Below are 56,048 nucleotides of genomic sequence, written 5' to 3' on the forward strand. Positions count from 1 at the left end.
CATTAAGAACGCGATGGTGACTTCAGGGAATCCGAATGGAACGCCAGCAAAAAGAAACAGCAGCCCGGACATGAGAAATCCCGTTCTGACTGCTGCGCGCACCGAACTGCGCTGCATGAAACGAAGCATCAGTGGGGTGCAAAACAGGGCGGCGTTGGAAATCGATAAAGCAATCCCTCCTAGCTGGCTGCCAAGCCCGTTCTGAACCGCATAGATGGGCAGGTATACGACATAAATCCACCACCCGCAGGAACGAACGACTGCGAATACCCATCCGGCGACCAATCGCGGTTGCGCAAAAAACCTACCGAAATAGGCGAACGGATTTGCGGGAGCGCATTGGCTTCTGGTGATGAGCCTGCCGTTTCCGAGGCGCATAACAAGAAAGATGAGCAGCATGACAATCGCTGCACCGGCTGCAATCAGGAACGGCGCAGGTTGCCACCATTCGTACAATATCGCGCCAAGCGCAGGGCCAGCCGTCCAACCCAGCGCACTGTAGAAAAGCCGAGATGTCTCAAAACGTCCCAGTTCAATCCTGGCAACATGGTCGAGTACATAGGCGTTGAAGCACACAAATGTCGTCACAACGGCGAAAGTCGTGAGTGCGAGCCCCGCAATAACGGCGGCAGGGGTCGCAACGATCGTCACAACCGCACCCGCGACGTACGAAAGAGTGCCGAACACATAGACCCATCTCCTTGGGACAAACCGGATCAGGTAGGGAATCAGAAGACCGATCAAGAGTGAAACTGCGCCAATGGCGAAATAAATTTCGGATACAAATCGCGCATCCTTCAGCGCGTTGTATATCGCTACCGGAAAGACAGAGATCAAAATACCTCTGGCAATCGCCTCTGTACCCGCCAGAATGGCGAATCCCCGCACACTGGGTGCTGGCGCATGGCGAAGCCATTCTGGTATTCGGCGTTCATGCATGAGTAATGCTCAATGGACTGGGAACTAGTCAAACCTGTTTCCTCATTTTTTCTTTCCTGCCAGCGACCCGATGTCGTTTTTGCTAATCGCATAAGTTACAAAAATTCCGAAACGGAACTTCGCTTTCTTTTTTTACAACCCGCTTCGCTGGCGTTCGATTTTCAACGCTGATTACAGCGAAAGGATTGCTGAACTCGGGCTGGATTCGCCCAGTAGAAAAGCCGCAAACGGGAAATCACTGCTCGGCCGAAAAATCTACCGCTGCGGATGCGGGCAATTTCGGCATGAGCAAAAGTCGTGGCTGCAAAAGTCGGTATTGTCCGTGATCTGTGAATTCAGGCTCGCCCAGGCTTTGCTGTCGCAGCGAATGTCGGCAAAGCGGGCTGCGGCTGCAACATCTGAAGGCCTCGCTCAAGGTCGGCAATGGGCCGTTTTCATACATCCCAACAAGCTGACTTATCGGCAGCTTTGTCAGCGAAGCAGACATTCATGTAAGTTGCAGCGATTGACCGCTTCGAGCCCAATGTGTTCGATGCTGCACGATGTATGAAGGTCGGCTTAGTATCGGCCTTCCTTTATTGCCCGGGTTTTTGAAAACGTCGACGTCCGCAGCGAAAACCGGTAACCGATCAACAAACAACACTGCCTAGCCGCCTTTTCCTTGGCATATGGCATCATACCCGATTGGTGAGTGAAACTCCGGCAATCACCAGCGTACCACCAAGCAACATGGAAGCCTCAACTGGTTCCTGCAAGACAGCAGCTCCAAGGGCCACTCCGAAGACGGGGACGAGATTGGTGAATACCGCAGTACGCTCAGGCCCAAGCGTTCGTACCCCCCTATAGTACCAAACAAATGGGACGACTGTGCCACCAATGGCCAGATAGATGATGGCTAAGGTGCAAGTGAACGTCGGTATTTGCGGCAGTTGAACGGGACCGGTCAGCGGCAACCCTAAAGCCAGAAATATAAACCCAATTAGCGCAGCCCAAGTGGTTGCTGCCAGCGGTGTTATGCTTCCAAGCGCCTTACCTCCAAGAAGCGTATAGCACACCCAACTGCCTACCGCAGCCAGCATGAACAGCTCTCCCCGCCCAAAACTCTGCCGAGCGTCAGACATCAGCCCTGCAATGTCTCCTCCGCTAATCACGATCACGGCCCCGACTAGTGCCACACAAATCCCGACAGCTTGTCCAATCGGTAGGAAACGCCGCGCAACGAGCCCTCCGGCTAGAGCTACGGCAATTGGATTAAAGGCAACAAACAGCGCTGTTCGCGAAGCTGGCATCTCAGTCAGAGCGGCAAAGAAGAACAGATTGTAAAGGCAAACGCCGGACAGCCCGAGAAGCCCCATCAACACGCTCTGCCGCCAAGTGAGGCGTGGTAAACCGCCTTCTTTTTTCCATACGAGATAAAGCAATGCCAGCGATGCCAAGCCAAACCGTGCCGTTGCAGCGACCAGCGGAGACATTTCGGTCGAAACCATGCGACCGGCGACAAATGTGCCACCCCACAGGAAGGCTACCATTGAAAGCCGGACGTAAAGCAAGGCGTTATGCGACGCGATGGAATAAGATAGGGTTTGGGACATGGGATCACCTAAAACATCGGATTGCCCACGTCGAATTTCAGTTATACTATGTTATAGTCAAATGAGTATTTACTTATGACCCTCGGTCAACTTGAAATCTTCAATACGCTTGCCGAAACGCGCGGGTTCACGGCAGCTGGCCTGCGACTTGGTATCAGCCAGCCCGCAGTGTCTCATGCGCTCAAGAGTCTAGAGGATGAGCTTGGCGTCACGCTTTTTGATCGCACTGTATCGCCAATCGAACTGACCCCGCTGGGCGAACGACTTCTGTCCCGCGCACGTGAAATTCTTGGGCTGGCCGATGCCATGCATCAAGAGGCCTCGGAATATCGTGGAGTGCAGACCGGCAGACTGCGCATCGGATCTTTTGGTGCGACGTCATCCTTGCAGATACTGCCGCGCCTTCTCGATTCATTTCACGAAGCCCATCCCGGAATCGAAGTGTTGATTGAAGAAGCCCCTGACGATGAGATTATCCGTTGGATCGAAGACCGGCGCATTGATCTCGGTTTTGTTGTTTTACCGGATGAACGCTTCCGGACATGGCCTGTCGCACAGGACCAGTTTGTCGCCTTGGTTGCAGCTGACAGCACTTTGGCCGGACAATCCTCAATCCGATTGGAGCAGTTGTGTGAAATGCCTTTCATCATGCCGGAATCTGGTTCTGCCCGGATCATTCGCCGTCTGTTCACTCAGTCCCGACTTAGCCCAAATGTTCGGTATCGGACATCGCAGGTGCTAAGTACTTTGACCATGGTGGCACGCAATCAAGGCGTCTCGGTCGTGGCCGAGATGGCCTTGCCGCCAACGAATGGTAAAGAGGGTTGGGTCAGCAAGCCGCTGAACTCAGTCAGGACACGAAAAATTGGGCTCGCGATGCACCAGTACGCAACGCCATCCCCTGCGGCGGTCGCTTTTATCGAAATCATGGAAAAGAGTAGAGACGATCTCTGACGACGCGAGCAAGGGAGAGAGGCGACATCTCGATTTGAACCTTTTGGGCTCGAACCGGACATTAGAAAACACTATGTGAACGGCTGGTTTGTCTGCGAAGCAGACGTTCGCCCAAACTCTACGAGCGACCGCTTCGAGCCCCAAACCAACCGATGTTGCTGAAAGCACCAATGTCAGCGATGCGCAGAAACCAGACTTTGCAAACTTTGGTGGACGAGCCAACACGGACAATCAACATCTTTCTCGGATGTCGCGGGTGCGGCCCGCTTATCCACAACAGCAGTCACCTAACTGAATTGGCGGGCACGGGACAGTTGCGTAGGAACAAAAAACACAGCAATCGCCTTCTAAAGGCTTCAAAACTGACTTGCATGATTTGCATTCATAAAACCACTGGCACGAGTCAGTTGACATTTTCTCGATTTCAACGTGCCCACACCGAGGGCAGGTCAAAGTGCTATCCAGCACCACAGTTTGTTTTGTCATTGTCTCACATCCGCATGATTAGATAATCGTTGATTTGAGCCTCATTGAACACGATGACCCATGCCAGCGCGGTGATCGCCGTGCTTCCGACAAGCCACCATTTCAGATTTGCCAACGTCCCGTTTCGATGCGCTACGAACCACGAAACCGCGATCAGCGCTGTTGAGATGGCGAGAACATAGTAGCTTGCTGCCGCTATTTTTCCGAACATCGCCAACCAACTGCCACCCAAGCCGAGCAACATCATGGCCATTGGAAGAACACAGCATGTCGCAACCCCCAGAGCGGAAACCGATCCCAGGTAGCTGAGGGTCAAATACTTCTTCATCTTTCGCTCCCTGGGTACTCGATTTGAATGTGTTGAGGCACCAGCATTCAGAGCGTATAACTCCTGTAGTAGCTACAGGATCAAGCGGAGGTACTTCACATGATTGCGATAGGTGAGGCTTCCCGGCAAAGCGGGGTTGGAATAGAAACCATCCGCTACTATGAACGCGAAGGTATAGTGCCAAGGCCCGCACGAGCTCAGAATAATCGCCGCCTCTATTCAGCAAGCGATGTTGGAAGACTTCGATTTTTGAAGAAATGCCGCGACCTGGGGTTTCCTCTCTCAGACGCAAAAGCGCTTTTGGAGCTGTCAGAAGGAAGTGCCGAAGAATGTCGATCTGTGAAAGAACTGGCCGAGGCACACATTGCCAGCGTTCGAAGCAAAATTGATGAGCTCAGACGCCTGGAGCACGCCTTGCGTGAGCTTACGGCCAATTGTGATAGCGGAAACGTTCAATGCCCGATGCTGCAAAGACTGAGAACGATGGATAATATCTGACTCTGGCCACTCGGTGGAAGCACAGGATCTGAGATTTAGCCAGATCACGTCAGACCAAGGTCTGTGGTGCGATAACAGATTGTAGTTCATAGTCGATTTCACGATGAAAGCGAAAGTAACTGACCTGACGATTGGCAATTGGTCGTTGTCGCGAGTGTTTCTTGCGGCCAGCATTTCCGTGATGGGTACTGCTACCGCAATAGTCGGGGTTTGGGTGTCGAATCGAATCCAGAACGCAGTCGTCCAAAACTCCGCCAACTCCGCAGCGCTGTATATGGAAAGCGTGGTATCCCCGCTCAGCCAGGAATTGGCACATGGCGACCATCTTTCTGAGCAGGCGAGCCTGGCGCTGGACGAGATTTTCATGACCCAGCCAATGCGTGACCGCATTGTCTCCTACAAATTCTGGAAGCAAGGCGGTGTGATTGCACATGCCTCTGATACAGACATCATTGGATACCGTTTCAATCCAACGGATGACTTGAGGCGGGCGTGGAGCGGTGATATCTCCGGCTCTTTCGAAGAGCTTGATCATGCCGAGAGCGCCGCCGAGGCGGCATTGGGGATACCACTACTTGAAGTTTACAGCCCCATCCGCGAACTCTGGTCCGGCGAAATCATCGCGGTTGCGGAGTTCTACGAAAGAGCCGATCAGCTGGAGTTAGATTTGGCCAAGGCCAGGCGAACAAGTTGGTTGGTCGTCGGTTCCGCATTTCTGGCAAGTACTATTGTTCTGTATTCCATCGTCGCAATTGGTGACAAAACAATTCGACGACAGGGAGCTCTTCTTAAACAGCGCCTGACAGAAAGTGAGAGGATGGCCGAGCAGAATGCCCGGCTGCGCTCGCGTGTGGTCGAGGCGTCAGAAAGATATGCCACGCAAACAGATCGATTTCTCAAGAAGCTTGGTGCCGAGCTACATGACGGTCCTGCGCAATACCTGTCGCTCGCCGCCCTTAGACTGGAGGCGGCGTTTTCCAAAGAGTCCGAAAGACCTAAAGAGGCAGAGGAAATTCAACAGTCTTTGCAAAAATCTCTTGCTGAGATTCGTGCAATATCGCGAGGGCTGTCCGCGCCAGATATCGACAGCTTGACACTCGTCGATGTTGTAAAGAGAGCCGTAGAGGATCACGTCGAACACAGCCCGTTGCGACCGGATATTTCACTTCTGGGTAGCCTGGCCCCAGAGTTGTCATTGTCCGACAAGCTGTGCGTTTTTCGGTTCCTTCAGGAGACGCTTTCTAATGCCGCGAGATATGCTCCAGCTTCCAAGTGCACTGTTATCTCTGAGGCGCAGAGCGACTGCATAGTTGTGAAGGTCACAGACGACGGACCTGGATTTGACAAGTCAGAAGAAACCGCGATGCGAGACGATGGTGGCCAGGGGTTAATGGGCTTGCGAGATCGGGTCGAGAGTATTGGTGGGCGGTTCGAAGTCGCATCGAGACCGGGCGAAGGCACCACCATTGCTATGACACTATTCCCCAGAAAGTTAGGCACATCATGACTACGTCTGTCGTAATAGCTGATGATCACCCGATATTCAGGGATGGTTTGCAACGAACGTTGGATGAAGCTGATGGTTTTGAAGTTTTGGCCGCTGGGTCCAACGCTGAAGAGGCAGTGTCGCTGGTCGGCACGCATCAGCCGGACATAGCTATTCTTGACCTCTCTATGCCCGGTGGCGGGATAAGCGCGACACGTAAAATTGCTGCAATGGAAAATCCACCCGTCATTGCAATTTTGACGGTCTCAGAGAACAGCAGCGATGTCGCGGACGCATTGGAGGCGGGCGCGATTGGGTACATTGTGAAGGGAGTAACCGCGAGCGAACTAACTGCTTCCTTACACAGCATTGCCGCAGGTGAAGGGTTCGTTTCTCCGGGCTTGGCCTCGCGAGTATTGCTTCAAATCAACGCCGACACCGGCATGTCTATTAACAGCAGCATTCTCGATGACCTAACGCATCGTGAGGAAGAGATACTGAGACGTGTGGCCAAAGGACTGAGTAATCGTGAAATCGCCGACGAGTTAGACCTTCAGGAAAAGACCGTGAAACACTACATGACGGCAATCCTGTCCAAGCTTCATGCGCGAAATCGGGTAGAGGCCGCGCTTATTGCACATGATGTTTGGAACAAGGGAGACTAACAGCGGTCTCATTAACGACGATGGCGGCCCCTCTCAATCAGAAGCCGCCAACGGATTATCGACTGGTGTTGCTGTTCAGTTGGTAACCGACTGTAACCTCCGGCGATCAGAGGCCGTTGCGTTTCTCTCGACAACAGTCCGGTTGTACGGGTCTTTCAACTCGTAGCGCCCAAACTCGATCTCCTCTTTCCAACCATTGGCATAGTTCACTTCGATATTGTTGCCTTGGCGTTCGATTTTCGTGGGCCGACTTCCAGCAGTGCCGCCTTGCCCAGCAGAACGCACGCTGTCGATTGAGATACCATTCGCCAAAGACCGAAGCCTTGAGACGTCTGCACCGGTCGCAGGGCGCTCCTCAACAGTTCGGTTTTGCGCGTTCTTTCTCTCATACCGCCCGTTTTCGATCTCCTCCTTGGTTCCGTCGGCGTAACGCACTTCAATCCCGTTAGCGTTTGTTTCGACCTTTGTTATCCCAGCCGAACCCGACGGCTTGCCCCCTGCTTGAGACCGATCCTTCTTTCCGCTGCCTATATTGGAGCGTTTCGAGTCATCGTCATCGTCATCATCGTCGTCGCGACCACTTTTGCCCGATCCTGAATTGTCTTCACGATCATCATCTCGGTCGTCGTCACGATCATCGTCTCCATCGTCATCACGATCATCGTCCCGGTCACCACCACGGCCGCTATTACCCGACCCCGAGTTGTCGTCGCGGTCATCATCTCTGTCGTCGTCACGATCATCGTCGCGACCATCCCCGTCTTTCCCCTTGCCGCTCTTGGCAAAGGCATATGACGGTTCAAAATGTAGGCGACCATCGGCATCAAACGCTGGCACATAAGGCGTCGCCGCAATAAACGAAGCCAACGCCGCTGTACTAAGAAGTTGACCCAGCTTTCTTTGAATTTTCATTTTCGCCTCCAATTCTGGTCATCACGCTTCGTGACATTGAAGACAGGTTACTTCTGGTTCGGCTTTCCCACATCGGGCTTAGGTCTGACGAATTTCAAGCCGAACGTCTTAGTCAGATCAGTCATACTAATAGAGTTTTGCTGAGCCATTTGACCAGTTTAGTGGGAACTAACCCCGTCACCCTTCAACTCGTCATCAGGTTCGAGGTGAATGACAAAGACGGAACCCGGATACAAACGATCCAATTCTTCCTCGATGTCATTGCATATATCATGCGCCGCTCTGACTGGCATTGCGCCGTCCACAACAAGATGAAACTCCACGAAGATGACATTTGCGGATCTGCGCCCTTTGAGGTCGTGGTACTCTAAGGCTGCGCCGAGATTTGCTTCGATTGCGTTGGAAACAGTCTGCAAGTCATGGTCCGAAAGTGTCACATCCATCAGGCCATCGACGGACGACCGAATAACTTTCCAGCCCTCCCACAAGATGTTCAGTGCAACAAGAATTGCCAGGATCGGATCGAGGATCAGCCAGCCGGTGACAAGTGCGAGTATCAGACCTGCGATGACACCAACTGAGGTCATGACATCTGTGAAAATGTGCCGGGAGCTTGCCTCCAATGCAGGCGAACCCTCGCGCCTGCCAATTTTGAGCAATAGGTAAGCCCATGCGCCATTCACACCCGTTGCAAAAACATTGACGACGATTCCAAGCAGCGGTGCATCCTTAAGATGCGGGTTTGGGAGTGCCAGCACAGCTTCTCTGATGATCAAGAACGCCGCCAGCACAATCAGTACGCCCTCGACGACGGCAGAAAGATACTCGGCTTTTTTGTGACCAAAGGGGTGGTTTTCATCAGGGGGTTTATTGGCAACCCGAACTGCGAAGTATGCCAGCAACGCCGCAACGACATTCACGGTAGATTCCATTGCGTCCGACAACAACGCCACCGAGCCTGTCAGCCACCAAGCCAACAGTTTTAGGGCCAGTACCGCAATGGATATCGGAATGGACCAAAGAGCGATTTTTTGTGTCATTCCGTCACGACCCTTAGTCAATCGTTACAAATGATCCTGGGAACAGGTGAGCGACCGTACTTAACACGTAAGACAGGAGTTGGGTAATAATGAATAGGGCCACAGGTCGGTCATGCACGGCCGGCTGTAGTAAATGGCTCCAGCACCATAGTGTCATACATCCGTTACTTGGATGGACCTGATGGTTACATATAGCTAGCATCTGTGATCAAACAGCACGAAGGGAGACACACATGTCGAAGTTCACCAACAGAAAAACTGCACATGGGGTTGTTGCACTCGTAATCTGCTGTATCGCGGCGACTGCACACGCGCAATCGGCAGGCGAGGAGATGTCGTTTTTCATCACTAGTGTGGGCAAGGGGGACGGTGCAAATCTAGGCGGCCTCGAAGGCGCCGATGCTCATTGCAATGCGCTTGCTTCCGCGACCGGTTCTAACAAGACCTTTGCGGCCTATCTGAGCACCTCAATGTCCATTGATCGCAGCACCGACCCGATGACAATCACCAATGGCGTTTCTGCTCGCGACCGGATCGGGTCGGGTCCTTGGTATAATGCCAATGGAGAGCTTATCGCCAACAATGTTGAAGACCTGCACAGTGACGGTGTGAATATCAATCTACAGACCGCGCTCGACGAAAACGGCAACCCTGTCAATGGGCGTGGCAGTCAGCCGAACAAACATGACATTCTTACCGGCTCCGATTCCGCGGGATACTTCTCGACGGCAGGAGGCGACACGACATGCAGCAACTGGACTTCGAATAGTGAAGATGGATCTGCGATTGTCGGGCACCATGATCGTGTAGGTCTCAACGATGCTCGAAACATGATATCCTGGAACTCATCGCACGGCTCGCGCGGTTGCGGAGAGGAACATCTGCCACGTTCTGGCGGGGCGGGTCTGTTTTATTGCTTCGCAACTGACTGATCGGGCAGCATTGGCACGCGTATCGCCCGTATTGAACCTGATATTTCCAAGTCAGTTTTGGTTATCGCGCTTTGGAAGCGGGTTTTGGGCGGAAATAGCCTAAATGCCGCTTCGTTGCGAGTTTACTAAACTGCAAAACTTGGTTGAAAAGGTCCGCTTTGGGCTGACTGCAGTCATTGCCGCCAATAAGACGAATGCCCGTTAGGTCTGCATTGTGTGAGTTTAGTCAGCCGATGAATTTGCGCTTGCGGCAAACGGCAGGTTCGACGGGCTGCGTCGCAGCACCGGTTGCCGACGGTCAAGGGTCGGTTAGGGCCGTTGGAACTTCCGAATGAATACAAGGTTGGAAATAACGCACCGGTTTCAGTAGCAATCAGTGATCGTCAAAACCGAAAGGATTTGAGTTTTTGTAGTGAAATCAATGTGCGTTTTCTACGAACGCGACGCGACCGTACTTCCATCAAGACATAGACAAAGAACAAGAAAAAGAAATTGATAAAGAGCGCTCCATCCGCTTGTGTTACGCAAATCACGGTCGCTGTGTTTGCTGCTCAATGTCGAGAAACGAAGGCGCGGGTTAGCGAACCTTACGATGGTCGGGGCAGATCTAGCGCTGACGCACGAAGGAGGCTTAATCAGAAAGCGGCAACCAGATTGTTTTGTCGGTCCTTCTGTCTCGCCCAGCTTCGCGTTCCTTTTGTCCGTCACGGATCCGGGTGCAGGGATTTTCAATCGGGTCTAGGCTGTTCAGATAGGGTGTCAGGCAATAGAAAACTTGCGGATGCTTATGCGATGGTTTCCAGGTGATCTTCGCCCACATCTGCTTTAACATTTTAGCACCTGAACGTTTGTATTAGCTGGGCTTTTCACCTGAATAGCATTGCATGGATTGGGTTGTAGGGACCAGCGATTTCTCTGAGAATTGGGTGTTCACCGAAAAACCTCATCTCCTTATTGTGACCTTTAGCTGTAATGTGCCAGCTGCCTACTTTTTGCTGCAGCTAACGCTCCTTTTGCCCGCAACCCGACCCCTTCGTTGTGCAACTCGATCACTGTAGCGACTCAAGTGATTAATTGGTGGTGGAGAAATTTTAGCGGTTAAAGTGAAGCTCTGATTTTGGATGTTCAATAAAGCACCACCTACATTTTTTCAGAATGCTTAGGTTTCGGACGAACGTGAGAATCAAAGAAAAGTCCTTTAGCTTGAGGTATAGAACCCCGAGAATCAGCTTACTTTTCTGTCAGTTAAGGCCTGCCAATTCTGAGGTGGAAGTGTCGCAAGGCTTCGAGAAAACCAATTTCGCATACCACAGTTGGCACTCGCGCCGATTTTTCGGATAGCAAACAACGAAGTTGGGAATAGTATTTTCAAAAGGTGGGCCAAGGGGTGGGCTGCAAATAGAATCAAAAACACAACGCATTGATAATTAGATGAATTTTTAAGAGATATGGTGCTGCTGGAGAGAATTGAACTCTCGACCTCTCCCTTACCAAGGGAGTGCTCTACCTCTGAGCTACAGCAGCACTGTGGGCGGGTGATTAGACTCAAACGAAACGGGGCGCAAGGGTGTCTGGACGGTTTTTTTCGCCTCCTGTAGAGAAAGATCATGGCAGACAGAAATACACCCAAAAAACACGGCAAATCCGGGGATGCGCGCGAAGAGCGGCTGAAGGCGGCGCTGAAAGCAAATATGGCGCGGCGTAAGGCGCAGGCCAAGGCGCGGGCAACCCAAACCGACAAAGCCGACAAGGACGAGGGATAAGAGCAGATGGATTCGATTCTGGTGACGGGCAACGGGCCGCTGAACGGTCAGATACCGATTGCGGGGGCCAAGAACGCGTGTCTGACGCTGATGCCCGCGACCTTGCTGAGCGAAGAACCGCTGACGCTGACCAATGCGCCACGACTGAGCGACATCAAGACCATGACCGCCCTGTTGCAATCTCTGGGGGCCGAGGTGTCTTCGCTACAAGATGGGCAGGTGCTGGCGATGTCCAGTCATGACCTGACCAGTCACACCGCGGATTACGAGATCGTGCGCAAGATGCGGGCGTCGAATCTGGTGCTCGGTCCGTTGTTGGCCCGGTTCGGAGAGGCCGTTGTGTCGTTGCCGGGCGGGTGTGCGATCGGCGCGCGGCCGATGGACCTGCATGTTGAGGGACTCGAAGCGCTGGGCGCTGAGATCGAACTTGAAGACGGTTATCTGCACGCCAAGGCACCGGGCGGCCTGAAAGGTGCGGTGCATGAAATGCGCTTTGCCTCCGTTGGCGCGACCGAAAACATCGTCATGGCGGCTACTCTGGCCAAGGGCACCACGGTGCTGAAGAACGCCGCGCGCGAGCCCGAGATCGTCGATCTGGTCGAATGTCTGCGCAAGATGGGCGCGCAGATCTCGGGCGAGGGGACCTCGACCATCGAAATCCAGGGCGTTGATCGTCTGCATGGCGCGACCCATCAGGTTGTGACCGACCGGATCGAGCTGGGCACCTATATGCTGGCTCCGGCCATCTGCGGTGGTGAGGTCGAACTGCTGGGCGGGCGGATGCGCCTTGTCGAATCCTTTGCCGAAAAACTGGATGCAGCAGGTATCAGCGTTACGGAAACCACCGAGGGTCTGAAAGTGGCGCGCAAGAATGGGCGTGTCCGGGCCGTTGATGTGGTCACCGAACCGTTCCCCGGTTTCCCGACCGATCTGCAGGCGCAGATGATGGCGCTGATGTGCACGGCCGAGGGCACCTCGGTTCTGGAAGAACGTATTTTTGAGAACCGCTTCATGCACGCGCCCGAATTGGTGCGTATGGGGGCGAATATCGAAGTGCACGGTGGTACGGCTACGGTCACCGGTGTCGAGCAACTGAAGGGCGCGCCGGTGATGGCGACGGACCTGCGCGCTTCGGTCTCGCTGATTCTGGCGGGGCTGGCGGCCGAAGGGGAAACCACTGTCAGCCGGGTCTATCATTTGGATCGCGGATATGAACATGTGGTGCGAAAGTTGGAAGGCGTGGGCGCCAAAATCGAACGGATCAAGGGTCAATGACAGACGCAAGTTTTCACGATGGGCGCGAAGCCCCGCTGAACCTCGGTGCCGAGGATGGCGATGACCTGCAGGTGATCTCGACCCTGACACAGGACGCCGTGTTCCCGGCGAACGAGATGACGTGGCAACCGTCGCAGCGCCGGTTTGGTCTGTTGCTGAACCGCTTTCGGTGGGAGGACAAGGACGCCGCGACCCGCCGTGGGCGTGCGTTTGAGCGGGTGCAGTCGGTTCTGGTATTCGATTCAGTGCTCTCGGTGGCCAGCCAGGGTGTCGACCGCGGCGAAAAGGACATGGTGATGTCCTTGCTATCGGTCGATTTCGAAGCGGGTGAGGACGGCGCAGGCCAGATCATCCTGACTCTGGCCGGGGACGGTGCGATCCGTCTGACGGTCGAGGCGATTGACGCAACGCTCAAGGATGTGACCCGCCCCTATCAGGCTCCATCAGGTCAGGCCCCAAACCATCCGGAATAAGCGCGGCATATCGCAAGCGTTCTCCGGACCTTCGGCGGGTCTGGAGTTGCGCCGTGCGACCGTGTTCGACGTGTTCGATCTGAGCCGAGTTCTGATCCTTTCGATCACCCGGCTCTGTCATGCAGACCACCGGGGTGACCCGCAGGCCATCGCGAAGTGGACGGCGAACAAGGACCCGGAAACGATCCGGGGCTGGATCAGGGATGGCGCGCAAATTTGGGTGGCCGAACGCGCAGGGCAGGTGGCTGCCGTGGGTGGCCTGCGCGACGATGAGATCACGCTGCTTTATATCGATCCGGACCACACCGGTCATGGCATCGGGTCGGTCTTGCTGCATCGGCTTGAACAGGAATTGATCGCTTCGGGCCATACCGAAGCCCGGCTTGAGGCGACGCAAACGGCACAGGCGTTTTATCGGCGGCATGGCTGGCAGCCAACCGGGCAATGCGGCGCGCGCGGCGATGTTTCCTGTTTCGCTATGCGCAAATCGCTGCACCCTGCCGAGAAGGGTTGAGGCCAGCCGATCCCGGCGATATGTCCCGATGAAACGCCCCGGAGAGCCAGACCATGCCCGTTTTCCTCGATTCCTCGTTACCCGAGTTTGAAGCCGCCTTTCAGGCGCTGTTGTCGGCCAAGCGCGAAGACAGCCCGGATGTGGATGCTGTCGTTGCAGAGATCATCGAGGATGTGCGCACCCGGGGCGACGAGGCGGTCATTGAACTGACGGCCAAGTTCGACCGGCTGGAACTGACGTCTGAGACGCTGGCCTTTTCCACCGATGAAATTACTGAGGCCGTAGCGCAGGTCTCGGACGCGGATCGGGCCGCACTGGAACTGGCCGCCGAACGCATCCGGGCCTATCACGAAAAGCAGGTGCCCGTGGATCACCAGTGGACTGAATCCACCGGGGCAACGCTGGGCTGGCGCTGGTCGGCGGTCTCTGCAGCGGGGCTTTATGTGCCGGGTGGTTTGGCCTCTTATCCGTCGTCGGTTTTGATGAACGCAATCCCGGCTAAAGTGGCGGGGGTTGAACGGCTGGCCATTGCGGTGCCGACGCCGGACGGGCAGGCGAACCCTCTGGTCCTGCTGGCGGCGCAATTGTCGGGCGTGGATACGATCTATCGCATCGGTGGCGCGCAGGCGATTGCGGCGCTGGCCTATGGCACTGAGTCTGTCATGCCGGTGGACAAGATCACTGGCCCCGGTAACGCCTTTGTGGCCGCCGCCAAGCGCCGGGTTTTCGGCAAGGTGGGCATCGACATGATTGCCGGGCCGTCCGAAATCCTGGTGATTGCGGACAAGGACAACGACCCCGACTGGATCGCGCTGGACCTGCTCAGCCAGGCCGAGCATGACGAAAGCGCGCAGTCGATCCTGATCACCGATGATGCCGGTTTCGGTCAAGCGGTGGCAAAGGCCGTCGAGAAACGTCTGGAAACTTTGCAACGCCGTGTCATTGCCGGGGCCAGCTGGCGCGACTTCGGTGCGGTGATCACCGTGCGCGATCTGGACGAGGCCGCCGCGCTGTCAAATCGCATCGCTCCGGAACACCTCGAGCTGTGCGTCGCCGACCCGGTTGCGCTGAGCCAGAAAACCGTCCACGCCGGTGCGATTTTTCTGGGCCAATACACGCCCGAAGCCATTGGCGACTATGTTGGCGGCCCCAACCACGTTTTGCCCACGGCACGCTCGGCCCGGTTCTCCTCGGGCCTCAGCGTGATGGATTTTCTAAAGCGCACCACGCTCAGTCAGATGACGCCGGAAGCGCTGCGCGCGATTGGCCCCGCGGCCGAGCAACTGGCACAGTCGGAAAGCCTGGAAGCGCATGGTTTGTCGGTCACGGCGCGGCTTAAACGTCTGAACGGATGAGTTTTATATGGCCTGTCGGACACACCGTTATTCAATCTAATGTCCGACAGGCCGAACAGGCTTGCACCTGATCGCCAACCTGAGGCGCAGTCGCAGCGGTAATCAGGTGGAAGGAGTTGAACTTGGAGCGCGTGGCTACCCTCTGGATCGGAGCAAAGTTCAGCTTTCTGGAGCACCTGTGCCTGAAATCCTTTGCCGATGTCGATCAAAAGCCGATCGTCTACCACTATGGAGACCTCGAAGACATCCCGGACTACATCGAAGCCCGGGACGCGCGCGAGATATTCGACACGCCCGAGATTTACCGTGACCCGGTCACCCGGTCGGTGGCCGTTCACGCGGACCTGTTCCGACTGAAGCTCCTGCAACAGACTGATTACATCTGGGCGGATGCCGATGCTTATGCAGTGCGCTCTTTCGAGACCAGAGAAGGGTATCTTTTCCCTTTTGCAAATCGGGGCAGACGGCGGATCATGAGTGGCGTTTGGGCGATGCCGGGGGACAGCCCTGCGCTGCAGAACATGTGTAAATACGCCTTCGACAGTGATCTCATCCCTGCTTGGTGGAGTGATCAGAAAAAAGAAGCCTACCGCGCCATCTTTGAGAGCTCGACCTATTGGAGCCTGCCTCTCTTCAGTTTTGGCCCTCCGATGCTGTTCCACTATATTTTCGATACGCCCGAGCACAAAATGGCAGTGCCACGCCCCGAACTGTATCCGATCCCTTTGCGTCACCGTTACCTTTGGAATGACCCGGACATGTCCAAGCTTGATTTTCTTGAGTGGGACAAGAAAATGTCCATTCATTTCTACGGGTCGTGGTTCCGCAAGATTTTTCAGGGACGCAAAATCAGTGAGGGTTCTCTTGTCGACACGCTTTTGCGCAAACACGGCATCGATCCGTCGGATCACCCGATTTAAATGCGGCGTTCAAACGGTTGCCGAGTGCGTTGCCCATTCAATTCCCATGCGCTAAGTCTGTGCCGACTTGAACGGACCCGACTCCTATGACCCGCATTTCGCATATTGAACTGGATGACCGAAACCTGCCCCCGCCGACCCCCGAGATCGAGCAGGAGCGCAAGGTTGCCATCTATGACCTGCTGGAAGACAACAGCTTTGCGTTGCCCCAGCGCGAAGATCGGGCCGTGCCGGACGGGCCGTATCACGTTCAGCTGTCGATCCGGGACAAGCGGCTGGTATTCGACGTCGCCACCGAGGCCGAGGAAAAAGCGGCTGAGTTCCATTTGTCGCTTGGCCCCTTCAAACAGGTGGTCAAAGACTACTTCCAGATCTGCGAAAGCTATTTCAACGCGGTTAAGACCCTGCCGCCCAGTCAGATCGAAACCATCGACATGGCCCGCCGCGGTATCCACAATGAAGGCAGCCGTGTGCTGCAGGAGCGCTTGGAAGGAAAAGCGGAAATCGATACCGACACCGCCCGTCGCCTGTTCACGCTGATCTGCGTGCTGCACTTCGGGGGGTGACGGGTGACGCCTTTGCCGCAGTCGGTCCTGTTCTGTTGCGACCACAATTCGGTCCGGTCACCGATGGCCGAAGGCATCATGAAGAAATTCTATGGCACCGGGACCTATGTGCAATCGGCTGGTGTGCGGAACGACTTTGAGATTGACGGGTTCTGCATTTCGGTCTGCCATGAGATCGGGGTCGAGCTATCCCGGCACCGGACGCGATCGTTTGACGAGATGCAGGAATGGGGCGATGACCTCAGCTCTTTTGACCTGGTGGTTGCCCTGTCGCCTGCCAGTCAGCGAAAAGCGCTGGAACTGACCCGGATTTTTCACCTGGATGTCGATTATTGGCCAATAATGGACCCTACCGGACTGGGCGAGAATCGCGAAGCAAAGCTATTCCACTACCGACAGACCCGCGATCAGATCATCGGGCATCTGAAAGAGCGCTGGGGCGAACCTACGGAGTGACCATGAACCAGACCGTCAAAACCTATTTCGAGGCTTTCAACGCAGGCGACGTCGACGGCATGTTGGCCTGCCTGTCCGATGACGTGGCGCATCACGTGAACGAAGGCCAGATCCGCGTTGGCAAAGAGAAATTCGCCGCCTTTTGCGATCACATGAACCGCTGCTACCGCGAGAATCTGACAGATATCGTGGTGTTCGACGCCCAAGGCGGCACTCGCGCCGCAGCCGAATTCATCGTCAACGGCACCTATCTGGAAACCGATGAGGGCCTGCCCGAGGCGCATGGCCAGACCTATCGTCTGCCCGCCGGGTCCTTCTTTGACCTGAAGGATGGCAAGATCACCCGCGTCACCACCTTTTACAACCTCGCCGACTGGACCAAGCAGGTCTCAAATGGCTGAGGTCACCGCCGTCCGCCCCCTGACCGGAGCGGCGCTTGAGGCCGCTCTGGATGACGTGGCACGGTTGCGGATCGAAGTGTTTCGGGCGTGGCCGTACCTGTATGACGGTGATCTGGGCTATGAACGCAAGTACCTGCAATCCTACCGCGACAGCGACAAGGCGATTGTGGTCGGAGCTTTCGATGGTGATCGCCTGATCGGGGCCTCGACCGGGGCGCCGCTGACCGAACACGCCGATGATTTCGCCGCTGCCTTCGAAGGGTCCGGGTTGGATCTGTCCAAAATCTTCTACTGCGCTGAATCCGTTCTGCTGTCTGACTATCGGGGGCAGGGTGTCGGCCACAAGTTCTTCGACCTGCGCGAGGCACATGCCCGCGCGCTGGGTTTCACCAAATGCGCCTTCTGCAGTGTCCAGCGCCCGGCAGATCATCCGATGCGGCCGGAAAGCTATCGCCCATTGGATGGCTTCTGGCGCGCGCGGGGATATGAACCGTTGCCCGGTGCGGTGGCGCAGTTTTCGTGGAAGGATATCGGTGAAAAGGGTGAGACCCAGAAACCGTTGCAGTTCTGGATCAGGGATTTGTCGTCGTAATCCGCACGAGGGTGTCAGGCCTGACGCTTTCGGCTGAGCAGACCGTATTTGACGGCCCACCCTCTGAGTGACCGGCTTTTACGCTTTGCCCGCTTCAATGCCTTTTTCATCTGTGTTCCGCCCTTTCGATTAAACTCGAACACGTCGATAACGCGTTCCGCACAGCCACAGGCTTCGCCCATACCAACTTTGGCAAAATAGAACTTCTCGAAGCTTTCCGGGTTTTGCATGGCCTTCCTCCCAATCACATTGAAGCATTTCGAGTGTCTTCTGCCAATTCACTTTCCCGTCGATGAGGGTTGGGAGGAACAATGCGTCTGTACAGTTTGAGACGCCATCAATTAGTGTCTCGCCAAATCAGGCCTGAGGAGCCCGCGCTATGAAAGTCGCAACCGCCGCCTATGACCTCGACTGGCTCGACAGCTGGGCGCAGTACGAAGACAAGCTGAATCGCTGGGTGGCCGAAGCTACCGGGCAGGGGGCTGAGCTTCTGGTGTTTCCGGAATACGGTGCGATGGAGCTGTCTACGCTTGATGGCGCCGAAGTAGCTGGTGATCTGGAGCGTTCGATCCGTGCCGTTTCGGACCGGATGGAGGAGGCTCAGGCCCTGCATCAGCGTCTTGCGCGGGAATACAACACATACATTCTGGGTGCATCGGCCCCGGTCGTGGATGGCCCGGGTCGCCCGGTGAACCGCGCTGCGTTCTACGCCCCCGATGGACAGCAGAATCATCAGGACAAACAGATCATGACCCGGTTCGAGCGTGAGGATTGGGATATCGCGCCCGGCGGCCCGCTCAAGCTGTTCGACACTGCCTTGGGCAAGATAGGCGTTCTTATCTGCTATGACAGCGAGTTTCCCCTGTTGGGTCGTGCCCTGCAGGAGGCCGACCTGATCCTCGTCCCATCCTGCACCGAAGCGCTGGCGGGCTATTGGCGCGTTCGCATCGGCGCGATGTCACGGGCGCTGGAAAATCAATGTGTTACAGTGATGGCGTCCTTGGTCGGCAACAATGACTGGTCCGAGGCGGTGGACATGAACACCGGCACCGGCGGCATTTTCGGCCCGCCGGACAAGGGATTCCCGCAGACTGGAGTGCTGGCCGAAGGTGCGCTGAACCAGCCCGGCTGGACCTTTGCGGATATCGACCTTTCGGCCATTGCAAACGTCCGCGCCGATGGTCACGTGTTGAACCGGACTCATTGGGATGAGCAGACTTCCCGAGTCGATTCTGTCACATTATCGCCTCTTTAGGTGATTCCGCCCTTGAAATAGGGCTAAAATGGGCTCATTTAAGCCCACATCCCCGTAGATTCTGCGGGTGCAATGTAATGATGGAGACAACATGGCCAAGGAAGATACGCTCGAATTTCCCGGTGTCGTGAAGGAACTCCTGCCTAATGCGACGTTTCGGGTCGAGCTGGAAAACGGCCATGAGATCATCGCACATACGGCAGGCAAGATGCGAAAGAACCGCATCCGTGTTCTGGCCGGCGACAAGGTTCAGGTCGAGATGACCCCGTATGATCTGACCAAGGGTCGGATCAACTACCGCTTCAAGTAACGCCTGCCGCAATGGCGTTTATCTTAGGATCGGGCAGCCCAAGGCGGCTGGACCTGCTGGCCCAGCTTGGCGTGCAGCCCGATGCAATCCGCGCCCCCGACATTGACGAAACGCCTTTGAAGGGCGAACTGCCCGTGCCCTATTGCAGCCGCATCACGCGGGCAAAAGTGCAGGCGGTTCAGGCAGATAACGACGATTTCACCCTGTGCGCGGACACGACTGTCGCGCTAGGCCGCCGCATTCTGGGCAAACCCGAAGACGCAGGGCAAGCGGCTGAGTTTCTGCATGCCTTGTCCGGTCGGAGGCACCGCGTGATCACTTCGGTTGCTGTGCGGCGCGGGGATCGCGTGCTGCAGCGCGACGTGGTTTCTCAGGTCAAGGTCAAACGTCTGTCGGACGTTGAGATCAACGCTTATCTGGCGACCGGAGATTGGCAGGGCAAGGCAGGCGCCTATGCCATCCAAGGTCCGGCTGGCGCGTTCATCCCATGGATTTCGGGCTCGTTCACTGGCATTGTGGGCCTGCCCCTGTCTGAGACCGCCGTCCTTTTGCAAGGTATCGGCTATCCCCTGTATCGTGAGGCATCATGAAGGGTCGCACCATCGTTCTGGACCACATCGACAACCGCGAAGCCGCTGCCTTGATGGTGGATGGCAAGCTGGACGATTTCCTGGTTGCCTCAGACGCGCCTGCGCCGGGCACAATCTATCGCGCCCGTGCCGACCGTCCGGTCAAAGGGCAGGGCGGTATGTTCCTGACAACACCCGATGGTCCGGCCTTTTTGCGGCAGGTCAAGGGACTGGCACCCGGTGCCCTGTTGCTGGTGCAGGTGACGGGTTTTGCCGAGCCGGGCAAAGCACTGCCGGTCACTGACCGCGTCCTGTTCAAAAGCCGCTATGCGATTGTCACGCCAGACGCGCCGGGCCTGAATATCTCGCGCTCAATCCGTGACGAGGAAGAGCGGGACCGCCTGCTCGAGATTGCTCATGAGTGCATGGAGGGCAGCGACTATGGCCTGATCTTGCGGTCATGCTGTGCCGGAGAGGATGCAGGCGAGATTGGCGAAGACATCAGCGCTATGCTGGCTCATGCCGATCAGGTTCTTAACGACCCGGGGACTGAACCCGAGCTGCTGCTCGAAGGCGACGGTCCGCACGTACTAGCCTGGCGCGACTGGACCGACCCGGCTGAGGTCGTGACACAGGCAGGCGGGTTCGAGGCGCAGGGCGTGCTCGATGCGCTGGACGTTGTACGCGGGATTTCCGAGCCGCTGCCTGGCGGAGGGCACCTCTATATCCAGCCCACGCGCGCTCTGGTCGCTGTGGATGTGAACACCGGGTCCGATACGTCTCTGGCCGCCGGAACCAAAGCCAATTTCGCCTGTGCCAAAGCGCTGGCCCGAGCACTGCGCGTGCGCGGTCTTGGCGGGCAAATCACTGTGGATCTGGCTCCGATGCCCAAAAAGGACCGCCGCGGGTTTGAGTCGGCCCTACGTGCGGCGTTCAAGACCGATGGGATCGAGACCACCCTGGCCGGTTGGACTCCTTTGGGTCACTATGAGCTACAGCGCAAACGTGGTCGCGTCCCTCTGACAGAGGTGCTGAAATGAGCTGCCCGATCTGCGGCGAAGACACGGTGGTAAAATTCCGCCCGTTCTGTTCCAAGCGCTGTGCGGACATCGATTTGGCCAAATGGCTGAACGGGTCTTACGCAGTTCCGTCGCAGCGGGAAGAGGACCTGGATGCGGATGTTTCCGAGAGCGAAACAGAGCAATCGCGCCCGCATTAAAAAAATGTCAAAAAGCCTCTGGACACTGCCTGTAGCAAGTCATAGAAGGCCTCCACCCAACGATAAACATCGTTCCCGTGCCCGGGTAGCTCAGGGGTAGAGCAGTGGATTGAAAATCCTCGTGTCGGTGGTTCGATTCCGCCCCCGGGCACCACTTTTCCAAGTGTTTATGCTTCACAAGTGACTGCTGTGCTGGCCGTATGGCACCATATTCTCTGAGATGTGTTGGGATCGCACGTTGGCATCGGAAAGCGCCCCATATTCAGAAGTTGAATCTTGGGGGGCATGAGCTGCACTGATTTTGAACTGCGGTGATTTGGTGAGGCAGAGCTACTGAGATCAACAAAACAGAAAGACCAAGGCGTTGCATTCACCTTGGTCTTGTTAATTACGTCAGGATGATTGTCAGAATTTCGCTGATTGAGAATTTATGCGGCTGACGCGTTGTGTTCGTTCTCTAGAACAGAGGATGGATCGTCTCTCCATTCAGCAATTATATCTCTGATGCCGACTGCCTGCTGTTCGGTCAGACATTCGTGCACAATTGAAATCCTTTCCGCACCATAGTCGGCGGTTACCGAGAAGCCGATCTTACCTTTTTCTTCGGCAGCCTGCTTTTTAGATTTGTAGTCAGTGGTGTATTTTCCGGACTTGTAAGTGAAAGAGGTGTCCGGCGCTTGGGAATAGAGTGTTCCCAAGTCTGCGTGGTCATATGACGTATGCTTGGGCCAGCCAGGGGCGTCAATTCTGTCACCGTGCAGAACAATTGTTGAGGCTGGCGAACCTTTCTGAGTTCGTTTGTTCCAAGCTTTTGCGCCCCAGAAGAGGAGTGCGACGACAGGAATGATCCAAACGGCCCAGAAAATTGGCCAACTGTAGTATGATCCGCCATAGCTTTTGTCTATTCTCGCGAAAGCGAGGCTCGGCAACCATCCACCAAATACCCATATTCCTGTTATCAGCCAAATAAACCGAGTAAGCACTGTTTGAAAGCGGAAGCTCGGTTCAAAGTGGACTATTGCGTGATCGCCCTTGTTTTCGAGCTCAAACGCCTTCTTTGCCTTCACTGTACCCATCGTATTTCCTTCAATTACCTGCTTCCCGAAAAGCAAAATGAAGCTCAAAAGTCAATGAAAGCAATGTGTTAAGAATGTGTTAATATTCTGTTGTGTAAGTCGCTCTTATGGCCCTGACGCTCGGATTCAGTGATCCCTTCAACGCAAGGCCTGGGTGTCCCAATTTGCAAAAAAGCGAAACTAATCTACGATAATGTCGCATAGCGAGGATTGTCGCACGTAGTTCTTGAAGGGCGGCGTTCCGGCATGGTTCAATTTTCGGGCCAACCCGGCGCTGCAAGCCGTTGGCCCAGAAAACGGGGAAGTTCCGCCTTCCCGCTACTGTTCGCAAGGTGCGTCAGTGCCCAACAGGGTCATTAAATACAAGCACCACGGATGACCAACATGGAGATATCAGATGAAAAAACTTGCAACGCTATTGGGAGGTGTATCGATGGCGGTCGCCGGGCCAGCAATGGCAGCGGATATCGTGATCGGTGTGCCGAACTGGCCGTCGGTGAACGCCACGGCGCATATTCTGAAGGTGGCGATCGAACAGAACCTCGGGCTTGAGGTCGAGTTGCAGAACGGGACCAACCCGATCGTGTTCGAGGCGATGGATTCCGGCGCCATGCATGTTCACCCTGAGGTCTGGATGCCGAACCAGCAGAACCTGCATGATACCTATGTCACCGACAAAGGCACCGTTGCTTTCAACCCCAACGGCGTTGAGGCATTTCAGGGCATGTGTGTCGACAAGGCGACTGCGGATGCCAACGATATCCGCTCGATTGACGATCTGACCAACCCCGATATTGCTGCGCTGTTCGACAGCAATGGCGACGGTCAGGGTGAGGTCTGGATCGGAGCTCCGGGCTGGGCCTCGACCAATGTCGAGAAAATCCGCGCCAAGTCCTATGGCTATGATCAGGTGATGGAACTGACCGAGATCGACGAGACGGTGGCCTATGCCAACCTCGACAACGCGATCAAGGCGGGCGACCCATGGGTCGGGTTCTGCTACACGCCGCATTATGTCTTTGCCCTGCATGACATGCAGATTTTGGAAGAGCCGGCCTATGACGCGTCCAAGTGGAACGTGTTGCAGCCCACCGACGACCCGGATTGGCTTGAGAAATCCGAGGCCGGTGTGGCGTGGGATTTGGCCTATCTGCACCTGCACTATGCGAAATCCCTTGAGGATGAGTTCCCCGAAGTTGCCCAGCTGCTGGCGAACATGAAACTGGACACCGACACGGTCTCGGCCATGACCTATGCGCTGGTGATCGAAGGCAAAGAGCCCGCCGCCTATGCCGAGGAATGGGTGGCCGCTAACGAAGATGCTGTTCTGGATTGGATGTCTCAGTGATTGACGCCGACCGGAATTGAAAACCGGACAGGCCGTCGGACATGTCCGGCGGCCTGTTTTGCATCAAAGGGACAAAAATGACCGAAACAGTCGTAAAACTGACGGATGTGTGGAAAATCTTCGGGGCGCGCGCCGAAGAAGCCATGGAAGCCGTGCGGAACGAAGGCATTGGAAAGCCCGAAGTTCTGGAAAGATTCAATTGCGTCGTGGGTGTGCAGGGGGCCACCTTCGAAGTGCCGCGGGGTGAGATTTTCTGCATCATGGGCCTGTCGGGCTCGGGCAAATCCACACTGGTGCGGCACGTGAACCGCTTGATCGAACCAACCTCAGGCAAAATCGAGATTTTGGGCCATGACGTGTCGAAGATATCAGAGGCCGAGCTGCGCCGTATCCGGGCGCAGCAGATCGGGATGGTGTTTCAGCACATGGCGCTGATGCCGCACCGCTCGGTGCGCGATAACGTGGCCTATCCGTTGGAAATTCGCAGAGTGTCCAAATCCAAGCGCTGGGCGGTCTCGGATCATGCGCTGGGGCTGGTGGACCTGACCGGCTATGAAGACCGCCTGCCCAAGGAGCTGTCGGGCGGTATGCAGCAGCGGGTGGGGATTGCCCGCGCGTTGGCGTCGGACCCGGAAATCCTGCTGATGGATGAGCCGTTCTCGGCCCTTGATCCGCTGATCCGTTTGCAATTGCAGGACCAGTTCAAGGCGCTGGTGGCGCAGTTGCAGAAGACGACGCTGTTCATCACCCACGATCTGGATGAGGCCATCCGCATCGGTCACCGCATCGCCATCATGAAAGACGGGGTGATCGTGCAGATCGGCACGCCCGAGGACATCGTCATGAACCCGGCGGATGACTATGTACGCGAGTTTGTTCAGGGCATCTCGAAACTGAAACTGGTCAAGGCGCATTCGATCATGGAGCCAATGGGCAGCTATTCCGGGCCGCTCGAAGGCGCGCCGCGCGCGGATGAGGGGGCGGACTTGGATCAACTGATCGATCTGGCGGTGAATACCGATATGCCGGTCGTCATCACAGATGCAGGCAGCGACGTTGGTATCGTGACCAAGCCGCGTCTGCTGCGCGGAATTCAGGGAGGCAAAAATGACTGATGCAGCAATGGAAATGAAAGTCACGGCCGCCTCCGATATCGAGGTAGACCGCGAGGCGCTGGACCAATCCATTCACGAATTTGTCGGCCCGAACGGTGACTACTACGTCACCGCCTTCCACAAGATCCACGATGCCACCAGCGCGGTGCCCAACACGTTCAATATCTGGGCGGCGGTGCTGGGTCCGTTCTGGTCGGCGTCACGGGCGATCTGGGGGATGTTCTGGACCTTCCTGATCCTTGAGATCATCGCCTGGGTTCAGATCGGCCGTGGTGCCTGGGGGAACCCAGGTGCCGATCTGGCTGACCGCGCCGAACGTCAGCAGACGCGCGCCAACGAGTTGCTGGAGCGTGCGGCGGCGGCAACCGAGCAAGCGGATATAGACCGTTTCAACCGACTGGCCGAGAACATCCAGAAGGCGGCGGACAGCAGTCTGGCGCAAGCTCAGGCGGCTCAGGCCGAGGCATCGGGGATCATGATCACCGGGCTTCTGATGCTGCTCGTCTTCAAGTTGGCTCAGGGGTTCTATGCGGATCGGGTCTATGAAAAGCAGTACTCGAAATGGCGGATTGATCCGACCAGCACTGAAAGCGGCCGGTCCACGCGGAACACGGTGCTGGGCGCCGTTCTGGTGGCCGCGATTGCACCGCTGATCATTTATAAGTTCACGGTGAACGCGTCGTTGGCAATGCTGGATGCCTTCCCGGAACAAGAGGTGTCTGCATTGATACTGGGTGAGGGCGAGGGCACAATCTTCTCGAACCTCGCCAGTTGGATGGAGGCACAGATCGACGCCGCTGCCGCCGCAGGGGGCGATGTGTTTGACGGCATTGTCGCCGGCGTTCGATCGGTTCTGGATGCGCTGACAGTGGCCCTGATCGGATCGCCATGGCCGGTGGTGATGCTGGTTATCTGCGTGACGGCTTGGCGTGCGGCAGGTCCCCGCGTGGCGATCTTCACCGCCTCGTCTCTGGCCTATATCGCACTACTGGGCTACTGGGATGTCGCGATGGAGACGGTTGCCTTGGTCGGTGCAGCCGTGCTGTTGTGTGTGGTGTTCGGTATCCCGCTGGGCATCTGGTTCGGTAAATCCAAGCGAGCCTATCGCGCGGCGGAACCGGTACTGGACCTGATGCAGACGCTGCCAGCCTTCGTCTATCTGATCCCGATTATCGCCTTCTTTGGCACCGGTAACCCGCCGGGCATTCTGGCCACGATCATCTTTGGCATGCCGCCGGTTATTCGCCTGACCGCGCTTGGGATGCGCGGGGTGCCGGAAAGCATCAAGGAGGCCGCAGTCGCCTTTGGTGCCTCCAAGTGGCAGCTGCTGAAGGATGTAGAGATCCCGCTGGCCTTGCCGTCGATCATGACTGGGGTGAACCAGACCATCCTGATGTGTCTGTCGATGGTTGTAATCATCTCGCTGATCGGTGGGGGCGGTCTGGGCAAGGAAATCCTCGAGGCGCTGCAATACGCCGCTAAGGGGCCGGGCCTGCTGGGTGGCTTTGCAATCCTGTTCCTTGCGATGGTTATGGACCGAATCGTTCAGGGCGCCTTCCGGCGAGAAGACGAGAAAATCTGAACATGTACGCCTCCGGTTGCCGCCGGGGGCGTTTTTCTTTGAACGGGGAAGACCATGACCGATCGTTATGAACAGTCCATGATGGACAATCTTTATTGGTGGGGCGTGCCCACCTTGTTTCGCTGCCCCAATGTGGGCCCTGCGGGTCAGGATATTGCGCTGGTGGGTGTGCCGCATTCCACAGGCAACGGCACGACCGAGCGGGATCAGCATCTGGGCCCGCGTGCCCTGCGACATGTCTCGGCTGTGCAGCGCCGGGTGCATTCGGTGTTCGAGATCGACCCGTGGAACAGTGCGAAAATTGCCGATGTGGGTGACGTGCCGTTTCCGCGTGCGAACGACAATGAAGACTGTATCGAACGCATCACGGCCTTTTACAAGGATATCGACGCAGCAGGCGCTCGACCGGTCTCGGTTGGCGGAGATCACTCGATCACCGGCGGGATCGTGCAGGCGCTGGGCAACGGCAAGCTGGCGGGCGGAGAACCGGTCAGCTTCCTGCATCTGGACGCGCACACGGATGTGTTCACCAAGGTCGACCACTTTCTGGGCGCCAAGAAATCGGCGGCCCATTGGGGGGCATATCTGGCGGACCAAGGGCAGGTCGACCCGACGCGATCCATGCAGATCGGTCTAAGAGGGCATCCGCGCAGTCTGGATTGGCTACAACCGTCGTATGACTATGGTTACAACATCGTCACCATGCGCGAGTTCCGGCAGCGCGGACTGGAGGACGTGGTGGCGCAGACCAAAGAGGTTCTGGGCGACCGTCCGGTCTATATCACCTTCGATCTGGATTGCCTCGACCCGACGGTCGCGCCTGCCGTGTCCAATCTGGAACCCGGTGAGAAGGGCTTCGACATTGATGAGGCGGTTGGCATTCTGAGGGCTGCGCGGGGTCTGAATATCGTGGGCGGAGATGTCGTCTGCATGATGCCTACCAAGGACAGCCCGAACAACATCACCGCGCTTACGGCAGCAGCTGTGATGTTCGAGATGATCTCGATGATCGCGGAAAACGTCAGTTAGCGCCGCGCATCCACGGCCTGTGCCAACACGCAGAGCAGTTCGAACATCAGCGAGATGCCCAGCCAGGCCGTGCCGCCCTCGGGATCGAAGGGCGGCGCGACCTCGACCAGATCGGCGCCGACCAGATTGACGCCTGCCATCTGGCGAATGACCTGCTGCGCCTGAAAGCTGTTCGGCCCGCCTATTTCGGGCGTGCCGGTGCCGGGGGCATAGGTCGGGTCCACAAAGTCGATGTCATAGGTGCAATAGGTGGGCGCGGTGCCAACGATGCTGCGCACCTCGGCCATGACGTCGTTGATACCCCGGTCAAACAGTTCCTCGATCCGGATGATGCGGATACCCTGCGCCTCGCCCCATTCGATGTCTTCCGTGTTGTAGGCGGTGCCGCGAATGCCGACCTGAACAAAGCGTTTGGGGTCCACCAACCCTTCCTCGACCGCGCGGCGGAATGGGGTGCCGTGGGTGAATTTGTGGCCGCCGAAGTAGGTGTCGAACAGATCGGTGTGGCTGTCGAACTGGATCAGCCCCAGCGGGCCGGATTTCGCCAACGCACGCAGGACGGGCAGGGTAGTCAGGTGATCACCCCCGGCGGTCAGAGGGGTGATGCCCTGCGCTGTAAGCTCGGCGTAGAAACTGGTCACCCGGTCCAATGTATCCTGGATATCCACCGGGTTCGGCGCGACATCGCCCAGATCGGCGCAATTGACCAATGAGAAAGGCGCAACCCCGGTCACCGGGTTCATTGCGCGGATCATCGTCGAATAGTCTCGCAACTGACGTGGCCCATGTCGGGCGCCGGGGCGGTTGGTGGTGCCGCCGTCCCACGGGATACCGATCAGGCCCAGCTCAACTTCTGCAATACGGTCGTGGTCCAGCGTCAGGCTGGGCAGGCGCATGAAGGTTGGGATACCAGCAAACCGGGCAAGCTCCATCGCCGATACCGGCTGAAAAAACGAATTGGTCATGTGGTTCCCCCTTGCTGGCTCTGGCGCGAGCCTAGCGGCAGTTTCGTGACTTGGAAATGGGATGGTGCACTTAGATCAGGATGCGAAAGCGCCTGCGGATTTCGGCGTCCTGCGCGTCGGTCAGGTATTTGGGGTGATGGGTGGCCAGAACTTCTTTGGCTTTTTCACGCGCGGCAGACCATGCGTCGGTTGCGCCCTCCTCCTGCCACGTCCGGGGTTCATTGCGGTCGGCAAGGGTTGGATAGAAATAGTCCCGCTCCATCGCGGCATAGGTATGGGCGCTGCCAAGGAAATGCCCATCCCCCAGAACCGACTGACAGATCGCGTCAAAACCCAGGTTTTCCTCGGTCACTTCGATCCCACGCAAGGCCCGATAGGTGTGAGAGTGCATTTCGTCGTCCAGAACAAATGCCTCGAAACTTGCGCCCAGAAGCGAGGCCGTCATGCCCGAACTTTCATAGATCAGATTACCCCCGGCCAGTGCCGCGGCCAGAGAGGTTATCCCTTTCTCGGCCCCATATTGCGCGTCGATGGCTTTGGCGTCGGTCATTGAGGCAGCCACACCCGAGGGCAGCCCCAGCCAATTGGTAATCTGTGCCGAGGCGGCGTTCAGAATGGCGGTTTCTCCGCTGCCCCCGGCGAAAGACCCGGTGCGTAGATCCACGATGAACGGCCAGTTGGAAAACACCATCGGAAAACCGGGCTGAATCGCGTTGACCATCACAAGGCTGGCCAGCGTTTCTGCCAGAGACTGTGCCAGAAACCCGGCCAGAGTGGCGGGGGCCGTCGCGCCGGCCTGCGCGGCAGTGATGCAGGACATGGGGATGTTGTGGGCAACGCATTCGTAGACCACGTCCACCGCATCCTCACCATAGCGCAGCGGAGAAATCACCGGGCTGATATGGGCCTTCAGAAAGGGCCGCTTGGCGAATTCGCCCGGACCGCCGGCCACGATGTCCAGCATCTCGACGATGGGCGCGACGTTTTCAGCCAATGTAAACGAAGTGGCCACCGGTTTGGTGGTGTTGCGCACCAGCGCATAGGCCGTGTTGACGTCCAGATCGCGCACCTCGGGGACATCCGTCGCCACGCAACAGCGGGTGAACCAGCTGACATTGGGCAAAGTGTCCTGCAGCCGGGTGAAGTCGTGCAGATCGACCAGCGTGGAAGGACGATAGAGCCCGCTGTCGATATCCAAGGTCTGCACGGCGGCGCCTCCGGTTCCGAAGAATACGCGGTCCCCACCCACCTGAATGTCGCGGGTTTCGTCCCGGCCGTGAAAGGTGAATGTCTTCGCGGCGCTCTGGATCGTGCGCTCTACCATCTCGCGCGGAAAGACCAGCCGATCCTGTTGCCCCGGTTGCGCGCCCGCCGCCTGCAGGTCAGCAGCCAGCCGATCCGGCACGTTGCCCATGCCAAGCGTCTCTAACAGGCGCAGGGCCGTGTCGTAGATTTGCGCGATCTCGGATGGCGTGAGGGGGTGGAATGTGCCCCCCTTCTGACCGGGCGGGCAGGGATCGACCACAGGTTTGGCCGCGCGCTGGGCGTGCCGTGCCCGCCGACCGCTTCGTTTGCCACCTTCCGAAGACATCCCAATCCTTTCCCGCAATTCCTTCGGGCACACTAAGCGGCAACTCTGCCCCGCCGCAAAGGGGAACTGCGAATATCAGAATCCTCAATCGCAGTTTCGATTTTTCAATACAGTCACTGCCCCTATTGTCGGCTTGGTCCATTCTTCCGCAAAACTTGTCCCGGGTCAGAGGGAGCAGAGCCAATGAAATCGCGCACCAAAGTTGTTGTGATCGGGGGCGGGATCGCCGGTTGTTCGACACTGTATCACCTGACGCAAGAGGGGTGGACGGATGTGGTTCTGGTCGAGCGCAACGAGCTGACCTCGGGCACGACATGGCATTCTGCGGCGCAGGTGACGAACTTCGGCATGAACCAAACGATGGTGGGGCTGAAGTCGCATTCGATCCGGCTGTACAAGGAACTGGCCGAGGACCCGGATTATCCGATCAACTACCACCACGGGGATGGCGGCATCCGTCTGGCCAATACCGAGGCGCAGATGCAGGGTTATCGCCATTTCGCCTCGATGGCGCGCGGGATGGATGTGCAGTTCGAAGTGATCGACGCCGAAGAATGCGCCCGCCGCCACCCGCTGATCTCGACCGAGAACCTGATCGGCGGTTTGTGGGACCCGATGGATGGCGATATCGACCCGGCGCAGCTGTGTCAGGCGCTGGCGCGCCGGGCGCGCAAGGCCGGGGCCGAAGTGTACCGCAACACGCCGGTTGTGGCATTGACCCAGCATGGCGATGACACCTGGACCGTTCACACCGAACATGGCGATATCGACTGCGATATCGTTGTGAATGCCTGCGGCTACCGGGTGAACGAAGTCGGCGCGATGATGGGGGTGCATCATCCGGTTGCATCCATGGAGCACCAGTATTTCCTGACCGAAGAAATCCCGGCCATTCGGGATGCGGGCCACAGGATGCCTCTGCTGCGGTGCCCGATCAGTGACTACTATTGCAGGCAGGAAAAGAACGGGCTGCTGCTGGGGTTCTATGAACAGGACTGCAAGACATGGGGCATGGACGGGATTGATCCGAACTTTGTCAACGCCCTATGCCCTGATGATCTGGACCGCGTGACCGATGTGCTGGAGGGCGCATTCGCCCGGATGCCCGCATTGATGGAGGTCGGGGTCCACACAGTCGTCAACGGGCCGATAACCTATACGATCGACGGTGCACCTCTGGTTGGGCCGATCCCGGGCAAACGTAATGCGTTCTGTATCATTGGCCTGCGCGCCGGGCTGGGCGAGGGTGGCGGCCACGGCTGGTTGCTGGCTCAGCAGATCGTGCATGGCGAGGCGTGTTATGACACGTGGTGTCTCGATCCACGCCGGTTCGCGGGTCATGCGAATGTGGAGCTGACGGCGCTGAAGGCCATCGAAGATTATCAGAACGAATTTCGCTTTCACTTCCCGCACGAACACCGTCCTGCCGGACGACCGGCTAAGACAACGCCTCTAACCCCCGTTCTGGCCGCCGAGGGCGCGGAGTTCACCGTGGTCAATGGGTGGGAGAGGGTGGAATACATCAAGCCCACCGCTGATTTCTCACCGTCCCTCAGTTTCGATTTTGACGAAACATTCGATCTGGTCGCGACTGAGGTGATCAATGTGCAAAACGGTGTCGGGTTGGCCGAAGTGAACGGCTTCAACCGGATCGAGATCACTGGCGCGGACCGGCATGTTTTTCTGGACCGAATGTTCTGCGGCACCGTCACGCGGCGTGATGGTCGGGTCGGGCTGGGCTATCTGCTGAACCATCACGGCATGGTCAAGGCCGAAGCAACAATTGCCAACCTGCCTGCCAGCGACCGGGGGCCGCACCGCCTTTGGTACGGGTCCGCCGCGGCCAGCGAGTTTCATGACATGGATTGGCTGACTCAGCACTTGAGGGCCGACGAGGATGTGCAGTTGCGTAGCCTGACCAACGACCAGACCATTCTGGTGCTGGCCGGGCCCAAGGCGCGCGATGTCCTGTCCGCCTGTGCGCGCGGCGACTGGTCCGCCGAAGCTTTCCCGTGGCTCAGCGTGCGTGAGTGCTTCGTCGGGATCGCTCCGGCGACAGTGATGGGCGTCAGTTTCTCGGGTGAGTTGGCTTATGAAATCCATGTCCCCAACGCCTCGCTCTATGCCGCCTATCTCGCGTTGCGGCAGGCCGGAGAAGCCCATGGGCTGAAACTGTTCGGTGCGCGGGCGGTGGAGTCCATGCGAATGGAAAAGAGCTTTCTGCATTGGAAAGCCGATCTGATCACGGAATTCGGCCCATTCGAGACCGGCCTCGACCGCTTTGTAAAACTGGAAAAGGGTAACTTCATCGGACGAGATGCCTTGTTGCGGCGGCAGGCCGAGGGGCCACGTAAAAAGCTGGTCGCCTTGCAAATTCACGCCACGCAGCAACCTGCCCATCCCGGGGCGTCGTTGATGCAGGGTGATCAGGTCGTGGGCACGATTACCTCGGGCGACTGGGGGCATCGTACCGGCCTGAACCTTGCGCATGGGTTCGTGCGGCCCGAACTGGCCGATGTCGGAACCGAGATGGAGTTGGATTCCTGCGGCCTGCGCGTGCGTGCGACAGTCATACCGCCATCGCCTTATGATCCGAGCTTTGACCGTATGAAAGCTTGACCCCTCAGCCAACTTCACCATTGCCGTTTGCTTCAATCTTTGCTTGGTTTGTTTCGAAGAAATCGAAACAACAGGTGCGCGGTGTCCAAATCTCTGAGCCTTCGCTGGCTGGAAGTCTTCCGACTGGTCGCCAAATCGGGATCGATCCAGCAGGTCGCGTCTGAGACGGGGCTGTCGATCAGCACAGTCTCAAACCATCTGCGCAGTCTTGAGGCCGCGCTGGGCGTTGATTTGGTCGATCACGGCCGGCGCCCGATGGGGCTGACCCCGGCGGGCGAGGTGTTTGCACGCTATGTCCGCGATGGGCTGACGGTGCTGAAACGGGGCGAGGCTGAAATTCGTTCCGGCAACTGGAAACACGCAACCGACCTACGGCTGGCCCTGATCGACGACTTCGACAACCAGATCGCGCCAGACCTGTTCCGTTTTCTGGCGCAAGCTCTGCCGCGCTGTAGCTTTCGCCACTACACGCGCCCCAGTCATGAGATCATCACCAATCTGCAGGAACATAAGCTGGACGCGGGGGTCGCCACGCGCCCCTCGGATCGCACCGAGGGGCTGATCGAATACCCGCTGATGCGCGACCCGTTTATCGTGATCCTGCCCAACACGTTCCGCGGCGAACCCGAAGACCTGCTGAAGCCGGATGCGGAATTGCCCCTGCTGCGCTATTCGCGGGACTACATGATTGGCAAGCAGATCGAAATTCAGCTGACCCGCAGCAAATTCAATCTACCCAACCGGTTCGAAATGGAGTGTAACCAGTCGATCATCGGTTTGGTCGCCGAGGGCAGCGGCTGGGCGATCACAACCGCCGCCTGTTTCCACCGCGCGCAAAGGTTCCATGACAGCGTCCGGGCGCTTCCGTTCCCGGGGCGCAACTTCGTGCGCACGGTGTCCCTGTTCACAACCGAGGTGTACCCCGAGACGACCTCGAAGCTGATCCAGAAGGTGATGGCAAAGCTGATCCGGCAGCATTTCACCGACCCGATGTGTGAAGCACACTCTTGGCTGGGGGACGATTTCCGCACCATGGAGGCCGAGGCCGCCTAAGCGCTGGCTGGTGGTCCAAGGGATTGACGCTCGACGATATGCGTGGCCAGCCGCGTGCCACTGCTCGGGGTCCGGTTTTCCAATATATCAATCAGCGCCAGCGCGGCCCGGCGGCCCATGTCCCTGTGTGGCACATGTACGGTGGTCAGCGCAGGTGTGGCGATCCGGGCCAGTTCGATATCGTCAAATCCGGTGACGGACACATCCTTTGGCACGTTCAATCCCATCTCGCGCGCCCGGTACAGCGCGCCGACGGCCAGCACGTCGTTTCCGCACAGGATCGCTGTGGGTCGTACGCCCTGTGACATCAGCTTGGAAAACGCCTTGGCGCCGTTTTCGATCTGGTAGGGGGTTTCGAGGATCGTCAAATCCGATGGCGCAAGGCTGTTTTGCCTGACTGCATCGCGTATCCCCTCGACCCGCAGACGTGCCCGGTCATTGCCTGCAGTGATGCCGGAAATCACTCCGATCCGTTGGTGGCCCAGCCCGATCACGCGGTTTGCCAGTTCGGCCATCGCAGCGTGATTGTCAAATCCGACCGAGGCAACCTGCGCATCCCCCAGATATGACCACGCGATCATTACCGGGGTATTGCGGCGCGCGAGCTCCTTGTAAATCTTCGGATCGCGGTCATGCCCGATCAGCAGCACACCGTCCGCACCGCGCGCGACCAGCGTCCGTATCTGCTCGGCTTCAAGGTCGGGATCATAGGCCGAGCTGGAAACCAGCAGCGTGTAGCCGTGCTGATGCAGTTCTTCCTGAAAGGCCTGCAGACCGCGCGCAAAGATTGCGTTCTCCATGGTGGGAATAATCGCGCCGATCGTCCAGGATCGCTTGGCCGCCATCACCCGCGCGGCAAAGTTCGGCGTGTATCCCAGCCTGTCCACTGCTGATAAGACGCGCTGACGCGTCGCCTCAACCACCCGGTCGGGATCATTCAGACAGCGCGATACGGTCGCTGTCGAAACGCCAGCCATTTTGGCGACATCATCCAGTGTGGGCGCGGACCGAAGTTTCGACATTTTCAAACCTGAGATTTGCTTTTGCCAAATAGCCTAACCTCAAGTGAAACTTAAGAAAAGTGGAAATGTAAGCGCTTGCATTTTCGATGTAAGCGCTTACAAATTCCGATGAACCGAATCCGGGAAAAGGCCAGAGAATAGGAACCGCTGCCCATGCCTCGTGACTATTTGAAAAAAGCGACTTTGACGGCGCAATCCCATGCCTCTGAAGTGCACGATACGGTCAGGACCATCCTTGCAGATATCGAGGTGGGCGGCGATGCAAAGGCGCTGGAATATGCGGCCAAGTTCGACAAGTACGACGGCAATGTCCTGATGACGCAGGACGAGATTGACGCCGCCATCGCACGGGTTCCGGAAAAGCTAAAGGCCGATATCCGCTTTGCCCACGACAATGTGCGCCGCTTTGCCGAAACCCAGAAGGCGACCGTCGCCGACGTGCAGACCGAGATTGTTCCGGGGTTTGTTGCTGGCCAAAAGGCGATTCCGGTGGACGCGGCGGGCTGCTATGTGCCCGGCGGGCGTTATAGCCATATCGCCAGCGCGATCATGACAGTCACCACGGCCAAGGTTGCCGGGTGCCGCCACATCACCGCTTGTTCCCCGCCGCGCCCGGGCGAAGGGGTTGCGCCTGCCATTGTCTATGCCGCGCATATTTGCGGGGCTGACAGCATCTTGGCCATGGGCGGGGTGCAGGGCGTGGCCGCGATGACCTATGGCCTGTTCGGTCTGCCGCGCGCCAATATTCTGGTAGGCCCGGGCAACCAGTTCGTGGCCGAGGCCAAGCGCATTCTCTACGGCAAGGTCGGCATCGACATGATCGCAGGCCCCACGGACAGCCTGATCCTTGCCGACAGCAGTGCGGATGCGCATGTGGTGGCCACCGATTTGGTCAGCCAGGCCGAGCACGGCTACAACTCACCCGTCTGGCTGGTGACCGATGACCGCGATTTGGCGCAGAAGGTGATGGTGCTGGTGCCAGAGCTTATCGATGACCTGCCCGAATTGAACCGTGAAAACGCCGCCGCCGCGTGGCGCGATTATGCCGAGGTGATCGTCTGTTCGGATCGAGAGGAAATGGCCGCCTGTTCGGATGAATACGCCCCCGAGCATCTGACCGTTCAGGCCGAGGATCTGGATTGGTGGCTGGACCGGCTGACTTGCTACGGTTCACTGTTTCTGGGTGAAGAAACCACCGTGTCCTACGGCGACAAGGCCACCGGCACCAACCACGTTCTGCCGACGTCGGGGGCGGCCAGTTATACGGGGGGGTTGAGCGTCCACAAATACATGAAGATCGTCACTTGGCAGCGGGCGACGCGCGAAGGATCAAAGTCCGTGGCCGTTGCAACCGCCCGTATTTCCCGTCTGGAAGGCATGGAGGGTCACGCCCGCGCCGCGGATGTGCGTTTGGCCAAGTACTTCCCCGACGAACAGTTTGATCTGCAAGCGGATGGGTGAGTCGGATGCTCTTCAGCCAGACGCCACGGGTACCTAAGGCCGGAATCACGCCGCAATACCTTGCGGGAAATCACTTTTATCGGCACCGTATGCAAATACGGCCGAGGATTTCCAACAGACCGTGCGGGTCATTTTGAAGGCCGTCTGTGGGCCAAGGTCCAACAGAAACGGAGGGACTCATGTATAAGAAAATTCTTGTTCCCATGGCGCTGGATCACGGAATTTCACAGCACACGCTGGAAGTGGCCCGTGCGCTGTCGGCAGCGGACAGCGAAATTGTTGCGCTGCATGTCTACGAGATGCCGCAGGGGTCGGTCAGTGCCTATCTGGATAAGGACGCTGTGGCCGACGGGTTTCGCGCTGCGGCCAGCTTGCTGCGCGAAAAGACTGAGGAACTGGAGGGCATCCAGCCCGAAATCGTCAAGGGTCATACTGCCCGGACCATCATCGACTATGCCAACAACAATGATTTTGACTGCATCGTCATCGGCTCGCACAAGCCGGGTCTCAGCGACTATTTCCTGGGCTCGACCGCATCGCGTGTGGTGCGTCATGCCGGCTGTGCCGTGCATGTGCATCGCAGGATCTGAACACACAATCGCGCCCCGGCGCCCCAAGCAGGACGGACAGACCGGATATGAACATAGACAAGAAGATCACGGATGATCTGGTCGCAAACGATATCTCGTTTGTCACCACCGTGCCGTGCAAGCAGCTGGCCGGGGTCATCGATGAAATCGATAAGCGTGACGGCATCTATCACATCCCCTCGAACAAGGAAGACGAGGGCATGGGCCTGTGCGCCGGGGCATGGATGGGCGGCAAACGCCCCGCCATCATCATGCAGAACACCGCCATCGGCGTGACGATCAACACGCTGGCGACGCTGATCCAGTATTACCGGATGCCCCTGCCCATGTTGATTTCCTATCGCGGAGAGCTACGTGAACCCATCGCCTGTCAGGTGGAAATGGCGGTGCATACCAAGGCCCTGTTGGCGCAGCTGAACATTCCGACCTACCACTTTCACCATCAGTCGGATGTAGCCGAGCTGGACGCGATCCTGAAATACACTTTCATGTGCAACAAGCCGGTCGCCATCCTGACCGACGCCAATTTCTGGGGAGGCTATGGCGACCAATGATCCGTTCTGAAATCCTGACCGAAATCGCCCCAATCCTGCGTGATCAACTGGTCGTCTGCAATATCGGCATCCCCAGCCAGGAGCTGCACGCCATCGATGATCAGCCGACCAATTTCTATATGCTGGGCACGATGGGTCTGGCCTCATCCATCGGGCTGGGGCTAGCGCTGTCGCAGCCGAAGCCGGTGATCGTGATTGATGGGGATGGGTCTGTGCTGACCAATCTGGGCACCTTGCCGACCATCGCGAACAATGTGGCCGACAACTACATCCTGTTGATCATCGACAACGGCTCTTACGGGTCGACCGGGGACCAGCCGACCTATGCGGGGCGGAAAACCTCGCTGGCGAAAATGGCCGAGGCCGCAGGCTGCGATCGCGTGATCGAATGCCCCGCCGAAGACACCGGGCGGGTGCTGCAAGAGGCGTTGGATGCCAGGCAGATGACTATCATCGTCAGCAAGTGTGAAAGCGGCAACGCCAAGATGCCGCCGATCACGATGGACCCGGTGGTGATCCGTGATCGGTTCATGAAGGCCGTTCAGGCGTGAGGAAATGAAGGCGCGGAAATTATGCTTCTTCCGCGCCTTCAGGGCCGTTTTACCGCGCCTGTTCCAATAGCTGACCGAACCCGATGATAGGCTTTTTGATGTCCAAAAGCTGCAGTGCCTGAAACAGCATTGCCTGGTTTGAGCTGATCACGGGTTTGCCGACCGCGTCTTCCAAGCGGGCCAGAGCCTCGACGCTGCGCATGTCGGTGCAGGACAGAACCAGCGCGTCGGCCTCGGGATGATCCGCCGCACGGCCCAGTTCAAAGACCGCTTCGGGATCCAACGCGCCCTGGCCTTCATTGTCCAGTGCCTCGGTTACCTCGGAGCGCTGAATGGTCTCAAAGCCCAACTCGGACAGAAAGCCAATCGCCATATCGTTAATCGCGGGCACATAGGGTGAGGCAAACCCGATGCGCCGGGCACCCAGCGTGGTCAGAGCATGAACCAAAGCCCCGGCCGCAGTGACCGTTTTGGCCCCGCTGGCGGCGCTGATCCGTGTGGCCAGATCACGGTCAAACTCGGGGCCGTGGGTCAGGGTGGCCGAGGTGCATCCGTAGAAGACCACATCCGGCTTTGCCCCCATCAACAGGCGCAGGGGTTCGTCCAGATCGGCGGCCCCCAGATCGTGCATCTGGGCCTCGTCAGGGATTTCCTCTTCGTCATATCCACCCATCCGGGCCACGTGCAGCGAAATACCCGGCAGGGCCATCAACGCCAGATCGGGTTCCAAATTGGTGTTGGTGAAGGGGACAAGAACCCCGAACCGGGCGCGGCCTCGGGATGTGCTCATGGCTGACCCTCCTGTTTCCATTGCGTCAGGATTTCTATTGCTGTGTTCATTGAAGCTTGCGGTCCGACGGTCATGCGCAGGGTATGCGGCAGACCCGCACCGCCCTGCGGGCGCAGGAAGACACCTTCGGATCGCAGCTTTCGGTCGGCACTTGCCGCAGCCTCGGGGCTGCCCATGTTCAACAGCAGGAAGTTGGTGAAGCTGGGATAAGGGGTAAAACCAACGTCCCTCAGCGTGACTGCCGCCTGATCGCGCGGAGCTGCCGTCATCTCGCAAGTCTCACGCATATAGGCGTCGTCTCGCACTGCCGCCGCAGCGGCGATTTGTGCACTGGCCGGGATGTTGTTCGGGTTCATCACCTTGCGCATCTCCGCTGCGATAGCAGGGGGAAAAAGCCCCCAACCGACGCGGAACCCGGCCATGCCGTAGGCCTTGGAAAAGGTGCGCAGCACGACCGTGTTGCCCTCGGCGACCGTGTCAAAACACCGCTCACCCAGATGGTCTGAGAACTCACCATAGGCCTCGTCGATCACCAGCAGGATGTCGGGCCGCAAACTTTGCCTCAATCGGACGAGTTCGGATTTCGGGATGCGGGTGCCGGTTGGGTTGCCTGGATTCGCAACAAAGACGATTCCGGTGTCCGGTCGGACCGCTGCCAGCAAGGCATCGACACTGACAGTGGCATTCGTTTCCCGGGCGGTGTCGAACCGCGCATCGGCCATACGCGCCGCTGTCTGAAAGAAGGGATAGGCATGGGCCGGCGCCAGTACTGCTCGATCCGGTCCGGCGTACACACGCGCAAGGCAACCGATCAGGTCGAGCGAACCGTTGCCGCACAAGATCCCATCCGCATCGATCCCGTGCAGGTCTGCCAAGGCGTTTCGCAGGTCCGTCCAGTCCGGATCGGGGTAGAGCATCGACGTCCCCATGGTTTGTGCAGCCGCCTCAAGCGCCTTTGGGCTGGGCGGACGCAGGCTCTCGTTTTGGGACAGCGAGATGAGGGTTTTGCCCTCGGGCGCTTCAAGGTCAGCCAGCGCATAGGGCGACATGCGCGCGATATGTGGATGCGGGCTGGTCATGTTTGCCTCCGGTATTGGGTTCGGGCCATGTCCTGACTAATCAGGCCTGCGCGAAGGTCGTTCTGCACCGCGTCGTCCGAGCGTTCCTCGGGCCGACCGAACCCACCTCCGCCGGGCGTTTCGAACGTCAGTGTTTCACCGGCCTTGATCCGAACCTCGCCCTTGCCGGGCAGGTGGCGGTTTCCGGGCTGTACGGTGATACGTCCGGGCGCGCCGTCCAACCCGCCGTCACGGCCCTTGGCGGGGTTCTTGATCCGCTCGACTGACAGGAACAGCATCAGGTCCTGAGCCTTGGATGTGCTGAGTTCGATCTGCTGCCCCAGACCGCCCCGCAAACGCCCGGCGCCGCCGGAATCCGGCCGTAGCTCGCGGCGTTTAAACAGAACCGGCGCGACGGCCTCGGTGGTTTCGACCTGACTGCCCCAGACGCCGCTGGGGAATGCCGTGGCTGACAAGCCATCCAGCCGGGGCCGGGCACCGGTGCCCCCGTTGAACACAAGCTCCAGCGCAAAGAGGTCATCGCCGCGGTCAACCGCCTCGGGTGCGTGGCGCAGGGGCAGGTCGTACATGCAGGAGGCCCCCTCGGCCGGGACTCTGTCGGGCAGGGCCTGCGACAGGCAGCCATAGACCAGATCGGGTGTCATCTGTCCCAGCGTGTGCCGCATCGCCACCGGGGCCGGGGGTTGTGCGTTCAGGATACAGCCCTCGGGGCCTGTCACCCGGAACGGATCGAGCGAGCCCGCATTGTTCGGAATATCCGCCCCGATGATGCAGCGCAGGGCAAAGACGGAATAGGCCGTGGCATAGTTCAGCGGCACATTGATCCCCTTGCCGACGCAGGCCGCGGTGCCCTCGAAATCCAGCAGCAGGTGGTCATCTGCAATGGTTAGGGAGGCGTGCAGCTCGATCTCTTCATCATAGCCATCGACCTTCAACACATGCCGCCACGTGCCCTTAGGGAGGGCCGCGATGGCCTCAAGGGTGCCACGTTTGGAGGTGTCGATGATGTAGTCGGCCAACGCATTTAGGTCGGTGATGCCAAACTCCTGCATCATCTGCACCAGCCGTTCGGCTCCGGCTTCGCAACAGGCGATCAGGGCATAGATGTCACCTTCATTGGCGATGGGCTCGCGCGAGTTGGCTTTGACAATGTCCAGCAACAGCGCATTGACCTCGCCCCCGCTGACCAGTTTGCAGGGTGGGATCAGCAGGCCTTCGTCATAGATATCCGATCCCTCGGGCCCCATGCCCAGCCCCCCCAGATCAACCAGATGTGAGGTGCAGGCGGTGTAACCGATCACCGTGTCCTGATAGAACACCGGCATCATCAGCAGAAAGTCATTCAGGTGCCCCGAGGCGATCCACGGGTCGTTGGTCATGTAGATATCGCCGGGTTTCATGTCGCTTTGGGCAAAGCGCGCGCGCAGGGTTTTGACTGCCTCGGCCATGGTGTTGATATGCCCGGGCGTGCCGGTGACGGCTTGCGCCAACATCCGGCCTTGCGCATCGAATATCCCGGCCGAGATATCGCCGCATTCGCGCACAATCGGGCTGAAGGCGGCGCGGATCAGTGCCTGTCCCTGCTCTTCGACCACGGCCAGAAGTCGGTTCCACATCACCTGCAGGCGTGTATCTGACGGGATCATGCTTTGTCCTCCTCTTGCCGGGTCAGCCAGATGTTGCCCTGGCCGTCTACTGTGGCGCTGAAATCGGCGCTGACGAATGTGGTTGTCTGGGCTTCGACGATCAGCGCCGGACCGTTGAGGGCCGCTCCGGGCTTCAGGTCAGAGCGGTTGAAAACGCCCGCCGGGCGCCACGCGCCAGTGACATCGCACAGGATATCACGGTGTTCGATTGCCGTGGCGGTGTGTTCCGCCGGAGCGTCAGGATAGACCTCATGTGCGGGGGCGGGGGAGGAAACGGACAGCCCCCAGTTCAGGATTTCGATGGTCATGCCGGGTACGATCCGGCTAAATTGGCGGCTGTATTCCGTTTCGAAAGCCTCTCGCAGAGCGGAGAGGTCCGAGGCGGTCAAAGCCCGGTCGGGCAAACGGATTTCGATCTCGTGCCCTTGTCCGTGATACCGCATATAGGCGACCCGGCGCTGCGACAGTGCACCTTCGGGTGCTCCGGCACGGACGACCTGTTCCGCCTCGGTCTGCATGGCGTCGAAGAACCGGTTCAGCCCGTCGATGTCCAGATCGTCCAACCGGGCATAGCGTGACCGGATGACCTCATACGACACGGGCGCGAACAGGAAACCGACCGCCGAACCCACACCCGGATCACGCGGGATCAGCACCCGCCGCATCTGGGCGCGTCGGGCCACGCGCGTGGCGTGCAACGGACCGTTGCCGCCGAACGCGATCATCAGCCGGTTGCTTAGGTCCTTGCCGGATTCGACCGCATGCATCCGGCCTGCGCTGGCCATGCTTTCATCGACAATCTCACTGACCGCAAAAGCGGCCTGATCGGGGCTGAGGCCAAGGGGATCACCGACATCCTGCGCCATCGCTTGCGTGGCGGCATCCGGATCAATCTGCAGCCGCCCTTCGGCAAACCGCCCCGGTTCGATCAGGCCCAGCGTCAGGTCGGCATCGGTGACTGTCGGCTTGTCGCCACCCTTGCCAAAGGCTGCGGGGCCGGGATCTGACCCCGCACTGTGCGGACCGACCTGAATGCGACCCAAACGATCAACGCTGGCGATCGAGCCGCCGCCCGCTCCGATCTCGATCATCTCGATCACCGGAATGCGCACCGGCATCCCGGACCCCTTGATGAAGCGCTCGGCCCGCGAGATTTCGAACTTGCGCGCGGTTTGCGGGCGAAAGTCGTCGATCAGGCACAGCTTGGCGGTGGTGCCGCCCATGTCAAAGGACAACACCTCGGCCTCACCTGTTGCCTCGGCGATGCGGGCGGCCAGAACAGCACCCCCGGCGGGGCCGGATTCCACCAGACGGATCGGCAGCCGGGCCGCGGTGTCCAGCGTGGTCATGCCGCCCCCCGCCGTCATCATCAGGATCGGGCAGGCCAGCCCCAATTGCCGGAACCGAGCCTCGAAGTCCTGCAGATACCCAGCCATCAACGGCTGCACATAGGCGTTGGCAATCGTGGTACAGAGCCGGTCGAACTCGCGCGCTTCGGGGCTGACCTCGTGGCTGAGAGAGATGACAAGGTCTGGCATTTGCTGCGCCAACAGCTCGCGCAGCGCCAGCTCATGCGCCGGGTTGGCATAAGCGTGCAGCAGGCAGATGGCGACGGCCTCGACCTCGAGCGCCTGCAATTCGGCCACCAAAGGGCCGATACCAGCCTCGTCCAGCGGTTCCAGCTCATGCCCGCTGGCATCCATACGCCCGCCGATCGTCAGTGAATGGGTGCGCGGCACGATCAAATCGGGTTTGACCAGATCGATCGCGTATTGGCTATAGCGCCGCTCATACGCGATCTCGAGGATATCGCGGAACCCGCGCGTGGTGATCGTGGCCGTGACGGCCCCGCGGCGTTCGATCAGCGCATTGGTGGCCAAAGTGGTGCCATGGATGAACCCGGTCACCTGACGCCAGTCGGCGCCAGCGACCTCTAGCACATGCGTGGCGCCGGCAACCGCGCCAAGGGCAGGGCGGTGCGGTGTGGTGGGTGTTTTGGTGGTCGCCACCACCTGAGACGCGCTGTCCAGCAGCACGGTATCGGTGAACGTGCCGCCGATGTCGATTGCCATACGCAATCCAACTGTTTGATTCATTAGAGTATCAGCCTGAAAGGGTGGAACAGACCCGAAGGTGGGTCAGGTGAAAACGGACTGTTCCCCGCGGGTCAGGCGACCAGATCGCACCCGGTTTCGCGACGCATCATCGGTTGTCGAAGGTTGGTTGCCACAGCTTCAGTTCCCCGTCGTCTGATGACCGCGACATTGGGCGAGGAAAGACCCTTCCGTCAACACCTCATTCGAGGGATGCGCAGGTTTGGTGCAAAATCCAAAATATGATAAGACAAAGGGTGCGGCGCATCCCACTCAGAAATGTTTCGAAATTTCATCACAAAGGGGGTAAGTCATGAAACTCAATCAATTTACACAAAGCATTCTGATCGGCACGGGGCTGATACTGGCGGGGCTGTCTCCGGCACTGTCGCAAGACCGCGAGGAAAGTCAGGGCATGGTGCTGTTGCGCGGGCTTCCGACGCTGGACACCAGCCACAGCATTGCAATCATCGAACTGGACCCGGAATCGGAGCGGTTCGGAGAGATTCTCAGCGAGGTGGAACAGCCCGAGATGGTGCATCCGCTGCACCATCTCTACTACAGCCCCAACGGCCGGCTTTATTCCACTGGGCTTGATCCGTCCTGCAGTCTGGCCGAGGTTGGGCTGTCCCGCGATGCGGGTGGTGCGCCGGTGATATCCGGCTTTGACTGTCTGGACACGCAAGGGCAGATGGTCGGCGAAGATATCATGTGGGCCAACTCGAACGGACAGGAGTACATGTTCGTGACCTTCCTGGGCGGAACCGGCGGGGATGACGGTGGCTCGGTCGGTGTATTCGACGCGCAGACCAATGAGGTCGTCAAGGTCATCGAAGCGCGCAAAAGTCAGGTGGGCGAGGGCGCGCCCTATATCATGTATCCGCACGGCATCTCGGCCTTTGACGATCGTATGGTTGTGACGTCGACAGTGCATCCGGACCTGTCCACAGGGGTCGGCAACGCGCTGACGATCATCGATCTGAACACGCTGGAACCCATCGAAAACATCACGGTCGAGAAGGAAAAACCGCTGAACTTCCCGTCCTCTCCGGTCGAGGTGCTGTTTGCGCGCCCTGATATGCACCCGGATATCGAACCGGCCATTCTGGCCAACACCATGTTTGGGTTCGAGACGTGGAAAGTGCCGTATGATGCCAGCTCCAAGACCTTTGGTGAGGCCGAAGTGATCTATAGCGGCGTTGCCAATGAAACCGCCGTGCCACTGGAATTCTACGGCACCGAGGATGAGCTGTTCATCTCACATGCTCTGCCCGGCGTGGTAAAACGCTATGATCTGGCAGCCCTGCCCGAGCTGGTATCCAGTGGGCCGGACATCGTGGCCGATCCGGGGGCTCACCATATGATCTTTTTTACCTCGGCCTCGGGGCGGGACCTGATCGCTATTCAAAACAACCTGCTTAATCTGGGCAACAGCGCTGACAATGATCCGACGGATGTGGATTTCATCGCCGGTCTGAACAGCCATACGATCTCGGTCCACGATCTTGAAACCGGTGAGCGTCTGGCCACGGTCAATATCAAGGATCGGTACAACAAGGGGATAGAGAACCTCGAAGGCCTGTTCGGATCAGGCTTCGTTCACCACCACTAGCGGCCCGGAGGGCGTTATGCGCTGGGTACTGCTGATCCTCGCCGCTGCAGGTCTTGCGGTGGCGGGGTGGATGAATTGGGATCGCACGCGTCACCCGGTGGCGACGCCGATTGCCGATTTTTCGGCACCGTTTGTATTCGGTCGGTTCGCCGTGCCGCCCGAAAACCCACTGACCGAAGAAGCCTTCGCGCTGGGCCGGCATCTGTTTTATGACCCGATCCTGTCGGGCAACAATCAGGTGTCCTGTGCCACCTGCCATGTGCAGGCGTTGGCCTTCACCGACGGGCGCGCGAAATCGCCGTCCCTGTCAGGTGGTGAGTTGGATTTCAGCGCCATGAGCCTTGCCAACCTTCTGTGGGGGCAAGAGAGGTTTTTCTGGGATGGTCGCGCGACCTCGCTTGAGGAACAGGCGTTGATACCGATCCAGCACCCCGATGAGATGGGGCAGGATATCGACGCCCTGATGGCCGAGCTTGAGGCGTCCGGCACCTATCGCCGCATGTTTCGTCAGGCCTATGGCGCGGTCACACCGGAAAACACGGCCAAGGCGCTGGCCACATTCATGCGGATGCTGATTTCGTCCGAGTCGAAATACGACAAATACCTGCGCGGCGAAGCCCGCCTGACCGCGCAAGAGGAACACGGGCGCAAACTGTTCATGGCGCATCCCGACACCAAGGTCTCGCTGCGGGGAGGCAATTGCATAGATTGCCACAGCCAGTTTCTGACTTCGGGCTTTCGCGATGCGCTGGACGGGTTCTCCAACAACGGTCTGGACCCGGACGATACCCTGCCTGATGGCCTGATGGCGGTGACGGGAAACCCGGCGCATAAGGGGTTCTTCAAGGTTCCGACCCTGCGCAACATTGCCGTCACCGCGCCCTACATGCATGACGGCCGGTTTGAAACGCTTGAGGACGTCATGGCCCACTATAATGACGGCATCGTGGTTAGCGACACGCTCAGCCCTCTGATCCTTGAAGCCGATAATGCCCCAGAGGCCGCAAAGGGCACGGTCGGGCTGCGCATGACGCCCGAGGAAATACAGGCCATCATAGCCTTTCTGCACACGCTGACGGATGAGGCGTTTCTGACCAACCCGAAGTTTTCCGACCCGTTTGAAGGAGGCTCCTGATGAGACTGATCCTTGGATTATTGGCCGTAGCAGCCCTGATCGCGGGGTGGTTTCTTCTGATGTCCGGACAGCGGAAAACCACACCGATCACATTGACCTTTCACGCGCATATGGGGGATGAGCCTCTGGTCTATGATCAGTTTGTCTATGACAACCCGGGCGGGGGCGGGCAGTTCAGGGTTCGGGATTTCAGGTTCTACCTCAGCAATCTTTCCCTGACGCAGGGGGAGAAATCCTATGCCGAACCGGACAGCTATCACCTGTTGCGCTTTGATAATGAGGATAAGACGCACTCGATCACTCTGCCCGAGGTGCCCCTGAAATCCGTTGATACCGTGCAATTCCTGATCGGGGTTGATCCCGCTGCGAACGGCTCGATCGAGGTGCGGGGGGATCTGGACCCCAACAGCCAGATGGCATGGAACTGGGAGGTCGGGTATAAATTCGTGGTCGTGGAAGGCGCCCTGAAACAAGGGGACGACGTATCCCCGCTGGTCTATCATGTCGGGTTTTCCGAAAACGCCCGCGAGGTCGAGTTCATGTTGCCGCCGGACGTTCTCGTCAGTGACGACCCCGAGGTGCACCTGATCGTCGATCTGGCGAAGTTCTTCGACGGGACGGCGCAGATCGACATGCAAGCTTTGCCGTCGGTCAAGTTCAACCGAGCAGATGCCGAGATACTGGCCGACAACTACGCCATCATGATCACTCTGGCCTTCTGAGGCGGGCCATTTTTTGGGAAAATTCAGCGGTTCAGGTTGAAATCGCCCTCGACGGCGGGGGTGTGATCGGTGATTGTTTGGACGATTGACCGGGCGAAAAAAGACCGCTCAGTCAAAGAAATAGACTAAACGCCGTGAAGGCGGGCATAAGTTGCGTCGAAAAGACCAGCGAAGGGAGATGAAGATGAAGAAGTTTCTAGCAGCCGCTGCGGTTTCCGCGCTGTGCGCCACCGGCGCTTTGGCCGAGGTCAAGGTCGGGATGATTACCACGCTTTCGGGCGGCGGCGCCGGGCTGGGTATCGATGTGCGAGACGGGTTCATGCTGGCGATCGCGCAATCTGGCCGGGATGATATTGAGGTCGTGATTGAGGATGACCAGCGCAAGCCGGACATCGCCGTGCAACTGTCCGACAAGATGATCCAGTCTGAACGGGTTGATGTGATGACCGGCATCATCTGGTCCAACCTTGCGATGGCGGTTGTGCCGGCTGCTGTGAACCAGAACGTGTTCTACCTGTCGCCCAACGCGGGCCCGTCGCCTTTGGCCGGAAAAGGCTGCCATCAGAACTATTTCAATGTCGCATGGCAGAATGACAACCTGCACGAGGCCGCAGGCGCCTATGCTAATGGCGTGGGCTACAAGAACAGCTTTATTCTGGCCCCCAACTACCCGGCGGGTGTGGACGCGCTGACCGGGTATAAGCGGTTCTTCGAGGGTGAACTTGCCGGTGAGGTCTATACCGAGCTGGGGCAGACAGATTACGCAGCCGAGATCGCGCAGATCCGTGCCAGCGACGCGGATAGTGTGTTTTTCTTCCTGCCTGGCGGTATGGGGATTTCTTTTCTGAAGCAATATGCCGACAGCGGCATAGACAAGCCCGTGGTCGGTCCGGCCTTCAGCTTTGATCAGGGCATTCTGCAGGCGGTTGGTGATGCGGCGGTGGGTGTGGTGAACACCTCGCAATGGAACAAGGATATCGACAACCCGACCAACGCGGCGTTTGTGGAAAGTTTCCAAGCTGAATATGGTCGTCTGCCCTCGCTTTACGCCAGCCAAGGGTTCGATACTGCCAATCTGCTGCTGTCTGCGCTGGAAAAGGCCGATCCTTCAGATGCGAGGGCCTTCCGCAACGCGCTGCGTCTGGCCGAGTTCGACAGCACCCGCGGTGATTTCAAGTTCGGCCCGAACCACCACCCGGTTCAGTCGATCTATGCCCGCGAAGTGATCAAGGAAGGTGACGTCTTCACCAACAAGATCATCGGTGTCGCTCTGGAAGACCATTTTGATGCCTACGGGGCCGAATGCAAAATGTAATTGACCATCTGCCCGCCCCGGCCAAAGGGGCGGGCAGACCGCCGGAGTTTCCATGTCCTCGATCCTGATTTTCGAGCAGATCTTCAACGGGCTGCAGTTCGGCGTCATGCTGTTCCTGATGGCGGCTGGCCTGACGCTGATTTTCGGTGTGATGGGTCTGATCAATCTGGCGCACGGCTCGCTGTATATGGTGGGGGCCTTTGCCGCCGCTGCCGTGGCGGGGGCCACAGGGTCTTTCCTGTTGGCTTTGGTTGCCGCGCTCGCCGCTGCGGCGTTGGCTGGCGCGATTGTCGAGATGGTGGTGATCCGACGGTTGTATAACGCGCCGCATCTGGATCAGGTGCTGGCGACTTTTGCGCTGATCCTGATCTTTTCGGAAGGAACACGATGGGTTTTTGGCTCTTTCCCGCTGTTTCTGGACATTCCCGATGCGCTGTCGGGGCCGGTCACGCTGCCCGGCGGTATCGAATACCCGCTCTATCGCCTGACTCTGATCGGCATCGGGCTGGCCGTGGCCGTGGGCCTCTGGGTGCTGATCGAACGCACCCGGTTAGGCATCCAGATCCGCGCCGGTGAGAATGACCGCGAGATGATCGCGGCGCTGGGTATCGATATCTCGAAGCTCTATACGCTGGTCTTTGCGCTGGGCGCGGCGCTGGCCGGATTGGCGGGCGCTTTGGTGGGTGCGATCCAGTCGGTTCAGGTGGGGATGGGCGAGCCGGTACTGATCCTTGCCTTTGTGGTCATCGTCATTGGCGGTATCGGCTCGGTGCGCGGCGCGTTCATCGGTGCGCTGCTGGTTGGGCTGACGGATACGCTAGGCGGGGTGTTCTTGCCCGAGATGTTCAAGCTGTTCATGGACAATGGCGCGGCCCAAAAGACCGGCTCGGCGCTGGCTTCGATGGGGATTTACGTGCTGATGGGGCTGGTGCTGATCTGGCGACCCACCGGCCTGTTCGGAGCACGTGCATGAGGCTGAATGAAACCTACCTGAATGCGCTGGTGATCGCAGGCCTGCTGGCGTTGCCGCTTTGGGCTGTCATGGCGGATCAGCCGTTTACGATTACGCTGGTGACGCGTGCGGTGATCCTTGCGCTGGCGGCGGTGGGGCTGAACCTCATTCTCGGCATCGGAGGCATGGTCAGCTTTGGCCACGCAGTGTTCTTCGGGATCGGAGGCTATGCGATGGGCATCCTTGCTTATCACGCGCAGACCTACTCGGCGCTTGATCTGGGACTGTTCGCCACTGATGGCACGAAGTCCATGCCGGTAATCTGGCTGGTTGCGATGATCCTGTCGGCGCTGGTTGCGTTCTTCATCGGACTGTTATCGCTGCGCACGTCCGGAGTGTACTTCATCATGATCACGCTCGCTTTTGGCCAGATGTTTTTCTATTTCGCGATTTCCTGGGCACAGTATGGTGGCGAGGATGGGCTGTCGATCTATGTCCGCAACGGCTTTCCCGGCCTGAATACGCTGGTGCCGATCCAGTTCTACGCCGTCTGTTTGACGCTGCTCTGTATCGTGCTGTTTCTGTTCGCGCGCCTTCAGGCCTCGCCCTTTGGGCTGGCGTTGAACGCCGCCCGGCAGACCTCCGTGCGGGTCGAAACTGTCGGTTTGAACCCGATGCGGCTGAAACTGCTGGCCTTCGTGATCTCAGGCGCGATCACCGGGCTGGCGGGGGCGCTGTTTGCCGACCTGAACCGCTTTGTCTCGCCCTCGATGTTCAGCTGGCAACTGTCGGGGGAATTGATCGTGCTGATTATCATCGGCGGGGTTGGGCGCCTGATGGGGCCGGTCATCGGAGCCTGCGTCTTTGTCGCTTTGGAACATTTCCTGGGCGAACTCACCGACTTTTGGCACGTCTATCTGGGTGTGGCCCTGCTGTGCATCGTGCTGTTCGCCCGTGGCGGCCTGATCGGCCTTTTGACCGGGAAAGAGGGCGCGCATGTCTGATCCTGTTCTCGCCACGCGGAACCTGAACAAGAATTTCGGGGCGCTCAGGGCCACCGACGATGTCTCCATCGATCTGAGGCCCGGAGAAATCCACGCCATCATCGGCCCTAACGGCGCCGGTAAGTCGACCTTGATCCAGCAGATATGCGGCGGGCTGGCACCCGATTCCGGGCAGGTTCTGCTGAACGGTCAGGATGTCTCGGGCTATTCTACACAGGCGCGGGCGCAGGCAGGGCTGGGGCGTACCTTCCAGATTTCGCAGCTGTGTATGGAAGATACGGTGCTGGAGAACGTGGTGCTGGGCGCAATGGGTACGGAACGCATGGCGTGGCGGTTCTGGCGGCCCGCCCTGAAACGGCCCGAACTGTGCGACCGGGCCGAGGCGGCGCTGGAGCGCGTGGGCCTCAGCGATGAACGCAATACCCGATGCGCCAACCTCAGTCACGGTCAGCGGAGGCAGTTGGAGGTCGCGGTGGCCCTGACCCTGTCGCCCAAAGCCTTTGTCATGGACGAGCCGATGGCAGGTCTTGGCGCCGAGGGATCGAAACGGCTGACCGGGTTTCTTGACGGGCTGCGGCAGGAAGCGCCCATTCTGTTGGTGGAACATGACATGGACGCGGTGTTTGCGCTGGCCGATCGGATCAGTGTGCTAGTTTACGGCAAGGTTATCGCCACCGGTACGGCCGGTGAAATCCGCACCAGCCCCGAGGTGCGCGACGCCTATCTGGGGGATGCGGCATGACCCTGCTGCGACTTGAAAACCTCACCGCCAGCTATGGCGACAGTCAGGCGCTGTTCGGCGTTGACCTGCAGATGGCGCAGGGCGAGGTGACCGCTCTGATGGGCCGCAACGGGATGGGCAAGACCACCACGGTCAAGGCAATCTGCCGGATGATCCGATCGCAGGGCTCGCTGATGCTGGACGGTCAGGACTTGCACGCGCTACCCAGCCACAAGGTAGCCCGCAAGGGGGTGGGGTTGGTGCCCGAAGGCCGCCGCTGTTTTGCCGATCTCACGGTGCGCGAAAACCTGATCGCGGCGGCACGTCCCGGCGACTGGACCCTGCGCCGCGTGACCGAGCTGTTTCCACGGCTGGGAGAGCGGAAGGGCCAGCGCGCCGCCTCGCTGTCGGGCGGGGAACAGCAGATGCTGGCGATTGGCCGGGCTCTGATGACCAATCCGCGCCTGCTGATCCTGGACGAGGCCACCGAGGGTCTTGCGCCGATCGTCCGGCAGGAGATCTGGGCGGCTCTGAACCGCCTACGGCAAGAAACAAACGTGGCGATCCTGCTGATCGACAAATCGCTCAAGGAACTGGCGGCGGTGTCTGACCAGGCCGTTATTCTTGAAAAAGGGCGAACAGTCTGGTCCGGCGCCATGACGGACCTGACCCCCGACATTTCCGAGAAATACGTCGGCGTATGATCGCGCTTTTCAGAACCGGTAGGTGGCCCCGAACAGTGGCCCGGACTGATCGAACGAATAGTTGCTGCCGTCAATGTCGTGATCAAACGAGATATAGCGATACCCGCCCCGCAGTAACCACCTGTCATTGATGGCATAATCCGCCGTCAGCAGAACGGACCAGGTTTCACTGCCGCTGCGGAACCCTCCGTAATCGACATAGGCAGTTCCGGACCACGCATCGGTAAAGAAATACCGGCCGCGTACCCCTACCACCGGATCGAACCAACTGGCATCTGCAGAACCGGTTTGCGGGGGGGCTCCGCCCGGGGTCAGGGTGATGTTCGTGTCGGTGCTGTACCACCTGAAACCACCCGCCAGATCAACCTTTACCGACGAGTCATTACGCACCCGGTATCCCAATAAGGCAGTCAGAAACTGCGTTTTGACCGAGGTCTCCAATTCTGATCCCGCTGGACCGGGTGCGGTATTGCCGAAGGTCAGGTTGGTGTAATTGTAATCGGCCAGCACACTCCATTGCCCGTTTGTTGCGGCCATCGTGCCCATGAAGGCAAAGTCCAGATTCTCCAGCGCGTCGGAAAAGCTAAGCGTCCCCTGAAGCGTGCCGGACGCGGTTTCAATGCTGGTGTCGGTCTCGGGCATGTACAGATAGATTGTGGCCTCGTATGACCAATCGGTCTGCTGCGCAGAAGCCATCGTTGCCGCTGACACAAGCACGGCCGCTGTCGCGCAGCCGATCAATCTTTGATTTAGTGCCATTCCGTCCCTCCGTTTTATTGTCGCCTGTTTTGCCCGGATCCTGCGGGGTTAAGCCGCTACGGTGTCAGGTGTTTCCGCGCGCGAACCCACGCGATTGATGTCGGTGTTCGGGAAAAACTCGGACCAGACGTGCCAGAAGACGCCGGCGCGCAGGGTTTCCACCCGCTGTAGTTGCCCTTGATCCGACATACCCCAAAAATCGCAGCGGGTAACGGGTTTGCTGCTGTCATTGTACCAAACCCCGAGGCTTTCGTATTTCGGGTCCAGACTGACAACGACATCCCGCCCGCCGACGGTGGCGTTGACGATCCAGTTGTTGTCCACGACGAAATCGTCGGTCCAGCAGGTGGCGTCCGTTCCGATGGTGATCCCCCAGACATGGGTCTTGTTCGGCAACCGGTCGTCTGAGCGGTCCATGTTGTCCATCACCGGCGCGTCTTCCTGATGCTGGCGGCCGATACCCCAGCCAAAGGTGATCTCGGTCACCATGTCCAGCAGCCGCAGCAGAGGGTTAGGGGAAGGCATGTTCAGAAACACTTCACCATCGGGGAAGGCTTTTTGGAAGCCACGGAAGGTCATTCGGTAAGTCGGCCAGGGTTTCATCTGCGCCTCTGGGCGCAGAGGACAGGCGGGGCCGTCGGTGTTCGGGTCTCGGTCAGCTTCGCGGAAACCATATATGTGCTGGATCGGCTCTCCGGATTCATTGTCGCGCAGGATCAGGTTGTTGCCGTGCTGGGCCAGAACCTCGAGATCCAGCCGCTTGCCTTCGATCCGGGGGGCGTAGCCCTGCCCAAGATTGGCCATCGCACAATAGGTCATGACCACATCTTCGCCGCCCAGCCCGTCCACATCGCCCGCCAGATGAGGCCGCATGATCTGCGCGTCGGGGTGCGCGCGGGCGTGGCCGTTGTTTTCGATCACGATGACCGGCGCGGTGGGGCCGACATATTTCTGTGCCTCGCTGATGGGAAAGAAGGCGGCGTCATTCATCTGGTTGCGCAGGCCCAGATGCACCCAGACATATGGAAACCCATATAGAAACAGCACCAAAAACGCAGAGACGATCCACAGCCAGAATGGCCCGCCACCCAGAATGAAATGCGCCAGCGTTGCGACGGCAAACGCGCCAAGCCCGATCCCGATCAGACGGTATTCGTGCCGGATGAAACGCACCATGTTCTGGCGTTTCACCTTCAGCAGCATCTGCGAGATGTCGCCCAGATCGCGGAAATAAACGAACCCGATTCCAAGCGAGACGATCAAGCCAAGAGCGAAGAATATATTGCCGACCATGTGTGCCTCCTGATCCGGGTTCTATTGTTGAGTTGAGGCGCGTTTGGTCATGAACGCCTCGACCGCCTGTAGAGTTTCGGGGCGCAGGTTCTCGATCCCCTCATAGGGTATGCCATAGGCCGGAGGGGTGTCGGGGAATTTCTCTTTCCGCGCCATGTGACGGCCAAGGATGCGCACGAACTCAGCCCCACCCCACGCGCCGACTTCGGTCGATATCGGGTACTCTTCTCGTGTGTCGCGGTAGAGGTTGTAGAAATCCGCCAAAATTGCGTTTTCGATCGAACCGGGAAAGATCAGTTTCAACTGGTCCTTGATAATAGCTTCGGGAGAGTTGATTGAATACGCGATCACACTGTCGCGGCGGGCTTTTTGTTCGTCCTGAAACAGGATCGCCGCTGATTGATCAACGCCGTCCACAAGCCGGTCTCGAGGGATATGTTCGGTGGCCCCAGCAAACCGGGCCAGCGTCGTATACAGGTCCGAGACATGAACGATGCTGTTCAGCATTCCGTCTGCTTCGATCATGCCGGGCCAGCGGATAAAGGCATCGACACGAATGCCGCCTTCGCTGGTATCCCCTTTGCCGCCGCGGAATATCATCGCTGAAAACCCGGATTGCGGCGAATATTTGGTGAAATGCCCATTGTCACCCATCACGACCACAATTGTGTTCTCGGCGATACCCAAAGCGTCGATTTCTGCAAAAAGGTCGCCCAACCACTGGTCCAGTAATTGCATCTTGTCGACAAAAAGACCCGCATTGGCACTGTCCGGACCGGTTCGTCCGGCGCGTGTGCTGTCAATCGGGATCATGGGCCAGTACTGGAGAAAGAAGGGTGTGCTGCCAGCGGAAAGGCGTTGCAGTTCTTCCAGCGTTTTATCCTGGAACGCCTGGTTCATTTCGTCATATTCTTCTGCGCCCCAACGTTGGCCAGATTCCATCCGTATTTCGCGAATGGGACCGCCGGCTTCGCCCTCGATCACGGTTACCATCGCGGCAGGATCGGGCCGAAACCAATTGTCTATCGTGTAGATTGGGTCATAGTCTCCGATCCCGACGGACACCTGTTCGCGAATGCCGTCATCGTTGAAGACGTCCAGCTGTCCTTGCTGGTGTACGGCATGTTGAGCGTAGTCAAACCCTTGATTCATGGCCCAACTTTCGACGATGTCGCCCATGTGCCATTTTCCGACATGAGAGGTCACATAACCCGCACCCTTCAGAACCTCGGCGAGGGTGACTTCGTTTCCCGGCAGGCCGAAACCCGAAATGTCGACCGATGTATTCCCCATCCCCATTCGTACCGGCAAACGTCCGGTCATTTGGGCCACGCGCGTAGGTGTGCAGGAGGGTTCGGTATACATACGGACCAACCGCATCGCTTCATCTGAAAAAGCGTTCATGCTTGGGGTTTCGTATCCCCGCAGTGCATTCAGTTCGGGAATGCCCATGTCGCCAAAGCCCACATCGTCAATTAGTACGCTGACGATGTTCGGGGACTTGCCCCCATTGCCTTCCCGAAACGCGGCCAAGGCCTCATCCACGGCGGCGTCATCCTGCGCCCATTGTTCGCCGTGTTGGGCCTGAAGGATGTAAAACTCCGCATCGTGCTGAATGGGATTTTCTTGTGCCAGGGCCGGTGCGGCCGCAAGACCCGTCGAAAGCGCAATCAACCACTTCAATTTCATTCTATGTTCCTCCCCCTCATCAGACGTGCCCCACGTTGATGTCGCTGGGCGATCTCACATTGAAACATTATGATATTAACGCGGAAATTTCTACGGACCTGCATCGTTGCCAGTATGCAAGCACAATGCGGGTCAGTACGGGGGCCACAACCGCGCCGTGAAACCGCGCGGTTGTGAGAAGGTTGGGGGGAAGGGGTCGCTTAGGCGGCGACCTCTTCCATTGGCAGTTTGCGCGGGTACGGATCGCCGCTCTTGTACGACCCGGCCGCCGTGAACAGCACATCGGTGGACGAGTTCAATCCGGTTTCCGCGGAATCCTGCAGGACGCCGATGATAAAGCCTATGCTGACCACCTGCATTGCGGTTGCGTTGTCGATGCCGAACAGGCTGGCGGCCATCGGGATCAGCAACAGCGACCCACCGGCCACGCCCGAGGCTCCGGTTGCGGCAATCGATGCGATGACGCTCAGGAATAGGG

The 56,048-nt window shown here is 58.3% G+C and carries 57 protein-coding genes and 2 tRNA genes (2 of these 59 cut by a window edge); 39 read left to right on the forward strand and 20 right to left on the reverse strand.

All coding sequences use genetic code 11. The features are described 5' to 3' along the window. Together GOX63_RS17540 and GOX63_RS17545 are read right to left on the reverse strand one after the other, a co-directional pair. Positions 1–939: the 5' portion of an MFS transporter gene (locus tag GOX63_RS17540; RefSeq protein WP_170546625.1), read on the reverse strand. Its footprint begins 372 nt before the window's first position; the window shows 939 of its 1,311 coding nt (coding positions 1–939); the start codon lies at positions 937–939; the stop codon falls past the left edge of the window. A 674-nt stretch (positions 940–1,613) separates the two neighbouring features. Next, positions 1,614–2,531 (reverse strand): DMT family transporter, encoded by a 918-nt coding sequence (locus tag GOX63_RS17545; RefSeq protein ID WP_170326740.1) that lies wholly within the window; start codon positions 2,529–2,531, stop codon positions 1,614–1,616. A 75-nt stretch (positions 2,532–2,606) separates the two neighbouring features. On the opposite strand from GOX63_RS17545, the gene GOX63_RS17550 reads away from it, so the two are divergent. Further along, a complete protein-coding gene (locus GOX63_RS17550) occupies positions 2,607–3,485 on the forward strand; it encodes a LysR family transcriptional regulator (RefSeq protein WP_170326739.1) in 879 nt (292 codons plus the stop codon). 267 nt (positions 3,486–3,752) lie between these two features. Here the strand turns inward: GOX63_RS17550 and GOX63_RS23850 are convergent, their stop codons facing one another. Together GOX63_RS23850 and GOX63_RS17555 are read right to left on the reverse strand one after the other, a co-directional pair. Then, on the reverse strand, positions 3,753–3,971 hold the full coding sequence (locus GOX63_RS23850; RefSeq protein ID WP_254435998.1) for a GDCCVxC domain-containing (seleno)protein: 219 nt from the start codon (positions 3,969–3,971) through the stop codon (positions 3,753–3,755). Positions 3,972–3,975: 4 nt separating this feature from the next. Then, on the reverse strand, positions 3,976–4,299 hold the full coding sequence (locus GOX63_RS17555) for a hypothetical protein (protein WP_170546628.1): 324 nt from the start codon (positions 4,297–4,299) through the stop codon (positions 3,976–3,978). A 99-nt stretch (positions 4,300–4,398) separates the two neighbouring features. Between GOX63_RS17555 and GOX63_RS17560 the strand changes: the two genes are divergently transcribed. The 3 genes from GOX63_RS17560 to GOX63_RS17570 all read left to right on the forward strand — a co-directional run bounded on the left by GOX63_RS17560 (position 4,399) and on the right by GOX63_RS17570 (position 6,948). Beyond that, complete coding sequence (locus GOX63_RS17560; protein ID WP_170546631.1) at positions 4,399–4,797, forward strand: MerR family transcriptional regulator; 399 nt, start codon at positions 4,399–4,401, stop codon at positions 4,795–4,797. A gap of 103 nt (positions 4,798–4,900) precedes the next feature. Then, positions 4,901–6,304: a sensor histidine kinase gene (locus GOX63_RS17565; protein ID WP_170546633.1), complete on the forward strand. Its 1,404-nt coding sequence runs from the start codon at positions 4,901–4,903 to the stop codon at positions 6,302–6,304. Then, positions 6,301–6,948 carry a response regulator gene (locus GOX63_RS17570; RefSeq protein ID WP_170546636.1) on the forward strand — a complete coding sequence of 216 codons (648 nt, stop codon included), beginning with the start codon at positions 6,301–6,303 and terminating at the stop codon, positions 6,946–6,948. The genes GOX63_RS17565 and GOX63_RS17570 overlap by 4 nt, the downstream gene beginning before the upstream one ends. 75 nt (positions 6,949–7,023) lie before the next feature. Here GOX63_RS17570 and GOX63_RS23650 read toward each other — a convergent pair whose 3' ends face one another. Together GOX63_RS23650 and GOX63_RS17580 are read right to left on the reverse strand one after the other, a co-directional pair. Further along, a complete protein-coding gene (locus GOX63_RS23650) occupies positions 7,024–7,860 on the reverse strand; it encodes a hypothetical protein (protein ID WP_174826827.1) in 837 nt (278 codons plus the stop codon). A 158-nt stretch (positions 7,861–8,018) separates the two neighbouring features. Then, positions 8,019–8,900: a cation diffusion facilitator family transporter gene (locus GOX63_RS17580; RefSeq protein ID WP_170546639.1), complete on the reverse strand. Its 882-nt coding sequence runs from the start codon at positions 8,898–8,900 to the stop codon at positions 8,019–8,021. 233 nt (positions 8,901–9,133) lie between these two features. Between GOX63_RS17580 and GOX63_RS17585 the strand changes: the two genes are divergently transcribed. After that, positions 9,134–9,832, forward strand: a complete 699-nt coding sequence (locus GOX63_RS17585; protein WP_170546642.1) for a hypothetical protein — start codon at positions 9,134–9,136, stop codon at positions 9,830–9,832. Positions 9,833–11,281: 1,449 nt separating this feature from the next. Here GOX63_RS17585 and GOX63_RS17590 read toward each other — a convergent pair. Then, positions 11,282–11,356, reverse strand: a tRNA-Thr gene (locus GOX63_RS17590). An 83-nt stretch (positions 11,357–11,439) separates the two neighbouring features. On the opposite strand from GOX63_RS17590, the gene GOX63_RS17595 reads away from it, so the two are divergent. From GOX63_RS17595 to GOX63_RS17640, 10 genes are all read left to right on the forward strand, one after another. Then, complete coding sequence (locus GOX63_RS17595; RefSeq protein ID WP_170327942.1) at positions 11,440–11,595, forward strand: hypothetical protein; 156 nt, start codon at positions 11,440–11,442, stop codon at positions 11,593–11,595. A 6-nt stretch (positions 11,596–11,601) separates the two neighbouring features. Then, entirely contained in the window at positions 11,602–12,870 is a 1,269-nt protein-coding gene (gene murA / locus GOX63_RS17600; protein WP_170546645.1) for a UDP-N-acetylglucosamine 1-carboxyvinyltransferase, read from the forward strand. Next, a complete protein-coding gene (locus GOX63_RS17605; RefSeq protein ID WP_170327940.1) occupies positions 12,867–13,343 on the forward strand; it encodes a DUF2948 family protein in 477 nt (158 codons plus the stop codon). The genes murA and GOX63_RS17605 overlap by 4 nt, the downstream gene beginning before the upstream one ends. Before the next feature lie 46 nt (positions 13,344–13,389). Beyond that, a complete protein-coding gene (locus tag GOX63_RS17610; RefSeq protein WP_174826828.1) occupies positions 13,390–13,857 on the forward strand; it encodes a GNAT family N-acetyltransferase in 468 nt (155 codons plus the stop codon). 53 nt (positions 13,858–13,910) lie between these two features. Further along, positions 13,911–15,212 (forward strand): histidinol dehydrogenase, encoded by a 1,302-nt coding sequence (hisD, locus tag GOX63_RS17615; protein ID WP_170327939.1) that lies wholly within the window; start codon positions 13,911–13,913, stop codon positions 15,210–15,212. 122 nt (positions 15,213–15,334) lie between these two features. Then, positions 15,335–16,132 carry a hypothetical protein gene (locus GOX63_RS17620; RefSeq protein WP_170327938.1) on the forward strand — a complete coding sequence of 266 codons (798 nt, stop codon included), beginning with the start codon at positions 15,335–15,337 and terminating at the stop codon, positions 16,130–16,132. 86 nt (positions 16,133–16,218) lie between these two features. Next, the gene (locus tag GOX63_RS17625; RefSeq protein WP_170327937.1) at positions 16,219–16,698 is read left to right on the forward strand and encodes a UPF0262 family protein; all 480 of its coding nucleotides are present in this window, start codon (positions 16,219–16,221) and stop codon (positions 16,696–16,698) included. A gap of 3 nt (positions 16,699–16,701) precedes the next feature. Next, positions 16,702–17,154: a low molecular weight phosphatase family protein gene (locus GOX63_RS17630; RefSeq protein WP_170327936.1), complete on the forward strand. Its 453-nt coding sequence runs from the start codon at positions 16,702–16,704 to the stop codon at positions 17,152–17,154. A 2-nt stretch (positions 17,155–17,156) separates the two neighbouring features. Then, positions 17,157–17,555, forward strand: coding sequence for a ketosteroid isomerase-related protein (locus tag GOX63_RS17635; RefSeq protein WP_170327935.1), 399 nt, complete (start codon positions 17,157–17,159; stop codon positions 17,553–17,555). Beyond that, positions 17,548–18,147: a GNAT family N-acetyltransferase gene (locus GOX63_RS17640; RefSeq protein WP_170327934.1), complete on the forward strand. Its 600-nt coding sequence runs from the start codon at positions 17,548–17,550 to the stop codon at positions 18,145–18,147. Before GOX63_RS17635 ends, GOX63_RS17640 begins: the two co-directional genes overlap by 8 nt. 14 nt (positions 18,148–18,161) lie before the next feature. On the opposite strand, the gene GOX63_RS17645 is transcribed toward GOX63_RS17640, so the two are convergent. Beyond that, a complete protein-coding gene (locus GOX63_RS17645; protein WP_170327933.1) occupies positions 18,162–18,377 on the reverse strand; it encodes a hypothetical protein in 216 nt (71 codons plus the stop codon). Positions 18,378–18,526: 149 nt separating this feature from the next. Here GOX63_RS17645 and GOX63_RS17650 point away from each other — a divergent pair, with 149 nt between their 5' ends. The 6 genes from GOX63_RS17650 to GOX63_RS17675 all read left to right on the forward strand — a co-directional run bounded on the left by GOX63_RS17650 (position 18,527) and on the right by GOX63_RS17675 (position 21,654). Further along, positions 18,527–19,402, forward strand: a complete 876-nt coding sequence (locus GOX63_RS17650; protein ID WP_170327932.1) for a carbon-nitrogen hydrolase family protein — start codon at positions 18,527–18,529, stop codon at positions 19,400–19,402. 91 nt (positions 19,403–19,493) lie between these two features. Next, the gene (gene infA / locus GOX63_RS17655; protein WP_005978431.1) at positions 19,494–19,712 is read left to right on the forward strand and encodes a translation initiation factor IF-1; all 219 of its coding nucleotides are present in this window, start codon (positions 19,494–19,496) and stop codon (positions 19,710–19,712) included. 11 nt (positions 19,713–19,723) lie between these two features. Beyond that, on the forward strand, positions 19,724–20,302 hold the full coding sequence (locus tag GOX63_RS17660) for a Maf family protein (RefSeq protein ID WP_170327931.1): 579 nt from the start codon (positions 19,724–19,726) through the stop codon (positions 20,300–20,302). After that, a complete protein-coding gene (locus GOX63_RS17665; RefSeq protein WP_170327930.1) occupies positions 20,299–21,321 on the forward strand; it encodes a ribonuclease E/G in 1,023 nt (340 codons plus the stop codon). Before GOX63_RS17660 ends, GOX63_RS17665 begins: the two co-directional genes overlap by 4 nt. Then, positions 21,318–21,500, forward strand: coding sequence for a DNA gyrase inhibitor YacG (locus GOX63_RS17670; protein WP_170327929.1), 183 nt, complete (start codon positions 21,318–21,320; stop codon positions 21,498–21,500). The genes GOX63_RS17665 and GOX63_RS17670 overlap by 4 nt, the downstream gene beginning before the upstream one ends. 79 nt (positions 21,501–21,579) lie before the next feature. Then, positions 21,580–21,654 (forward strand) — tRNA-Phe (locus GOX63_RS17675). 274 nt (positions 21,655–21,928) lie between these two features. On the opposite strand, the gene GOX63_RS17680 is transcribed toward GOX63_RS17675, so the two are convergent. After that, positions 21,929–22,576, reverse strand: a complete 648-nt coding sequence (locus GOX63_RS17680; protein ID WP_170327928.1) for a hypothetical protein — start codon at positions 22,574–22,576, stop codon at positions 21,929–21,931. A gap of 397 nt (positions 22,577–22,973) precedes the next feature. On the opposite strand from GOX63_RS17680, the gene GOX63_RS17685 reads away from it, so the two are divergent. The 4 genes from GOX63_RS17685 to GOX63_RS17700 all read left to right on the forward strand — a co-directional run bounded on the left by GOX63_RS17685 (position 22,974) and on the right by GOX63_RS17700 (position 27,650). Further along, on the forward strand, positions 22,974–23,924 hold the full coding sequence (locus GOX63_RS17685; RefSeq protein ID WP_170327927.1) for an ABC transporter substrate-binding protein: 951 nt from the start codon (positions 22,974–22,976) through the stop codon (positions 23,922–23,924). A 77-nt stretch (positions 23,925–24,001) separates the two neighbouring features. Next, positions 24,002–25,039 (forward strand): quaternary amine ABC transporter ATP-binding protein, encoded by a 1,038-nt coding sequence (locus GOX63_RS17690; protein WP_170327926.1) that lies wholly within the window; start codon positions 24,002–24,004, stop codon positions 25,037–25,039. Beyond that, positions 25,032–26,621 (forward strand): ABC transporter permease, encoded by a 1,590-nt coding sequence (locus GOX63_RS17695; RefSeq protein ID WP_170327925.1) that lies wholly within the window; start codon positions 25,032–25,034, stop codon positions 26,619–26,621. The genes GOX63_RS17690 and GOX63_RS17695 overlap by 8 nt, the downstream gene beginning before the upstream one ends. A gap of 54 nt (positions 26,622–26,675) precedes the next feature. Then, entirely contained in the window at positions 26,676–27,650 is a 975-nt protein-coding gene (locus tag GOX63_RS17700) for an arginase family protein (protein WP_170327924.1), read from the forward strand. Here GOX63_RS17700 and GOX63_RS17705 read toward each other — a convergent pair. Continuing rightward, positions 27,647–28,615, reverse strand: a complete 969-nt coding sequence (locus GOX63_RS17705) for an agmatinase (protein WP_170327923.1) — start codon at positions 28,613–28,615, stop codon at positions 27,647–27,649. The genes GOX63_RS17700 and GOX63_RS17705 overlap by 4 nt on opposite strands. Positions 28,616–28,685: 70 nt before the next feature. Continuing rightward, positions 28,686–30,206, reverse strand: coding sequence for a trimethylamine methyltransferase family protein (locus GOX63_RS17710; protein WP_170546648.1), 1,521 nt, complete (start codon positions 30,204–30,206; stop codon positions 28,686–28,688). Between the two features lie 183 nt (positions 30,207–30,389). Here GOX63_RS17710 and GOX63_RS17715 point away from each other — a divergent pair, with 183 nt between their 5' ends. Both GOX63_RS17715 and GOX63_RS17720 read left to right on the forward strand, forming a co-directional pair. Continuing rightward, positions 30,390–32,825 (forward strand): GcvT family protein, encoded by a 2,436-nt coding sequence (locus GOX63_RS17715; protein WP_170546651.1) that lies wholly within the window; start codon positions 30,390–30,392, stop codon positions 32,823–32,825. Between the two features lie 81 nt (positions 32,826–32,906). After that, on the forward strand, positions 32,907–33,878 hold the full coding sequence (locus GOX63_RS17720; protein ID WP_170327920.1) for a LysR family transcriptional regulator: 972 nt from the start codon (positions 32,907–32,909) through the stop codon (positions 33,876–33,878). On the opposite strand, the gene GOX63_RS17725 is transcribed toward GOX63_RS17720, so the two are convergent. Next, positions 33,875–34,900, reverse strand: a complete 1,026-nt coding sequence (locus GOX63_RS17725; RefSeq protein WP_170327919.1) for a LacI family DNA-binding transcriptional regulator — start codon at positions 34,898–34,900, stop codon at positions 33,875–33,877. The two genes, GOX63_RS17720 and GOX63_RS17725, sit on opposite strands and share 4 nt — an antisense overlap. A gap of 153 nt (positions 34,901–35,053) precedes the next feature. On the opposite strand from GOX63_RS17725, the gene hisD (GOX63_RS17730) reads away from it, so the two are divergent. The 4 genes from hisD (GOX63_RS17730) (at position 35,054) to comE (ending at position 38,056) form a co-directional block, all read left to right on the forward strand. Beyond that, a complete protein-coding gene (gene hisD, locus GOX63_RS17730) occupies positions 35,054–36,361 on the forward strand; it encodes a histidinol dehydrogenase (RefSeq protein WP_170327918.1) in 1,308 nt (435 codons plus the stop codon). Between the two features lie 179 nt (positions 36,362–36,540). Next, positions 36,541–36,951: a universal stress protein gene (locus GOX63_RS17735; RefSeq protein ID WP_170327917.1), complete on the forward strand. Its 411-nt coding sequence runs from the start codon at positions 36,541–36,543 to the stop codon at positions 36,949–36,951. A gap of 47 nt (positions 36,952–36,998) precedes the next feature. Further along, positions 36,999–37,505 (forward strand): sulfopyruvate decarboxylase subunit alpha, encoded by a 507-nt coding sequence (comD, locus tag GOX63_RS17740; protein ID WP_170327916.1) that lies wholly within the window; start codon positions 36,999–37,001, stop codon positions 37,503–37,505. After that, positions 37,502–38,056 carry a sulfopyruvate decarboxylase subunit beta gene (gene comE, locus GOX63_RS17745; protein ID WP_170327915.1) on the forward strand — a complete coding sequence of 185 codons (555 nt, stop codon included), beginning with the start codon at positions 37,502–37,504 and terminating at the stop codon, positions 38,054–38,056. Before comD ends, comE begins: the two co-directional genes overlap by 4 nt. Positions 38,057–38,105: 49 nt before the next feature. Here the strand turns inward: comE and GOX63_RS17750 are convergent, their stop codons facing one another. From GOX63_RS17750 to GOX63_RS17765, 4 genes are read right to left on the reverse strand one after another with little or no spacing between them, the layout of a single operon-like run. Further along, positions 38,106–38,846 carry a maleate cis-trans isomerase family protein gene (locus tag GOX63_RS17750; protein WP_170327914.1) on the reverse strand — a complete coding sequence of 247 codons (741 nt, stop codon included), beginning with the start codon at positions 38,844–38,846 and terminating at the stop codon, positions 38,106–38,108. Then, entirely contained in the window at positions 38,843–39,925 is a 1,083-nt protein-coding gene (locus GOX63_RS17755) for a pyridoxal phosphate-dependent aminotransferase (protein WP_217356213.1), read from the reverse strand. Before GOX63_RS17755 ends, GOX63_RS17750 begins: the two co-directional genes overlap by 4 nt. Then, positions 39,922–41,571, reverse strand: coding sequence for a hydantoinase B/oxoprolinase family protein (locus GOX63_RS17760; RefSeq protein WP_170327913.1), 1,650 nt, complete (start codon positions 41,569–41,571; stop codon positions 39,922–39,924). The genes GOX63_RS17755 and GOX63_RS17760 overlap by 4 nt, the downstream gene beginning before the upstream one ends. Beyond that, a complete protein-coding gene (locus GOX63_RS17765) occupies positions 41,568–43,643 on the reverse strand; it encodes a hydantoinase/oxoprolinase family protein (protein ID WP_254435999.1) in 2,076 nt (691 codons plus the stop codon). The genes GOX63_RS17760 and GOX63_RS17765 overlap by 4 nt, the downstream gene beginning before the upstream one ends. A gap of 334 nt (positions 43,644–43,977) precedes the next feature. Here GOX63_RS17765 and GOX63_RS17770 point away from each other — a divergent pair, with 334 nt between their 5' ends. The 8 genes from GOX63_RS17770 to GOX63_RS17805 all read left to right on the forward strand — a co-directional run bounded on the left by GOX63_RS17770 (position 43,978) and on the right by GOX63_RS17805 (position 51,829). Continuing rightward, positions 43,978–45,276 carry a hypothetical protein gene (locus GOX63_RS17770; protein ID WP_170327911.1) on the forward strand — a complete coding sequence of 433 codons (1,299 nt, stop codon included), beginning with the start codon at positions 43,978–43,980 and terminating at the stop codon, positions 45,274–45,276. A gap of 16 nt (positions 45,277–45,292) precedes the next feature. After that, positions 45,293–46,411, forward strand: coding sequence for a cytochrome-c peroxidase (locus GOX63_RS17775; protein ID WP_170327910.1), 1,119 nt, complete (start codon positions 45,293–45,295; stop codon positions 46,409–46,411). Next, on the forward strand, positions 46,411–47,133 hold the full coding sequence (locus GOX63_RS17780) for an MbnP family protein (protein ID WP_170327909.1): 723 nt from the start codon (positions 46,411–46,413) through the stop codon (positions 47,131–47,133). The genes GOX63_RS17775 and GOX63_RS17780 overlap by 1 nt, the downstream gene beginning before the upstream one ends. 184 nt (positions 47,134–47,317) lie before the next feature. Next, on the forward strand, positions 47,318–48,448 hold the full coding sequence (locus GOX63_RS17785; RefSeq protein WP_254436000.1) for an ABC transporter substrate-binding protein: 1,131 nt from the start codon (positions 47,318–47,320) through the stop codon (positions 48,446–48,448). Positions 48,449–48,500: 52 nt separating this feature from the next. Next, complete coding sequence (locus GOX63_RS17790; protein WP_170327907.1) at positions 48,501–49,421, forward strand: branched-chain amino acid ABC transporter permease; 921 nt, start codon at positions 48,501–48,503, stop codon at positions 49,419–49,421. Next, the gene (locus GOX63_RS17795) at positions 49,418–50,404 is read left to right on the forward strand and encodes a branched-chain amino acid ABC transporter permease (protein ID WP_170327906.1); all 987 of its coding nucleotides are present in this window, start codon (positions 49,418–49,420) and stop codon (positions 50,402–50,404) included. The genes GOX63_RS17790 and GOX63_RS17795 overlap by 4 nt, the downstream gene beginning before the upstream one ends. Continuing rightward, positions 50,397–51,146 (forward strand): ABC transporter ATP-binding protein, encoded by a 750-nt coding sequence (locus GOX63_RS17800; protein ID WP_170327905.1) that lies wholly within the window; start codon positions 50,397–50,399, stop codon positions 51,144–51,146. Before GOX63_RS17795 ends, GOX63_RS17800 begins: the two co-directional genes overlap by 8 nt. Then, on the forward strand, positions 51,143–51,829 hold the full coding sequence (locus GOX63_RS17805) for an ABC transporter ATP-binding protein (protein ID WP_170327904.1): 687 nt from the start codon (positions 51,143–51,145) through the stop codon (positions 51,827–51,829). The genes GOX63_RS17800 and GOX63_RS17805 overlap by 4 nt, the downstream gene beginning before the upstream one ends. A 9-nt stretch (positions 51,830–51,838) precedes the next feature. Here the strand turns inward: GOX63_RS17805 and GOX63_RS17810 are convergent, their stop codons facing one another. The 4 genes from GOX63_RS17810 to sstT form a co-directional block, all read right to left on the reverse strand. Next, positions 51,839–52,588, reverse strand: a complete 750-nt coding sequence (locus tag GOX63_RS17810) for an outer membrane protein (RefSeq protein ID WP_170327903.1) — start codon at positions 52,586–52,588, stop codon at positions 51,839–51,841. A 48-nt stretch (positions 52,589–52,636) separates the two neighbouring features. Further along, entirely contained in the window at positions 52,637–53,881 is a 1,245-nt protein-coding gene (locus tag GOX63_RS17815) for a DUF3179 domain-containing (seleno)protein (protein ID WP_170327902.1), read from the reverse strand. 21 nt (positions 53,882–53,902) lie between these two features. Next, positions 53,903–55,570, reverse strand: a complete 1,668-nt coding sequence (locus GOX63_RS17820; protein WP_170327901.1) for a sulfatase-like hydrolase/transferase — start codon at positions 55,568–55,570, stop codon at positions 53,903–53,905. Between the two features lie 200 nt (positions 55,571–55,770). After that, positions 55,771–56,048 carry the final stretch of a serine/threonine transporter SstT gene (gene sstT / locus GOX63_RS17825; RefSeq protein ID WP_217356214.1) on the reverse strand. Its footprint extends 952 nt past the window's final position, so only the last 278 of its 1,230 coding nucleotides appear in the window; its start codon lies beyond the right edge, outside the window; its stop codon occupies positions 55,771–55,773.

Origin of the sequence: Ruegeria arenilitoris (assembly GCF_013031355.1) — a bacterium.
Taxonomy (GTDB): Bacteria; Pseudomonadota; Alphaproteobacteria; order Rhodobacterales; family Rhodobacteraceae; genus Ruegeria; species Ruegeria arenilitoris_C.

Coding starts and splice junctions, on each gene's coding strand:
- GOX63_RS17810 (WP_170327903.1), bottom strand. CDS start 52,588: ATGGCACTAAATCAAAGATTGATCGGCTGCGCGACAGCGGCCGTGCTT.
- GOX63_RS17690 (WP_170327926.1), top strand. CDS start 24,002: ATGACCGAAACAGTCGTAAAACTGACGGATGTGTGGAAAATCTTCGGG.
- hisD (WP_170327939.1), top strand. CDS start 13,911: ATGCCCGTTTTCCTCGATTCCTCGTTACCCGAGTTTGAAGCCGCCTTT.
- GOX63_RS17780 (WP_170327909.1), top strand. CDS start 46,411: ATGAGACTGATCCTTGGATTATTGGCCGTAGCAGCCCTGATCGCGGGG.
- GOX63_RS17555 (WP_170546628.1), bottom strand. CDS start 4,299: ATGAAGAAGTATTTGACCCTCAGCTACCTGGGATCGGTTTCCGCTCTG.
- GOX63_RS17570 (WP_170546636.1), top strand. CDS start 6,301: ATGACTACGTCTGTCGTAATAGCTGATGATCACCCGATATTCAGGGAT.
- GOX63_RS17770 (WP_170327911.1), top strand. CDS start 43,978: ATGAAACTCAATCAATTTACACAAAGCATTCTGATCGGCACGGGGCTG.
- murA (WP_170546645.1), top strand. CDS start 11,602: ATGGATTCGATTCTGGTGACGGGCAACGGGCCGCTGAACGGTCAGATA.
- GOX63_RS17565 (WP_170546633.1), top strand. CDS start 4,901: ATGAAAGCGAAAGTAACTGACCTGACGATTGGCAATTGGTCGTTGTCG.
- GOX63_RS17625 (WP_170327937.1), top strand. CDS start 16,219: ATGACCCGCATTTCGCATATTGAACTGGATGACCGAAACCTGCCCCCG.
- GOX63_RS17755 (WP_217356213.1), bottom strand. CDS start 39,925: ATGACCAGCCCGCATCCACATATCGCGCGCATGTCGCCCTATGCGCTG.
- GOX63_RS17595 (WP_170327942.1), top strand. CDS start 11,440: ATGGCAGACAGAAATACACCCAAAAAACACGGCAAATCCGGGGATGCG.
- GOX63_RS17805 (WP_170327904.1), top strand. CDS start 51,143: ATGACCCTGCTGCGACTTGAAAACCTCACCGCCAGCTATGGCGACAGT.
- GOX63_RS17715 (WP_170546651.1), top strand. CDS start 30,390: ATGAAATCGCGCACCAAAGTTGTTGTGATCGGGGGCGGGATCGCCGGT.
- GOX63_RS17665 (WP_170327930.1), top strand. CDS start 20,299: ATGAAGGGTCGCACCATCGTTCTGGACCACATCGACAACCGCGAAGCC.
- GOX63_RS17820 (WP_170327901.1), bottom strand. CDS start 55,570: ATGAAATTGAAGTGGTTGATTGCGCTTTCGACGGGTCTTGCGGCCGCA.
- comD (WP_170327916.1), top strand. CDS start 36,999: ATGAACATAGACAAGAAGATCACGGATGATCTGGTCGCAAACGATATC.
- GOX63_RS17580 (WP_170546639.1), bottom strand. CDS start 8,900: ATGACACAAAAAATCGCTCTTTGGTCCATTCCGATATCCATTGCGGTA.
- GOX63_RS17725 (WP_170327919.1), bottom strand. CDS start 34,900: ATGTCGAAACTTCGGTCCGCGCCCACACTGGATGATGTCGCCAAAATG.
- GOX63_RS17550 (WP_170326739.1), top strand. CDS start 2,607: ATGACCCTCGGTCAACTTGAAATCTTCAATACGCTTGCCGAAACGCGC.
- GOX63_RS17750 (WP_170327914.1), bottom strand. CDS start 38,846: ATGAGCACATCCCGAGGCCGCGCCCGGTTCGGGGTTCTTGTCCCCTTC.
- GOX63_RS17710 (WP_170546648.1), bottom strand. CDS start 30,206: ATGTCTTCGGAAGGTGGCAAACGAAGCGGTCGGCGGGCACGGCACGCC.
- GOX63_RS17795 (WP_170327906.1), top strand. CDS start 49,418: ATGAGGCTGAATGAAACCTACCTGAATGCGCTGGTGATCGCAGGCCTG.
- GOX63_RS17735 (WP_170327917.1), top strand. CDS start 36,541: ATGTATAAGAAAATTCTTGTTCCCATGGCGCTGGATCACGGAATTTCA.
- GOX63_RS17660 (WP_170327931.1), top strand. CDS start 19,724: ATGGCGTTTATCTTAGGATCGGGCAGCCCAAGGCGGCTGGACCTGCTG.
- infA (WP_005978431.1), top strand. CDS start 19,494: ATGGCCAAGGAAGATACGCTCGAATTTCCCGGTGTCGTGAAGGAACTC.
- GOX63_RS17545 (WP_170326740.1), bottom strand. CDS start 2,531: ATGTCCCAAACCCTATCTTATTCCATCGCGTCGCATAACGCCTTGCTT.
- GOX63_RS17605 (WP_170327940.1), top strand. CDS start 12,867: ATGACAGACGCAAGTTTTCACGATGGGCGCGAAGCCCCGCTGAACCTC.
- GOX63_RS17760 (WP_170327913.1), bottom strand. CDS start 41,571: ATGATCCCGTCAGATACACGCCTGCAGGTGATGTGGAACCGACTTCTG.
- GOX63_RS17585 (WP_170546642.1), top strand. CDS start 9,134: ATGTCGAAGTTCACCAACAGAAAAACTGCACATGGGGTTGTTGCACTC.
- GOX63_RS23850 (WP_254435998.1), bottom strand. CDS start 3,971: ATGACAAAACAAACTGTGGTGCTGGATAGCACTTTGACCTGCCCTCGG.
- GOX63_RS17680 (WP_170327928.1), bottom strand. CDS start 22,576: ATGGGTACAGTGAAGGCAAAGAAGGCGTTTGAGCTCGAAAACAAGGGC.
- GOX63_RS17670 (WP_170327929.1), top strand. CDS start 21,318: ATGAGCTGCCCGATCTGCGGCGAAGACACGGTGGTAAAATTCCGCCCG.
- hisD (WP_170327918.1), top strand. CDS start 35,054: ATGCCTCGTGACTATTTGAAAAAAGCGACTTTGACGGCGCAATCCCAT.
- GOX63_RS17640 (WP_170327934.1), top strand. CDS start 17,548: ATGGCTGAGGTCACCGCCGTCCGCCCCCTGACCGGAGCGGCGCTTGAG.
- GOX63_RS17785 (WP_254436000.1), top strand. CDS start 47,318: ATGAAGAAGTTTCTAGCAGCCGCTGCGGTTTCCGCGCTGTGCGCCACC.
- GOX63_RS17790 (WP_170327907.1), top strand. CDS start 48,501: ATGTCCTCGATCCTGATTTTCGAGCAGATCTTCAACGGGCTGCAGTTC.
- GOX63_RS17695 (WP_170327925.1), top strand. CDS start 25,032: ATGACTGATGCAGCAATGGAAATGAAAGTCACGGCCGCCTCCGATATC.
- GOX63_RS17560 (WP_170546631.1), top strand. CDS start 4,399: ATGATTGCGATAGGTGAGGCTTCCCGGCAAAGCGGGGTTGGAATAGAA.
- GOX63_RS17775 (WP_170327910.1), top strand. CDS start 45,293: ATGCGCTGGGTACTGCTGATCCTCGCCGCTGCAGGTCTTGCGGTGGCG.
- GOX63_RS17815 (WP_170327902.1), bottom strand. CDS start 53,881: ATGGTCGGCAATATATTCTTCGCTCTTGGCTTGATCGTCTCGCTTGGA.
- GOX63_RS17765 (WP_254435999.1), bottom strand. CDS start 43,643: ATGGCAATCGACATCGGCGGCACGTTCACCGATACCGTGCTGCTGGAC.
- GOX63_RS17650 (WP_170327932.1), top strand. CDS start 18,527: ATGAAAGTCGCAACCGCCGCCTATGACCTCGACTGGCTCGACAGCTGG.
- GOX63_RS17800 (WP_170327905.1), top strand. CDS start 50,397: ATGTCTGATCCTGTTCTCGCCACGCGGAACCTGAACAAGAATTTCGGG.
- GOX63_RS17705 (WP_170327923.1), bottom strand. CDS start 28,615: ATGACCAATTCGTTTTTTCAGCCGGTATCGGCGATGGAGCTTGCCCGG.
- GOX63_RS17635 (WP_170327935.1), top strand. CDS start 17,157: ATGAACCAGACCGTCAAAACCTATTTCGAGGCTTTCAACGCAGGCGAC.
- GOX63_RS23650 (WP_174826827.1), bottom strand. CDS start 7,860: ATGAAAATTCAAAGAAAGCTGGGTCAACTTCTTAGTACAGCGGCGTTG.
- GOX63_RS17700 (WP_170327924.1), top strand. CDS start 26,676: ATGACCGATCGTTATGAACAGTCCATGATGGACAATCTTTATTGGTGG.
- GOX63_RS17645 (WP_170327933.1), bottom strand. CDS start 18,377: ATGCAAAACCCGGAAAGCTTCGAGAAGTTCTATTTTGCCAAAGTTGGT.
- GOX63_RS17685 (WP_170327927.1), top strand. CDS start 22,974: ATGAAAAAACTTGCAACGCTATTGGGAGGTGTATCGATGGCGGTCGCC.
- comE (WP_170327915.1), top strand. CDS start 37,502: ATGATCCGTTCTGAAATCCTGACCGAAATCGCCCCAATCCTGCGTGAT.